The following is a 56,987-nucleotide window of genomic DNA, read 5'->3' as shown; positions in this document are numbered from 1 at the left end:
CGGAAGACGGCGACCACGATGATCACCGCGGCGACACCCGAGAGCATCGCGGCGAGGACGAAGAGCGGAGCGAAGATCGTGCTGTGCCAGCCGCCGCGCGCGGTCACCGCGAAGAGCCATGCGAGCACCGAGTGCACCGAGATCGCGAGCGGGATGATGAGGACGGCCATGACCGCGATGCCGCGCTGCAGCGAGCGCTCCTGACCCACGGCGCCGCGCCACCCGAGCGCGAGGATGCCGTAGATCCGGCGCAACAGGCCCGGCCGCATCGTGTCGCGCGTCGTCGCGAGGTCCGGGATGAGCGGCAGATACAGGAAGACGAGGCTCGCCATCATGTAGGTACTGATCGCGACGAGGTCCCAGATGATCGGCGATCCGACCTGCGCGTACTGGATCGTGTAGAGGAAGCGGTCGGGCCGGCCCAGATCGATGATCGGATAGATCGCGCCGACGAGCAGGGCGGCGACGGCCGTCGCTTCGGCGATGCGCGTCAGCGGCGCCCGCCATTTCGCGTTGGTGAGTCGGAGGATCGCGCTCGTCATCGCGCCGCCGTAGCTGATCCCGATAAAGAAGACGCAGTTGATGATGTAGAAGCCCCACGAGACCTTCTGATTTAGTCCGGTGACCCAGAGTCCACGCTGGACCTGGTAGATGTAGGCATAGAAGCCGGCCGCGACCAGGGCTGAGAGGACGACGACGCTGATCCAGAACTTCGCGTCGCCGCGGCCGATCGACCACATGGCGCGGGCCACGTAGCGCTCGTGCGTCCGGGTGTCCATCTAGTAGTCCAGGAGCTGGCCGTGGCCGGCGATGTAGTACACGCGCGGACCGGTACCGAGCTCTTCCTTGTAGCGGAAGGCGTCGTTCTCCTTGATGAAGGTCGAGAGGCGGACCGTCTCGTCGCCGTTCGTCGCGATGTCCTCCACCAGGTCGCCGATCCAGATCGCTTTCATGCCACACGCGTCGACGCACGCGGGGAGCTCGCCATTCGCGCTGCGGTGCACGCAGAACATGCACTTGCCGACCGTGCCCTTCTGCTGCGGCACCGGAAACTCAGGCGTGGGGTGCTGGAAGGGATTGCTCGCGACGGGCGGGTCGCCGTAGTTGAAGTAGCGCGCGCCGTACGGGCAGGCCGCCATGCACATGCGGCACCCGATGCAGCGATCCTGGTCCACGAGGACGACCCCGTCCCTCGTCTTGAAGGTCGCGGCGACGGGGCAGACCTTCAGGCATGGCGCGTTCTCGCACTGGAAGCATGGGCGCGGCATGAAGAAGGAGCCGCCCTGCTTGTCGTGGACCTCGAAGACCTTGATCCACTCGAAGCTCTCAGGAAGGTGATGGGTCTCCTGGCAGGCCTTGGTGCAGGCCTTACACCCATCGCACTTGCGGAGGTCGATCACCATCGCCCACTGGCGCTGGGGGCCGGTCTCGGCAGCGTCGGCCTCGGCGAACGCCAGGGGAACGAAGCCAGCCGCGAGCGCTCCGGCTCCGATACCTCCCAGTCTCCCGAGGAGCTGCCTCCGTGACACCAGCGCCATCGCCAGCCTCCTGCCTGTGTCAGCGCTCTCAGTGCGCTCTCAGGTTGGAGCGAACGCTCACCTAAGAAGAGGCTGAGAAAAAGGCCCGTTCGGCACTAACGAGGTGGTCCTACCGGCAGATTCCGGCTGTCAGGCCCCTCCTGACACTGCATCCATGTCCACCGACAGGGCGCAGCGCGTACTTGTGGCGGACGACGACGAGGGTGTCACGAGCGTCGTCGCGCGAACGCTGATACGCGAGGGATACGAAGTGCGGACCGCGCCCGACGGCGATTCCGCCCTGCGCTCGCTACGCGAGTGGCAACCCGATGCGGTCGTCCTCGACGTCCTCATGCCAGGGACCGATGGCCTCGCGGTCTGCCGACGAGTTCGCAGCGAACGTCCCGATCTCGGCATCCTCATCCTCACCGCGAAGGACGGGGCGAGCGATCAGATCGTCGGTCTCGACGCTGGCGCGGACGACTATCTGGTGAAGCCCTTCAGCCTTCAGGTGCTCGCGGCGCACCTTCGCGCCGTGCTTCGACGGCGAGAACCCTCACCGAAGGTGCTTCGCGTCGCGGACCTCGAGCTCGACACCGGGAGTCACGATGCGAGCCGCGGCCAGCGTCGTTTCACGCTGACGTCGACCGAGTATCGACTCCTGCTCCATCTCATGCGAGAAGCTGGACAGGTCATCCCCAAGGCCGATCTCACACGACGGGTGTGGGGGTACGACTTCGAGGGCAACGAGAACGTGTGCGAGGTCTACGTGGGATACCTCCGGCAGAAGCTCGAGGCCGGCGGCGAGCCGCGGCTGATCCACACCCTGCGCGGCGCGGGGTACACGCTCCGAGACGGGTCGTGACCCTGCGTCGCCGTCTCACCCTCTTCTACGGCGTGCTTCTTGGCGTCGTGCTCGCGGTGGCGCTCACCCTCGCCTACGTCCTCCACGCGGAGTCGCATGACGCCGACGTGGATGCGGCGATAACGGACATGACCGATCGCGCGATCGCCGACGTCGTGCTCGAGATGACCGGAGGTAGATCCGCGGCCGACGTGCGCCTGGTCGAGCTGCATCGCATGATCGACGAGCCGCACGGCGTGTGGATCTTCGACGGTCCGACGCTGCTCGACAGCGCTGGAAGCACCGACGATCCCGCACTCGCCGATCTGCGGGTCGGCGATCTGGGCCCAGGCTGGCTGACGACCTGGACCCCGAGCGGACGCGCGCGGCTGCTCGTCGCTGCGGTCGCCGGCACCACCGTGAAGGTCGTTACCGCTGTCAACCTGGCCTCGGTCGACGCTTCGAACGCCGAGCTCCGGACCGCGCTGTTCTTGCTCGCGCTCGTCGCGGTCGGAGTCGGTGCCGCGGGGGCCTCGGCCATCGCGGGAAGCGCGCTGCGTCCGATCGCGCGCATGACCGAAACGGCCGGGGAGATCGCGCGATCGCGCGACTTCTCACGCCGCGTGCGTGTGGACGGCGGCGACGAGGACGAGTTGGTGCAGCTCGGGCTGACGTTCGACGAGATGCTCGCGAGCCTCCAGGACGCGCACCGCCAACAGCAGCGTTTTGTTGGGGACGTGTCGCACGAGCTGCGAACGCCGCTCACCACGATCCGCGGGAACGCCGAGCTCCTCGCCGCGAACGACGCCGACCCCGCAGGCCAACGCGTCGCGATCGCGCAGATCCGCCGGGAGACGGAGCGGCTCTCGCGGCTCGTCGACGAGCTCCTCGTGCTCGCGCGCGCCGATGCTCTCGAAGCGTTCGTGCCGCGTCGGGTTCAGCTCGACGAGGTGCTGATGGAGACGTTCGCCGACCTGCAAGGTATCGCCGGCCGGCGGCTCCGAGTGAGTGCCATCGACGCGGTGACGGTGGGAGGCGAGCCCGACCGCCTCAAGCAGCTCGTGCTCGTGCTTCTCGACAACGCGCTGCGCTACACCCCAAACGGCACGGTGGACGTTTCGATCGCCGACGACGGTCGGGACGCGGTGCTGCGGGTCGAGGACGACGGGATCGGCATCGCGGTGTCTGACCTGCCGCATGTCTTCGAGCGCTTCTACCGTGGAGACGCCGCACGACGTATCGACGCGTCGGGCAGCGGCCTGGGCTTACCGATCGCGCGTTGGATCGTCGAACGGCACGGGGGAGAGATCCGCATCGAGTCGCGCCCGCTGCGCGGCACGCGGGTCACCGCGCGGATCCCGCTGGCGGCCTCGGCCGCGTAACGCGCACCGCTCCTCAGCGCGCGGCGGCGGGATCATTCGCTCGGGGCCCGGGTCTACGCCCTGGGCGCGAATCTGAGCGAGATCGAGTTCACGCAGTGCCGCGTGTTCTTGGCGGTGAACCGCTCGCCGACGAAGACGTGGCCGAGGTGTCCGCCGCAGGCCGCGCACTCTATCTCGACGCGTTCGCCATCCGGATCCGGCACCCGCCGCACGGCGCCTTCGATCTCCTGGTCGAATGATGGCCAGCCACAGCCGGAGTGGAACTTCGCATCTGAGATGTAGAGGGGCGCCTCGCAGCGTCTGCAGATGTACGTGCCCTCGACGAAGAAATCGTCGTACTCGCCGGTGAATGGGCGCTCCGTCCCCTTGTTGACGATGACCCGCGCCTCTTCCGCCGTGAGCTTGTTCAGCGCTCTCATGACCTGATTATCGGGGCCCAGGATCCCGCCGGCATACCGGTGATGAGCAGGCGCTTCACCACGCAGTCGTTGCCGCCGGGCTCGCGCCGTGACCTGCGCGAGGCCCCGACGCGAGCCGACGGCGGCTGTGGGGAGGGGTTGGGGTGGCGTGTTAAATGGTGCTCACGTGAAGATGAGCACCGGCGGGTGGCCGTCGTCATTACCGATTCGTCATGACGAAATCGTCATCGCGGGGGCGGCGCGGCCGTCGATAGTGTTCGGTCCGCTGCTGAAGTTACCTTCACCCTCGATTTCACAGGCTGCCGTTCCCGGAAATGACCGTCGAGTCATGACTCGACCGCTCTTGAGGGTCAGTCTTGGGTCATGTCGATCGACGACCGCATCAATGGCCTGGTGGTCCAGGAGTTCCGGCTGCACAGCGCGGATAGCGCGGGCGACGCGGCCGGGATCGTCGCGACCTTCTCTCGCGGGATCGGACCGGCCGTCCCGCTGCTCACGAGCATCGACGACAACCGCGATGTCGCGACGGTGCGTGCGCTGCATCCGGGAGAGCTCCCGGACGGTGATCCGGCGGAACGCGTGGCGCTCGATGCACTCGTGGCGACATGGCAGCCACCGCGGCATTACGGACCGCGGATCACGGAACGTTCCGAGAGTCCGCCGTCGTACTACCGGCTCGCGGTGACGGAGTCAGGCATCAACAGCACGGCGTCCGACATACCGGCCGACACCCAGCGCGGCGTCTCGGAAGGCGGAGCAGCGACACCTCTCGGTCTGCTGTGGATCGGTTCACCGCTGGGGACGTATGCCGGCCTGATGGTCCTCGTAGGCGACCACGATGATCCAGCCGGGGCGATGCTCGCTCCGCGTGACTGGCCACTGCCGTTCAGCCGCCTCCTCGGTGTTCGGATCTACGAGAGCCAGTCCTAGCTAAGCGCTTGTGGGCGCGGGTCCGGGAACGAGCTGGGAAATGAGCTCGGCAGCGGTCTCGACATCTGCCGCACCGCCCGTGCGGTCATGGATGGCGAGCTCGCGCGCGAGCGTCATCATCGTCCACGCGACGAACTTTCGTATCCATCAAACGGCCCTGCCTCGGCTTCGTTGCACGCGCCTGATCGATCATGGCGGTGAGCTCATCGCGGACCGCGCGGCGCCAGTCCGTGTGGAACCGCGCGATGTCGCTTTCCTGCAGCACGGCGTCGTACCAGGCCCGCCACAGACCGACCGAACGTGGGTCGTCGACGGTCTTGCGAAGACCGGCGGCGAGTGATTCCTTATCCCCAAGGTCCTTCGTGGTGAGGATCCGCGACAGGACCGGCGCGCGGACGACCATCACCTGGCGGAGCAGCTCCGACTTGCGCCCGAAGTGCGTGTAAAAGGTCCCGATCCCTACGCCGGCGCGCGCACAGATGTCATGGATCGTCGCGGCGTTGTAGCCGCGCTCCGCGAACGTCGCCTCTGCCCATCCAGGAGGCGCCGAAAGCTGTCGCCGCGCTCCCGGATCGATGCCGGCCGGCCGGTGGTCGAAATTGCACTTCTATTCAAGTTAGGCATTGCCAAATCGAGGACAATATTGCGAAGCGTCATCGACAACTGCAATAGCTTTGGACCATGGTTCGGAGTAAAAGGAGAGCGGATGGCGTCTAGGCCGGCCGCACCTGCCACGAAGGACGCCGAGCGTGCTGTGCGCGTGCTCCTGGTGATCGAAGACCGGGCGCTCGCGAACACCATCGACCTGACCCTGCGCCACGGAGGCTATCTCCGGCGCGCGGAGTCGAGCGTCGAAGCCGCCAGGGCTGCGATCTCCGAATGGAAGCCGCACCTCCTTCTTCTCGACATCGACCTCGAGGCAGGCGCGGGTATCCAGCTCATCGACGACGCGCGGTCCGGTGGGCCGATCGGCGTCATCGCACTGACCCGCCGAAGCGACCTTCGTGGAAAGCTCGACGCCTTCGAGCGCGGTGCCGACGACTACATCGCCGTGCCATTCGTTCCGGACGATCTGGTCGCGCGCGCCCGCGCGGTCATCCGCCGGACGCACGGCAAGGCCGGGGAGCTCGTGCCGCGCCTGCGTGTCGGCGATCTCGAGATCGACGTGCTCAACCGGAAAGTCCTCGCCGGCGATCACGAGCTGCATCTCACGTCGCTCGAGCAGGCGCTGCTGTACCTGCTCGCCGCGAACGCGGGAAGCGTGCTGACGCGTGAGCAGATCCTCGACGCGCTCTGGGGCACCGACTTTGTGATCGAAAGCAACGTGGTTGACCGGCACGTTCGCGCTCTGCGCGCAAAGCTGCAGAACGACTGGCACAAGCCGCGATACATCGAGACCGTTCCCGGGAGCGGGTATCGGTTCGTTCCGGGGACGGGCACGAAGGCGAACGGCCCGGTCTAGTCTGGCTTTCCTGCCCGGGCCGGGGTCAAGCCGCGCGTGGCGTTACGAAATCGTCATGCGCCGATCGCACCCGCGTGCGACCTTGTCCTGGCTGCCGAGACGGGTCGTCGGCAGGCCGTGGGGGGAAACGGCGGGAGGAAGCGATGAAGCCAGAAAGCGTTCTTGTCGTCGAGGACGACGCCGGACTGAGCGCGCTCGTCGGCGATCTGCTCACCGAGGCCGGCTATCGTCCCGTCACCATTGCCGATCACGCGCTCATCGGCGCCGCCGTCGACCGGTGGCAGCCGCGGTGCGTGATCATCGACGGCGAGCTAAACGCCACCGGCGAGAGTCGCACCTGGTCGGACGCCGCCGCCATCCGTCGAGCCCATCCGACCTTGCCTGTGTTGATGTTCACGGCCGATGGGGCGGCTCTGGCAGAGGCTGAGGCCGGTACGTCGCGACGCAGCCGCGACGCGCGGTTCGCGGGGTTCGTGAGCAAGCCTTTCGTCGTCGAGGAATTCCTCGCGATGGTGAGGAGCGCCATCGATGGTCCGGCGGCGACCGACGAGAAAGCAGCGCCGCCATCCAACAGCGCGGCCGCCGAGATCACGGTGTTCCCGGATGTCGGCCGGCTCGCGTCCGACTGGCCGGAGACCGATCTCCTTGAGGTCGTCGTCCACGAGCTGCGCGCTCCCCTCACCGTGATCCGGGGACAAGCGCAGCGGGCGCGCCGGCACATCGGGCAGGACCCGGAGAAGGAGCGCGAGGCGATCGACATCGCGATCGCGCAGACGGAGCGGATGGCGCAGCTGATCGCCGGGCTCCTGGATCACTCGCGGATCACGTCCAACGGCCTCAGCCTCAAGGTCGTCCCACTTGATCTCGCGAGCGTGGTGGTGGAGGCGATCGGTCGGTTCGAATACGGCGCGACTCCGCGGATCAGCTTCGAGCGGCCTCCCGACGCGGTGCGCGTGCTTGGTGACCCGGCGCGGATCGCGCAGATCCTGGACAACCTCCTCAGCAACGCCGCGAAATACAGCGGACCGGCGGATCCGATCGAGGTCCTGCTCACGATCGAACGGAACGAGGCGCAGGTCCGGGTCTCGGACCACGGCGTTGGCGTGCCCGAAGATGAGCGCGACCTGCTGTTCACGCCGTTCTACCGCACGTCGAGGACGCGCGACGTTCCCGGAAACGGCCTGGGCCTGCACATCAGCAAGCGTCTCGCCGAGCGTCACGGTGGTCGTATGTGGCTGGAAGCCACATCGAGCGCCGGCAGTACGTTCGTTTTCGCACTGCCGCTCGCGGGCGCCAGACCGCGGCCCGGAGGCGCCGGTACTCAGTAGCGCAACGACGAAGGAGCACCCTTATCGGGTGCTCCTTTCGCCCTGCCACGAGGTTGAGTTACGGCTTGGGCTGCGTGATGCCGAGCTGCTTCATCAGGTCGACCTGATCGAAGTAGGTACGCTCGCGCTGGATCAGGCCGTTGCGGAACGAGCTGATCACCATGGTCTTGAGAACGATCGGCTTGTTCGTCGCCGGGATCGTTCCCGTCGATGCGACGAGCGGGCCGGTCTGCGTCGCCTTGAAGACGACCTCGGAAGCGACCTGGTCGCCCTGTGCGATCTGGTTCGTGACTTCTGCGGTGCCCTGAGGGAACGCCGTCTTCCAGACCTTGAGTGACTGGAGGATCTGCGCCTTGCCCTTGTACTTGCCGCTCGGGTCGGAGGTCTCGGCGTCCTCAGCGTACGGAGCCTTGTCGAGGTCGCCCTTGACCATGGCTGAGACCCATTGCTTGATCGTCGCGGTGTTGGCTGCGGCGTTGTTGATGCCGCCGTTGTTCGTGCCGTTCTGAGCGACGATCGGTTTGTCTTGTGTGAGCGTCATAGATGCCCTTCTTTCTGCGTCAACCCTACTCGCAATACTTGCAAATAGCAAGTAAGTAACAATAAAGTAAGTACCCGATGGATGAGCTCGCGAGCGCACTCGCTGTTGTTGGACACAAGTGGACGCTGCTCATCATCCGCGATCTTCTCAACGGTCCGCGTCGATTCACCGAGATAGAACGTTCGCTCGTTCACGCCAATCCAAAGATGGTCACGGCGCGGCTGCGCGAGCTCGAGGCGGCGGGCCTCGTCTCACGCACGATCTACGCCGAGGTACCTCCGCGGGTGGAGTACACGCTCACCGATCGCGGCCGCGAGCTTCGCCCGACCATCAACGCACTGAAGCGCTGGGGCACCCGCAGGCCACGCCGAAGTTCGCGTCACGGGCCTGCATCGATGAAGCGCGCGTGATCGACGATGAGAGCGTTGGTCCTCTCGAGCTGCCGCGCGATGAACTGGTAGAAGCGCTCGTAGAACAGCGGGAAGGCCTGCTCGCTGTCCTCGCCGCCGACCGCCGCGAGCTCTTCGCTGACGTCTTGCTGGCCGGAAAGGATCTGGGCGTAGCGGTCGCGGAACCGCGACAGGTTCGCGCCAAGATCCGTGAGGCTCGGGCTCGCGTTGCGGGTGAGCATCTTGAATTTCTCTTCCTTGTCCCACACCCTCGGCACTGAGAACAGGAACGGATCGCGGCCGGGCGCGAACATCTGGTTTGCGCGTCGCGTCGTGCATCGGGTACGTGACGATCAGGGCACCGGGGCCGGTGCTCAGCCAGCCCTCGTTCAGCGTGCGCACGACATCGTGATCCCCGAAGCCAGTGGCCGCGCTGTCGATCGGGCGCTCGTTGCCCGCCTCGAATGCCCTGACGAATTTGTTCGCAGGAAATGAGAAGTCCGACATGCGCCCCAGTGCGACCGCTGTGCCGACACTGAGGATGTCTTTCACGACGTCGATGAGGCCAGGTCCGCGGGTCTGTTTGGCGTCCCAGACACCGGCTGCGGCCAGCGCGTTGTGCGCGATGTGGCTGCGGTTGTCGGTGTACGCGTTCCAGGAGCGCCGGCACTCTCGCGGCGGCGAAGACGACGTACCCCAGCGAGATGCGCAGCCTTACGCTCAAAGACATACCCGAACCCGTGGAGGTCGCATCGATCGAGTGGCGCTGACATCCCGCATCAGCCGGACTCTTGCCATCGCGTCCGCTGTGGTGCTCGCAAGCGCCTGCGCTGTTCGGAGCGGCGCGCCGTCCGCATCGCCGAGCGCGCTAGCCACCACGGCGCCGGATGCGTCCGCGGCCGGCACGCCGACGTCGACGCCAAGTCCGCAGCCGACGCCGACCCCGCGCGAGGAACCTCCGCCGGTCGCGGCCGACCCGGTCGCGATCGCCGCGCAGATCGCGGGCGCTGAGCGTGCGATCCGTGACAGCAAGGTGACCGGTGCGGAGCTGACGTGGACGGGCCATCTGCAGCAGCGCATCTATCGCACCATCTCGGCGCGGCCCGAGTGGCGCGAGGGATTCCTCGCAGCCGTCCCCGCCGCGATCCGCGGCGTCGTCACCACGAATCTCGATGCCACGTCGGAGCTGCGTGCGACGGTCGTTCCCGGTCCCGATCTGCCGACCGCGTGGCGCATCGTCGATCCGGCGCCTCTCGCCGACCTGGCTCGCTTCTATCGCGAGGCGGAGACCGAGTTCGGAGTCCCCTGGGCATATCTCGCGTCGATCCATCTTGTCGAGACGCGCATGGGCCGGATCCGCGGCACGTCTGTCGCGGGCGCGCAGGGGCCGATGCAGTTCATGCCCGGCACGTGGGCCGCGTACGGCCAAGGTGACGTGAACTCGGACCGCGATGCGATCCGCGCGGCTGCGCGTTACCTCAAAGCGAACGGAGCGCCGGCCAACATGGCGAACGCGCTCTTCCGCTACAACAACTCACAGCGTTACGTGCGCGCTGTGACCGCGTACGCCGAGGTCATGCTCGCCGAGCCCGACGCATACCGTGGCTATTACGGCTGGCAGGTCTATTACCTGACGACGCGGGGTGACATCCTTTTGCCGGTCGGGTACGGTCGCTGACCCGGCTGGAAGCGAGGTCCGCATGATGTCCTTCGAACGCGCACCTGGGATCGGCGCGGAGCCGGCTCCCGTTCCGGCGAGCGGGGCAACGATCACCGATGGCGTGTCGCCAGCGATCCGGCTCCAGATCTTGTCGACCGAGCACTGGAGCCTGCTCGCGTCGCGCTCGCTCGCCTGGAACGAGTCGTTCAGCCGCGCGGATCCTGCCTGTCGTGCTGCTCATCGGTGTTGCCACAGCGATCCGCCTCGGCACGGCGAATTACCACGAGGCGCTCTGTGTGATCGGCATGAATCGCATCCGGGCGGCGTATCTGGAGCTCGCACCCGACGTCGAACGTTACTTCGTGATGAGCGCTCACGACGATCCGCATGGGCATGCGCATCACGATGGGCGTCCAGCCTGGCGGCGGCGTGCCCTTCTGGTTTCTGCAGATACTCTCGGGCACAGGCACGGTGGTGATGGTCCTGAATGCCGTGCTCGTTGGGGTCATCGTCGCGCTCGCCACGCTCCGTATCGAAGGGGCCGCATCGGCGATCCTCGCAGTAGGTGCACTGGGCTTCGTCGTCGCGTTGCTGCTCCAGGGTCTGTATGTCCGGAGGAACATCGCCAAAATGCAAGCCGGACTTCGCCCGCGGTTCCCGACGCCCCCGGGTGATCGCTAGCGTCAGTAGCGCAACGAGGACTGCCGTGACTGTGTTCGCCGGCGCACGCGAGCGCCGTCTTGCTGCGGTATAGCCTCCGCACCTGCGACAGAGGAGGGACCAGCGTGGGAGCAAAAGCGATCTGGCGCGAGGACCTCGTCACCAGCCTGCTCGCGAGCCTTCTCGTGATGGGGCTCTTCCTCGATGGTTGGAATCACATCAATCTGCAGAACGGCGCGCTCGGCGGCTTCTTCACCATCTGGCACTTGATGCTGTACGCCGGATTCAACGGGACCGCGCTGTGGGTCGTCACGCGCAATCCACACCTCTTATAACCGGGGCGCGCGGCCGGCTCCGTACTTCCACAAGTTCCTCGGGATCCCGCTCCGCTATCCCCTCGCGATCGGCGGCCTCGCGATCGATGTGGTGTCGTCTGAGGAAATAGTGTGCAGCGGCTACGGGTCGCGTATGAGTTCCGCCATTACCGATCCGTCGTATCGCCTTCCGCGCTGAGGATCGCCATCCGCTCTAACGCCCTCGGGTCGCATTCGTTCGGCGACCCATTAAAGTCATGCTTGACCACGGGTTGCCATATGCCCAAGAGTTCTCGTAATGAGCGATGCGGCAAGAACCTCGGACGTGCGCGGCCCCAGCGTGCTCATCGCGGACGACCACGCGGCGGTCCGCGCCCTGGTGCGAGTAACGCTCATGGCGCAGGGCTGGCGTGTCGTCGAGGCCTCGACGCCGGGCGAAACGCTCGTCGTTGCGCGCGCGGAGCAGCCTGAGATCGTTCTTCTCGACGTCGCTTTCGGAGAGCACGAGCGTGACGGCTTCGTCGTGTGTCGCGAGCTTCGCAGCGCGCCGGAGACCCGCGACATTCGCGTCGTCATGCTGACCGCGCGCGACGATCCGGAGAGCCGCGCCTTCGCGAGCGCGGTCGGCGCGACCGCGTACATCGTGAAGCCGTTCGGCCCCCTCGATCTCGTCCGGATGCTGAAGATCGTTCTCGATCAACCCACACCCGACCCCGGTCTCGGCCTGTTCCTCGTCGATGCGGGCGCGATCCAGCCGGCGCAGCTCGAGCGCGCGCTCGCGGAACAGCGCCTCCGTCAGGGCCGTCGTGTACCAATCGGTGCGCTCCTGGTCGAGCTCGGCTTCGCGAAGCGGGAGGACGTCGAACGCGCCGCCGCACGTCAACAGCGCGCGCGCGAGGTGCCCGCCGACAGCGGTGCGGCGCGGAGGCAGATACGCCTGGTGATCGCCGACGACAATCCGATGGTGCGTGAAGGACTGCGCAGCGCGATCGCGACGAGTGACGACCTCGTCACCGTGGGCATCGCGACCGATGGCAACGAGGCACTGAGCCTTATTCGCCAGCTCGATCCGGACGTCGTCGTCCTGGATCATCGGATGCCGGGCCTGCGCGGACTCGATGTGGCGACGCGCCTTCATAACGAGTCGTCTGACACCGCGGTGGTCATGTTCACGCTCGACGAGGGCATCCGCGACCTTGCGCTCGCGAACGGCGTGACTGCGTTCGTTCCAAAGGACACGCCCCTCGCGACGCTGCTGGCCGAGATCCGCCGCGTCGCGAGACCACAGCGAGACACGCCTCCGGAGCGGGCGAACGCGCGCATCGTCCTGACCGCACGGGGCGTTTCGCGCGGCGCGTTCAGCGTTCTCGCACGGCGCCGGCGAGCGATCACGGTCATCGCGATCCTGCTCGTCGCGTACGCGGCCGCGTTCCTCATCGCCGAGCCGATCTTCGGCGCGAGCGCCGCGGTGCTGTCGATCGCGCCCGTGGCGGTGGCCGGTGCGCTCTTTGGGCCGGAGCTCGGCGTCGTTGCCGCGTTCCTCGCGGTCGCCGCGAACTTCGCGCTCTGGGCCGGGACGGACCATCCGATCGGAGAGCCGGTGATCCGGGTCGGCGGCAACGGCGTGGGCGCGCTCGTCCTCATGGGCATCGGCGCCGGCTTCGGCGCGATGCGCCTCGTGCGAGGCCGATTCGATGCGCACGGCCGACGGCTCGGCGCCCTTGCCGAGGTCGCGCTGGCGCTGGCGGCCGGTCCGACGCCCGACGTGTTGCGGCTCCTCGCAGAGGGCGCGCTGGAGATCGTTCCCGGAGATGCCGCCCTGCTGTACGCCACGGTCCCCGGCGGCGGCCTCGAGCTTGTCGCGGCGACGGGCGCGGCGCGGACAACGGTCGGCCAGCGGGAGACCGCTGGCGAGCTCGTGCGGGCTCAACTGCAACGGCACGCGTCCATCTCGTGGGACCTGACGAACGGCGCGGTGATCCGCGCCGTCCCCGATGCGAAGGGCGCGATCGTCGTCCCGATCCCCGGCGTCGCAGAAGTGGTCGCCGGGGTCCTTGTGCTCGTCACCACGCGGCGTCGTGAGTACGGCGAGCCCCACCTCCAGGTGCTGTCGAGCTACGCGACCTTCATCGGCGCGGCGCTGCACGCGCCAAGTGTGGGCTCGGAGCGAGGCGCGCTCGTGTCACAGGCGGCGGGCAACCGCTAGACCACCGCGCCTCCGGCAGCGGCGCGGGGAATATCCTCAAAGGTAGTGGCGACGGCACCCGCGCTTCCCGGAGGATTCGAGCTCCCACTCGAGCCGCGTCTCCCGCGTCTCGGGTCGGTCGATGCCGTCGCGCTCGAGGAACGCGCCGATGTGCTCTCGAAGCGCTCGATCAAGCGCGAGTCAAAGCTGTTCGCGCTGGATCTCGCGATCCGCATGATGGACCTGACCACGCTCGAGGGCGCCGACACGCCGGGAAAGGTCGCCGCGCTCAGCTCGAAGGGCATCCGGCCGGACCCCGGCGATCCCGCCATCCCTTCGGTGGCGGCGATCTGCGTCTATCCGAACCTCGTCCCGTACGCGCTCGAGCGCACCAAAGGCACCGACGTGAAGGTCGCCTCCGTCGCGACGGCGTTCCCATCGGGCCAGTCGCCGCTGCAGGTGAAGCTCGATGAGACGAAGTGGGTGGTCGACGCCGGCGCGCAAGAGGTCGACATGGTGATCGACCGGGGCGCGTTCCTCTCGGGCCGCTATGCGCAGGTCTATGACGAGGTCGTGCGCGTGAAGGAGATCTGCGGAAGCCGCGCGCATCTGAAGGTCATCATCGAGACCGGTGAGCTCGGCACGTACGACAACGTGCGCCGGGCGTCGCTGCTCGCGATCGCCGGCGGCGCGGACTTCATCAAGACGTCGACCGGCAAGGCCGCGACCAACGCGACGCTGCCGGTCGCTCTCTGCATGCTCGAGGTGATCCGCGACGTGCACGAGGAGACCGGCCGTGTCGTCGGCATGAAGGTCGCTGGCGGGATCCGCCAGTCCAAGCAGGCGGTCCAGTTCCTCGTGCAGGTGCACGAGACGCTCGGACTCGCGTGGCTCACTCCGGATCGCTATCGGATCGGGGCTTCGACTCTCCTCAACGACGTGCTCATGCAGATCCACAAGGAGCGCACCGGCCGCTACCAGAACCCGGACTACTTCACGATTGACTGAGCGTAGGCAGGGCGACGTCGTTCGCCGCGCCGACAAGGCGCCGATGGCGACGGCATGGGACTATGCGCCCGCGCCGGAGTCGCGCGACATCGTGCGCATCCAGGAGCGCTACGGCCTGTTCATCGGTGGAAAGTTCGTCGAGCCGCTGTCCGGCGAGCGCTACACGACGATCGATCCTGCGCGCGAAGCGCCACTCTCCGAGGTGGCTCAGGCCAACAAGGCCGACGTCGACCGCGCGGTGAAGGCCGCGCGTGGCGCGTTCGACGGAACGTGGTCGAAGCTGCGTCCGAGCGAGCGCGCGAAGTACCTCTTCCGGATCGCGCGGATCCTGCAGGAGCGCGCGCGGGAGTTCGCCGTCCTCGAGTCCCTCAACGGCGGCAAGCCGATCCGCGAGTCCCGCGACGTCGACATCCCGCTGGCCGCCGCGCACTTCTTCTATTACGCCGGCTGGGCGGACAAGCTCGAGTACGCGTTCCCCAACCGCAGACCGCGGCCGATCGGCGTCGCGGCGCAGATCATCCCGTGGAACTTCCCGTTGCTCATGCTCGCGTGGAAGATCGCGCCCGCGCTCGCCGCCGGCAACACCGTCGTGCTCAAGCCGGCGGAGACGACGCCACTCTCCGCCCTCTTGTTCTGCGACGTACTTCGGCAGGCGGAGCTTCCGCCGGGCGTCGTGAACATCATCACCGGCGACGGCCGCACCGGCGCGGAGATGGTCGCGCACCCTGACGTCGACAAGATCGCGTTCACCGGGTCGACCGAGGTGGGGAAGGCCATCCAGCGGACGCTCGCCGGGACCGGTAAGCGCCTCACGCTCGAGCTTGGCGGGAAGGCGGCGAACATCATCTTCGACGACGCGCCGCTCGACCAGGCCGTCGAGGGGATCATCAACGGCATCTACTTCAACCAGGGCCATGTGTGCTGCGCCGGGTCGCGCCTCCTCGTGCAGGAGTCCATCTACGAGGCGACGATCGCGAAGCTGAAGCGGCGCATGCGCACCCTGCGCGTCGGCGATCCGCTCGACAAGAACACCGACGTGGGCGCCATCAACTCGAAGCAGCAGCTGGACAAGATCGCCGCGCTGGTGCAGTCGGGCGTCGACGAGGGCGCGGAGATCTACCAGCCGCCGTGCAAGCTGCCCGAGCGCGGCTACTGGTTCGTGCCGACCGTCTTCACCAACGTCGCCCAGTCGTACCGCATCGCGCAGGAGGAGATCTTCGGTCCTGTGCTCTCCGTGCTCACGTTCCGCACGCCCGACGAGGCGATCGAGAAGGCGAACAACACGCCCTACGGGCTTTCGGCCGGCGTCTGGACCGAGAAGGGCTCGCGCATCCTGGCGATGGCGCAGAAGCTTCGCGCCGGCGTCATCTGGGCGAACACCTACAACCGTTTCGATCCCGCCTCGCCGTTCGGTGGTTATAAGGAGTCCGGCTTCGGGCGCGAAGGCGGCCGGCATGGCCTCGAGGCGTACGTCGCGCTGGACGACGCATGAGCCGGCTGCCGGTCCAGAAGACCTACAAGCTGTTCATTGGCGGCGCGTTCCCGCGATCCGAGTCGGGCCGCACGCTCGTCGTGGAGGGCGCGAACATCGCGCGCGCGTCGCGCAAGGATCTCCGCGACGCCGTCCGCATCGCGCGGCAGGCCGGCGCGGGCTGGGCGAAGGCGACGGCGTACAACCGTGGCCAGGTGCTCTACCGCATCGCCGAGATGATGGAGATGCGACGGAGCGAGCTCGCGTCCCTCGCGCCGCGCAAGAACGAGGTCGACCGCGCGATCGACCGTGTCGTCTGGTACGCCGGCTGGGCGGACAAGATCGCGCAGGTCGTCGGCAGCGCGAATCCCGTCGCCGGCCCGTACTTCAACTTCACCGTGCCCGAACCGACCGGCGTCACGGGGATCCTCGCGCCCGAGCCGCCGCTCCTCGGCCTCGTCACGCGCTTGATGCCGGTCATCGTCGGCGGCAACACCGCCGTCGTCATCGCATCGGAGAAGCACCCGCTCGTCGCGATCGAATTCGCTGAGTGCCTCGCCACCGCGGACGTGCCGCCGGGCGTCGTGAACGTCCTCACCGGTCTCCGGAAGGAGCTCGCGCCGATCCTCGCGTCGCACATGGACGTTGCCGCGCTCGACCTCACCGGCGCGGATGGCGATGCCGCGGAGCTCGAGCGCCTCGGCGCGGAGAACGTGAAGCGCGTCGTGCGCGGGAAGGCCGACGGGCAGAGCCCCTACGACATCGAGGCGTTCCTCGAGCTGAAGACCGTCTGGCATCCCATCGGGATGTGACGCTCAGCCTCGCTAGGTCAGGCCGAGCTCTCTACCACCCACTCGCGCACGCCCAGCGCCATACGTTGGGAGACGCGCGCGACGTCGCCTGCGTCATCGAACGCGATCACGAACTCGAGCACTTCGCCGGGGCGTGAGAACGTCACCGTCGCTCCGTCGGCCGCTGATGGCGGGGCGGAGGTGGCGGCGACCGAAGTGAGAATGAGTCGCTCATCCTCGAACGTGAGTGCGGATGTCGACAGCGAAGACGCGAACGACGCTGACGCCGAGACGAGCAGCCGAGGACTGAGAGGGACAGGGCTGGTCTCAACGGTGGTGTCCGAAATGACCCCGTCGACCGCGGTCAGATGCGCCGCATATCCCGTGGGCGCCCGTGCGATGGAGAGTTTCTCCGTGCCAAATCCAGTCTTCGTCGTCGCGGTGAGCTCTTTCAGCGACCCGTCTGCTTCAAGGATCGCCGCGGCCTCGCGTCGCGTCTCACCCCACTGGAAGTTCACACCGCTCTCCTTGAACAGCGTCCCACCGGCGGTCGGTTGCCGCCGTGTCGTGAGGCGGCCGAATGGACGGCCCGCGTGGCTCACGAACCACTTTCTGTCGTCGGCGCTGATCGTGATCGGCTCGAGCTCCCGCTTCACGTCGTTCAGCCGCTCGGCCAGGAGCGCGTCTAGCGCGGCGCGATCGAAGTCGTGTCCGTTGATGAAGAGGTGTTGGATGTGCTGTAGGGCGTCGACGTGTTGCAGGGGATCGCGTGAAAGGAGTACCAGGTCAGCGCGTCGGGCGGTCGCCACGGTCCCCCAGTCGTCCTGCTCCTCGAGGAATCGTGCAGCCTCGCTCGTCCCTGTCCGAAATACTTCATAAGGCGTTAGTCCGGCCGCGCTCAGGTGCGCCAGCTCTTGGTGGATCGCAAACCCAGGCACGACGTATGGGTTGGGCGTGTCCGTGCCAAGGAGTAGCGGAGCTCCGGCGTCTCGCAGAACTCCGACGACCTGACGGAACACCTCATCGGCCGCGCGCGCGGCGACCGCGAGGTCATCACGGGTGAAGGGCATTCCCCGGAAACGAAAGTCGTCTGTCGGGTCCCAGCCGTCTCGAGTGTGCGGCCGAATGTAGTCGAGATGAGGAGTCGCCAGCGCGTCATCCCGTGAGAGAGTGATCTGGCGGAGCACGACCAGCGTCGGACAATTCCAGATCTGCTCGCGAGCCATGCGGTCGGCGAGAACGCGGATCCGTTCCAGGTCCAGTTGGGTGACCATACGAGACCGCTCAAGCCAGTTGCCGGCCTCTGGCGGCTGGCGCTCACCGCCACGCAGATGGCCGTTCTCGATGGCCGCGAAGTGTTCGAAGCAGCTCATGCCGGCGTCGATCGCTTCCTCGAAGCGCATCGACCTTGGGCAATGACCAGTGACGGGGATCCCACGTGCCTTTGCCGCGGCGCCAAGCGCCCGCAACGGCTCCGGTCGGAGTGCCGAGTACGCCTTGATCTGCGCGTAACCTCGATCGGCCAAGCGTGCGACAAGCGGTCCGGCCTCCTCGGGCGAAGCGAGCAGAACTGATCCGGGCCAGATCGTTCTTCCATTTGGACCCGCGCCATCGACGATCGGACTCGTCGTCGTCACTCGCGGCCCTGGGACCTCTCCTCTCTCGACCTTCTTCTGCCACGCAAGATGAAGTGGCGCTCCCCACATGTTGCGAACGTGAGCGATCCCGTTCGCGAGGAAGAGGTTGGCCTCCGTGGGATCCCAAAAGTGCACATGCATGTCGGCGATCGCTGGCATCAGCCATTTCCCTCGTCCATCGATGACGCGCATCTGTCGGGCGTCGACATCGGCCGCGGCGCTGATGGATTCGATGCGGCCGTCGCGGATCACAACGGTCTGATCCTCGAGGACGATCTGACGGTCCATCGGAACGACGCTGACGTGGGTCACGCTGACCGGTTGCTCCGATCGCACGCGGCCGAGTCTATTCGGCGTCTTCCGCGATCACGTAGGCGCGCACGGGAAACGTCGCGCCGCCGACCCAGGCGATCGGGACCGCGTGCAGACGTCCGCCGGACTTCGGGATGGCCGCGAGGCCGGTCATGTGCTCGCAGACCGGGATGCCGGCGCCGAGCAGCTTCGTGTGCGCGGGCCGCGAAAAGTCCGCGGTGTCGTCGATGTTCAGCGAATCGATGCCGACGAACGCCGGTCGCGCCTTCACCAGGATGTCGACGCTGTCGCTCGTAAGAAAGGGATGGTCGGTGAAGTACGCCTCGGTCCCCCAGTGCTGCGCGAAATCCGTGCGCACGAGGACTGCGCTACCGGTGAGTTCCCTGCCACGGAGGACATCGGGACCGATCGCGCGACCGGAGCTCGTCGCGTCGATCACGACCACCGGAAGGTGCGCAACGCGCTCGAGCGGTAGCTCGGCGAGATCGGCGCCGGCCGGGTACCGGTGATGCGGCGAGTCGACATACGTTCCGGTGTTCCCGCACAGGTGCAGTGACGCGATGAGGAACTCCGCCTTGCCGCCGTAGCGCTCGCGCGAAGAGGCGTAGTCGATGATCACGTCGACCTTGGGCTCGGGTAATCCCGGGTACGTCTTCATCCCGGCGGTGATGCGGTGACTGACCTCGATGAAGCGGACCACGGTGCTACTGTGCCACCTGGCACTGCCGCGGGAGGGCAAGAGATGTTGCGTCTATCGAACATCAGCGGTGCACTGGTCCTCATCATGGCGACGGTCGTCTCGGCGTGTGCGCCGACCGCGACGGCGCCAAGCCCGTCCGCGACCGCGAGCGGGCCAAAGAAGGGCGGCACGTTGATCCTTGCCCGCGCGGGCGAGGTCACGAACCTCGACCCGCACAAGGTGCCAGCGTTCACGTCGGCCCGCGTGTTCGAGCTCGTGTACAGCTACCTCATGCGCCTCGACGAGAACTCCGCGGTGCAGCCGGACCTCGCCGAATCGATGCCGACGACGTCCTCCGATGGGAAGACCGTCACGGTCAAGATCCGCTCGGGTGTCAAGTTCCACAACGGCGACCCGCTGACGAGCGCGGACGTGAAATACACCTTCGAACGCATCATCCTTCCAGCGAACTCGTCGGTGGCGCGGTCGTTCTTCGGTGACGTCGATACGATCACCGCGCCCGACGCCACAACGGTCGTGTTCAACCTGAAAACGCCGAATGCTGCGCTCATCGCGTACATGGCGCACCCGAACACCGGCATTGTCTCGAAGAAGATCGGCGAGGCGAACACCGATCTCTCCAAGAAGGAGACCGCGATCGGCAGCGGACCGTTCAAGCTGGTCGAGTGGGTCCCGGACAACTACATGCGCTTCGAGGCGAACAAGGACTACTACGTCGCCGGCCAGCCGTACCTCGCCGGGATCCGCATCAACGTCGTTCCCGACGAGACGGGCATCACCGCGGCGCTGCGCACCAAGGCCGCCGACATGGCGATCGTGGTCGATCCGAAGGTCGCGCGCACACTCCGGACCGAAACAGGCGTCACCCTCTCCACGAAGCCCAGCCTGGGCTACAACCTCCTGTTCGTGAACACCAAGCGCAAGCCATTCGACAACCTCAAGGTCCGCCAGGCGATCGCATACGCCATCGATCGCAAGGCGATCATCGACGCCGTTGCGCTCGGCGAGGGCGAGGTCACGGGTCCGATCGCGCCGGCGCTGACCAACTACGCCCTGCCGACGTCGCAGTACCCGCTGTACACGCGCGACGTCGCGAAGGCCAAGGCGCTGCTGCAGGAAGCTGCTGTCGGCCCCGTCTCGTTCACGATGCTGACGCAAACGACCGAGCCGGCCTACGCCAAAGACATCGCGCAGCTGGTGCAGGCGCAGCTGGCCGAGATCGGCGTGACGATGAAGATCGAGACGCTCGAGTTCACGCAGTGGGTGGATCGCTGGCTGAAGGCCGACTTCGACATGGCTCCGGGCCTGAACGGCGGAGGGATCGACCCCGATGCCTACGTCTTCAGGTATTTCACCGACGACGGCAATCTGAACTTCGTGACCAGCTACAAGAATCCGATCTCGAGCGACGCCATCAAGCAGGCGCGGGCGACGACGGATCTGGCGAAGCGCAAGGAGCTCTACGCGACGGCCCAGAAGGAGCTCGTGAACGGCGTGCCGTTCATCTGGCTCTATGTGGGTCGTGAATACAACGCGACGCTGCCGACGACGAAGGGTTTCATCCAGCTTCCGACCGGTTCGATCATCTATCTGCGTCAGACCTGGCTGGACAAATAACGGCGACCACTTAGCGGCGCGTGGGCCGGTATCTCGCGACGCGGTTGCTCGGGGCCATCCCGACGCTGCTCGGCGTGTCCGTGCTCACGTTCCTGTTCATACGGCTGATCCCTGGCGACGCGATCGCGGCGCGCCTCGGGACCTCGACCGCGCTCACTCCTGAGCAGCTCGCGAGCCTTCGCGCGTACTTCGGCCTCGATCAGCCGCTGTACCAGCAGTACTGGACCTGGCTCACGTCGCTGCTGCATGGTGACTTCGGCTACTCGATACGCACCGGGCGGCCGGTGCTCGTCGAGATCGCCGAGCGGCTGCCGGCAACGCTCGAGCTCGCGGCCGCGGCCACGCTGATCGCGGTCCTCATCGGCCTGCCGCTCGGCCTCCTGTCCGCGATGCGATCTCGTTCGCGCGTCGACGTCGTCGCGCGCATCGGTGGGCTCATCGGGCTTTCGCTGCCCAGCTTCTGGCTCGGAACGCTCATCATCGTGCTGCTCTCGCTGTATCTGCGGTGGCTTCCCAACACCGGAGGCTACGTCGACTTCATCCGCGATCCGCTGGCAAACCTTGCGCTCATCGTGTTGCCGGCGGTGACGCTCGGTGTCGCGCTCGCGGCAGCGACGATGCGGATGACCCGCTCGGCGATGCTCGACGTGCTCGGCGCGGACTACGTGCGGACGGCGTGGGCGAAAGGGCTTCCGGGCGGGCTGATCATCCGACGGCACGTCCTGAGGAACGGCCTGATCGTCGTCGTCACGCTCCTCGGCATCCAGGTCGGCCAACTGCTCGGTGGCGCGGTCGTCGTCGAGGAGATCTTCTCGATCCCCGGCGTCGGCCGGATGCTGCTCGCCGCGATCGTGCAACGCGACTACGCGCTCGTTCAAGGGGGCGTGCTCGTGATCGCGATCCTCTTCGTCCTTGTCAACATCATCGTGGACCTGCTCTATGGCTACCTGGATCCCCGAATCCGCCTCACCTAGGCCCGCCGCGGCGGTCCGATCCTTCGGCCTCGCCGGCATCGGCGCGGCCATCGTGCGCGAGCCCGTCGCGCTCATCGGTCTTGCGATGGTCCTCGTCTACGTGGGCATCGCGCTGACGGTCTCGTTCCTTCCGCTGCGCGATCCGCTGCAGATCTCGACGCAGCGCCTCGTGGGTCCGTCGCCCGAATTCCCATTCGGCACGGATGCGCTCGGCCGCGATCTTCTGAGCCGGATCATGTTCGGTGCGCGACTCTCGATCCGCGTCGCTGTCCTATCGGTCGCGATCGCGACGATCGTCGGCGGGACGCTCGGACTGGTGTCCGGCTACCTCGGAGGACTCGCGGACATGGCCATCGGGCGAGTCCTCGACGTGTTCTTCGCGTTCCCCGCGATCCTCCTCGCGCTCGGGATCGTCGCCGCGCTCGGGCCGGATCCGAACAACGTCATCGTGGCCATCGCGGTCGTGTACACGCCCATCTTCGCGCGCGTGGTCCGCGGCCCGGTGCTCGCGCTGAAGGCGCGCGAGTTCGTGGAGGCGGCGCGCGCGGTCGGCGCGACCGGGCCGCGCATCGTGATACGCCACATCCTGCCCAACCTCTTGTCGACGCTCATCGTGCAGGTCAGCCTCGCGCTCTCCTGGGCGGTGCTCACAGAAGGGGCGCTGTCGTTCCTCGGGCTCTCGGCGCAGCCTCCCGCGCCGTCGTGGGGCGTGATGCTCAGCGAGGGCCGCCAGTACCTGGAATTCGCGACCCACCTGGCGATCTTTCCGGGGCTGGCGATCATGATCGCGGTGCTGGGCTTCAACCTTCTTGGCGATGGACTCCGCGATGCGCTGGACCCTCAGCGACGATGAGGATCACTCGCGCCACCCCAACGCACGTCCCGGCACTTGCTCGGCTGATGACCCGATCACCACTCCTCCAGCGCTATGGCGTGACCCTGCGGGGAGCGCGTTCGAGCCTTGTCGAAGGGCTTCGGGAACGTGACCAGCTTCTCGTCGCGCTCGAAGGCGGCGTACCGCTCGGACTCGCGTGGGTCATGACGACCCGGGCGCTCGATCGCGCGGCCTATCTGCGGCTCCTGCTCGTCGCTGAGGGACAGCAGTCGCGCGGCGTTGGAGCCGCGCTGCTGGCCGACTCGGAGCGCAGAGCCCGCGCGTCCGGCTGCCGCCATCTCGTGCTCCTGGTGACGACGACGAACCGGCGGGCGCGCGCCTTCTACCGCCGTCGTGGCTATCGGCACGTTGGGAATCTCCCGGGCTTCGTGCGTCCCGCGATCGGCGAGTCGCTCTACGCGAAGAGCTGGCCGATCCACCAGCAACCGCTCTGACCACCCGCGACCGCGGGCGTTAGAGCACCGGTCAGTTCTCGAAGACGACGCTCTTCTTGATGTCGTAGCCGCTGCGTAGGCAATCGCGCTCCGAACGAAGCGTGTTGGCGACGTAGTCGCGCGGAACGATGACGTAGTTGAACTGCCAGATCGCGCTGTATTTCTTCATCCCCGGCACGGAGTCGTAGATGTTGAGTTGGCCAGGGACGCGTTTCGGTCCTATGCCGCCCGCAAGTTTCCCCTTTGGCGTCAGCTCGACCGAGTAGACGACCTGGTACTCCTGCGCGACCTTCACCTTCTTCGGGTCGACATCGACCTCGCCCTGCTCGGTCGCGAACACGACGCGTCCGTCGAACCACACGCGTTCGATCTTGTAGCCGTAGGGGTTGTTGTACCGAAGATCCTCGACACGACGCAGCCGGTTCGGCCGCGGCTTCGGTCGAGCGCGGCCATGCTCGATCGCCCAGACGCCCTCGGTCTTCCTTGCTCGGACCGGTCGTGCCACGCGCCGAGCCTAGCGCAGCGGATGGTTGCTTGACCCTTCGAGATGCCGGGACTAGCCTGACGCCGCCTCGAAGCTGGGGAGCTGCGTCGCTATCCCGTAGCGCACGTAATGGGGAGGTGTCGCGTGGGCATGATCACCGTAACGGTCAATCGCACCGAGCACGAAATCGAGATCGAGCCATCACTGCTCCTGGTCGAGCTGCTACGCGAAACGCTGAGACTCACCGGGACGCACGTCGGATGTGACACGAGCCAGTGCGGCGCGTGCACGGTCCTGATCGACGGCAACGCGGTGAAGTCGTGCACCATGCTCGCGGTCCAGGCGGACGGCGCCGAGATCCTCACGGTCGAGGGTCTCGCGAAGGATGGCGAGCTCCATCCGATCCAGCGCGCGTTCAGCGCCGAGCACGCGCTCCAGTGCGGGTTCTGCACGCCGGGACTGATGATCACCGCGGTCGACCTCCTGTCGCGGACCCCCGCGCCGACGGATGCCCAGATCCGCCACGCGATCAAGGGGAACCTCTGCCGCTGCACCGGCTATCACAACATCGTCAACGCGGTCCGTTCGGCCGCGACCGAGATGCGCGGCGCAGCGATGCCGATGAAGACGCCGGCGGAGGTGAAGAGATGACCGCCACCGCACCGACGACCTATATCGGAACGCGCACTCCTCGCAAGGAAGACCCGAAGCTCATCCAGGGCCGGGGCACGTTCACTGACGACGTGACCCTCCCGGCCATGGTCTACGTCTCGCTCGTGCGCAGTCCTCACGCCCATGCGCGCATCCGGCGCATCGACGCGGCGGCAGCGCGCAAGGTGCCGGGCGTCGTGACCGTCGTCACCGGCAAGGACGCGGAGGCGACGGGCGTGCTGCCCGTGTTCATCACCGTGCCCGGTTTGAACGGCACGAAGCACATGCCGCTCGCGACCGACAAGGCGCGCTACGCCGGAGACGCGATCGCCGCCGTCGTCGCCGAGACGCGTCAGGCTGCGAAGCGCGCGGCCGACCTGGTGACGGTCGATTACGAGCCACTGCCGGTCGTCGTCGACGCGACGAAAGCGCTCGAGCCGGGCGCGCCCATCCTCCACGAGGAGCTGGGGACGAATCTCGTCTTCACCTATCCGGTGAAGGGCGGCGACATCGACAAGGCGTTCCGTGACGCCGAGGCGACGGTCAAGCTTCGCATCGTCAACCAGCGCCTCATCCCGAACGCGATGGAGCCGCGCTCGGTCGTCGCGAAGTTCGAGGCCGGTGAGCTCACCGTGTGGACGAGCACTCAGATCCCGCACTTCGTGCAGCTCATCCTCTCGGTCAATCTGGGCCTTTCGCAGAACAAGGTGCGCGTGATCGCGCCCGAGGTGGGAGGCGGGTTCGGGAGCAAGCTGCAGGTCTACGCCGAGGAGCTGCTCGTCGCGCACCTCGCGAGGACGCTCGGCCGTCCCGTGAAGTGGACCGAGGACCGGCGCGAGGGCTACCTCGCCACGATCCACGGCCGGGACCTCGTCGAAGACGTCGAAGTGGCCGCGAAGCGCGACGGCACCGTGCTCGGCGTACGTATCCGCACCGTCGCCAACATGGGCGCGTACCTGCAGGCATTCGCGCCCGGCATCCCGACGATCCTTCACGCCTTCATCATTCCTGGCGCGTACCGCATCCCGGCGTTCGACTGCGAGGTCAGAGGCGCGTACACGAACACGACCCCTGTCGACGCCTACCGCGGCGCCGGACGCCCCGAGGCGACGTTCGCCATCGAGCGCGCGATGGACCGTCTCGCCGACGAGATCGGCATGGACCCGGCGGAACTCCGTCGGAAGAACTTCGTCCCGCCCGACGCATTCCCTTTCACGACGATCAGTGGGATCACGTACGACAGCGGGGACTACGGGCCCGCGCTCGACCGCGCGCTCGCGATGGCCGATTACAAGGGCTTCGAGGATCGACGCGCTGAGGCGAAGGCGCGCGGAAGATATCGCGGGATCGGACTCTCGAGCTACGTCGAGATCTGCGGTCTCGCGCCCTCGAAGGCGAACTCCGCCCTCGGTGTGGGCTGGGGCGGCTACGAGAGCGCGCGCATCCGCGTCCATCCGACCGGTGCCGTGCAGGTCTTCACCGGTACCTCGCCGCACGGCCAGGGCCACGAGACCTCGTGGGCGCAGATCGCCGCCGACGCGATCGGGGTCACCCCGAACGACGTAGAAGTGCGTCACGGTGACACCTTCGAGTCGCCGGGCATGGGCGTGGGCACGTTCGGCAGCCGAAGCCTCGCGGTCGGTGGCATCGCCGTGCACAACGCTGCCCAGAAGATCCGCGAGAAGGTCATCCAGATCGGCGCGCATCTGCTGGAGGCTTCTCCCGCGGACGTCGTCGTCCAGGGCGGCAAGGTCTTCGTGAAGGGCGTGCCCGAGAAAGCGAAAGCGTTCGGTGAGATCTCGATGGCGGCCTATCTCGCATCGAACCTGCCCGAGGGCATGGAGCCCGGGCTCGAGGCCACGACCTATTACGACCCACCGAACTTCACGTTCCCGTTCGGCACGCACGTCGCTGAGGTGGAGGTGGACCCGGAGACCGGATCGATCGAGATCATCCGCTATTCCGCGTGCGACGACTGCGGTCGGCAGATCAATCCGATGATCGTCGAAGGCCAGCTCCACGGTGGGATCACCCAGGGTATCGGGCAAGCCCTGTACGAGACCGCGGTCTATGACAACAACGGCCAGCTGCTGTCCGGCAGCATGATGGAGTACCACGTCCCGACGGCGGCGGATGTTCCCGCGTTCGCGCTCGATCACACCGTGACGCTCACGAAGACGAATCCGCTCGGCGTCAAGGGCATCGGCGAGGCCGGCACGATCGCATCGACACCCGCGATGGTGAACGCCGTCATCGACGCCCTGTCTCCGCTGGGCATCAGGCACATCGACATGCCGCTGACCGCAGAAAAGGTGTGGCAAGCGATACGCAAGGCGGGGGAGGCACGACGATGATCACGCATCCGTTCACCTACGAAGCGCCAACGACCATCGATGACGCGGTCAGGGCACTCGGCCGGTCGGGCGAAGCCAAGATCCTGGCCGGTGGCCACAGTCTCATTCCGCTCATGAAGCTCGGACTGGCCGAGCCCGAGCTGCTCGTGGATATCGGTCGCATCGCCGCGCTGCGCGAGATCAAGAGCGAGGACGGCTGGGTCGTCGTCGGCGCGCTCGCGACTCACCGGTCCATCGCCGACAACGCCAGGGTCGCCTCGACCCTCAGGGCTCTCGCGGAGGCGGCCGCGGCCGTCGGCGACCTGCAGGTGCGTTCGCGCGGCACGATCGGAGGAAGCATCGCTCATGCCGACCCAGCTGCGGACGAACCCGCGGCGACTCTCGCGTTCGACGCCACGGTCCGCGTCATCGGCCCAAAGGGCCGCCGCGACATTCCAGCGCGCGAGTTCTTCAAAGGCACGTTCGAGACGGCGCTCGGACCGAACGAGATCGTCGTGGAGATCCGGTTCCCCGCGCCGGCAGGCCGCTCGGGTAGCGCGTACGCGAAGTTCGCGCATCCCGCATCGGGCTTCGCGATCGTCGGCGTCGCCGCGGTCGTTGGTCTGAAGGGTGACGGCACGGTGGAGCGTGCCGCGATCGGCGTGACCGGCGCCGCCGCCGGTCCGTTCCGTGCGACCGCCGCTGAGCGCGCCCTCGCGGGCACGCGCGGCGATGCCGGCGCGATCGCAGCGGCCGTAGCCAGGGCGGCTGACGGCGTCACGACGTTGTCGGATCTCACCGCGTCAGCGGTGTTCCGCCAGCACCTCGTCACGGTCCAAGCGCGACGTGCGCTCGAGCGCGCGATGGAGCGTGCTCGGGGCTAACCCTCGGTATCGGCTGATACCTGACAGGCACCAAAAACGGCGGCGGGCGCCGTTGGCATGGTGTGTGCCTGGCTGCTCGCATGGAGCGAGACCGAAACGTCGCCGCGACCGTGAATCCCCCCACCGGTGGGTCCATGCACGCGTCTCCCGCGAGCAGCGTGGTGCGCTGATGACGTCCAACGAGGCCCTGGACTCGATCGTCGCGCTACGCGCCACGTGGGCGCGCAAACGCGGCCGCGTCACTCTCGCCGACCTGGGCCTGATCCTCCGCCGCTGCGTGCGCAGCCGCGGCAATGCGGCGATGCTGCCCGAGCGCTGGCGCTCGTATCCCACGACCGTGTCCAGTCGCCACGAGTGGCTGCTCGAAGCCTGATCCCGCGCTAGGGCGCGCCACCGCGCCGATTGCCACTGTGACCAGTGCGGCCTAGCATCCTGCCGCCCGTCCGAAGATGGGGAGAATGCGGGGGGCCCTGCCGTTGCGCGCGCATCCGCACCGCGCACCCACGCGTACACCGGGTGCTGACGCGCGCGCCCGCGCAGGGAGAAGGAGGGAGCGATGATCCCGGCAGCGTTCGAGTACGAAGCGCCGACGGAGCTCGCAGAAGCCATCGACCGGTTGGCCAGATCAGGCGGCGAGGCGAAAGTCCTCGCTGGTGGTCAGAGCCTGATCCCACTCATGAAGTTCCGGCTCGCGCAGCCGGCCCGGATCATCGATCTGAATCGCATCAGCGGCCTCGCCTACGTCCGCGAGAACGGCGATCTTCGGATCGGGGCGCTAACGCGCGAATCCGATCTCGAAGAGAGCGCGGTCATTCGTGACCGCTATGCGATCGTCGCGGACACCGCCGCGGTCATCGCCGATCCGATCGTGCGCAATCTCGCGACCGTGGGCGGCAACGTCGCGCATGCCGACCCCGCGAACGACCACCCCGCGACGCTGCTCGCGCTTCGCGCGTCGGTCGTGGCGCGCGGACCCCGCGGAGAGCGTGTGATCCCGATCGACGATTTCTTCGTCGACACCTTCACGACGTCGCTCGCTCCGGATGAGATCGTCACCGAGATCCGCATCCCGCGCGCCCAGGCGCAGAGCGGTGGCGCGTATATCAAGCTCGAGCGGAAGGTCGGGGACTTCGCGATCGTGGGCGTCGCCGCCCACCTTCAACTCGATGGCAAGGGCAGCGTCGCGACGGCGGGCATCGGACTCACGAACGTCGGACCGACGGCCATCCGCGCTCGCCACGCCGAGGAGGCGCTCCGCGGCCGAGCGCCCGATGACAGGGCCATCGCCGCAGCGGCCGAGGCTGCCGCGGCCGAGTCGCAGCCGGTGGCGGATCTTCGCGGGCCGGCCGAGTACAAGCGAGATGTCGTGCGCGTCCTCACGACGCGAGCACTGCGCCGTGCGGTCGCCCGAGCGAAGGGGGGCAAATAGATGCGCGTGCAGCTCACCATCAACGGTGCCTCAAGGGAAGCGGATGTCGAGCCCCGCCTGCTTCTCGTGCACCTCATCCGCGAGAACCTCCTGCTGACCGGGACGCACATCGGGTGCGACACGACAAGCTGCGGTGCGTGCACCGTGCTCCTCGACGGCCGTCCGGTGAAGTCGTGCACCGTCTTCGCGGTGCAGGCGAGCGGCCGGACCGTGTCGACCGTCGAGGGCCTGGAGCAGAACGGTGTGCTTCACGCAGTCCAGGAGGGCTTCACCAAGGAGCACGGGCTCCAGTGCGGTTTCTGCACGCCCGGGATGATGATGACCTCGGTCGCGCTGCTCGAACGGAACGCGGCGCCGACGGAGCTGCAGATCCGCCAGGCCATCTCCGGCAACCTGTGCCGCTGCACGGGGTACGTGAACATCGTGAAGGCGATCCAGCACGCAAGCGCGACGATGCGTGAGGCCAAGGCCGAGAAAGAGCCGGCCACGGCGGGGAGGGCATGACGATGGCGGTCGAGATCGGTGGCATCGGCCACTCCGTCGCGCGAAAGGAAGACGCCAGGTTCATACGCGGCAGGGGCAACTACGTCGATGACGTGAAGCTGCCCGGCATGGTCTACCTCGACATCGTGCGCAGTCCGTACGCGCACGCGCGCATCCTGAAGATCGACACCAGCAAGGCGCTCGCGATCCCCGGCGTCCTTGCGGTCATCACGGGCAAGGATCTCGTTCCGCTCAAGCTGGAGTGGATGCCGACGCTGATGGGCGACAAGCAGATGGTGTTGCCCACTGACACCGTGATGTATCAAGCGCAGGAGGTCGCGGCGGTCGTCGCCACGGAGCGCTACATCGCGGCTGACGGAGTCGCCGCTGTCGAGGTCGAGTACGAGCCGCTCCCGGTCGTCGTCGATCCGATCAAGGCTCTCCTTCCCGACGCTCCTGTCATCCGCGAAGACCGCGCGCAGAAGAACAATCACATCTGGCACTGGGAGACCGGCGACCGAGCGGGCACGGACAAGGCGTTCGCCGCGGCGGACGTCGTCGTGAAGCAGGACATCTACATCCCGCGCATCGTGGTCGCCTCCATCGAGACCTGTGGGATGGTCGCGAAGTTCGACAAGGTCGAGGGACATCTCACGGTATGGATGACGACGCAGGCGCCGCACGCGATCCGCACCGTCATCGCGCTGGTCGCCGGCCACCTCGGGCTATCGGAGCAGAAGATCCGCGTGATCTCGCCCGACATCGGTGGTGGCTTCGGGGGGAAGGTCCCGGTCTATCCGGGTTACGTCCTCGCGATCGGGGCGTCCGTGCTCACCGGGCTGCCGGTGAAGTGGATCGAGGACCGCTCGGAGAACATCCAGGCCGACTCGTTCGCCCGCGACTACCACATCACCGCCGAGCTCGCGTCCAAGAAGGACGGCACCATGAAAGCGCTGCGCGTGAAGACGATCGCCGACCACGGCGCGTTCGACGCCGCGGCGAATCCGTCGAAGTTCCCGGCGGGCCTCTTCGGCGTGATCACCGGCTCGTATCCGTTCGAGAAGGCGTTCGTCGAGGTCGATGGCGTCTACACGAACAAGCCTCCGGGGGGCATCGCATACCGCTGCTCGTTCCGCGTCACCGAGGCTGCGTTCGCGATCGAGCGGCTGGTGGACATCCTCGCGCTCGAGCTGAAGAGGGATCCGGCGGAGCTGCGCATGCAGAACTTCATACCGCCGCAGGCCTTCCCGTACAAAACGCCTCTCGGCTGGGAGTACGACAGCGGTAATTACGGTGCCGCGCTCAAGCTCGCGATGGACAAGATCGGCTACGCGCAGCTCCGCAAGGAGCAGGCCGAGAAGCGAAGCCGCGGTGAGCTCATGGGCATCGGCATCTCGAGCTTCACCGAGATCGTCGGCGCGGGTCCGTCGAAGCACTTCGACATCCTGGGGATCAAGATGTTCGACTCCGCCGAGATCCGCGTTCACCCCACCGGCAAAGCGCTGGTCCGGCTCGGCGTGAAATCACAGGGACAGGGGCACGAGACGACGTTCGCGCAGATCGTCGCCGAGGAGCTCGGCCTTCCGGTCGGCGACATCAAGGTCGAGGAAGGCGACACCGACACGGCGCCGTACGGCCTGGGGACGTACGCGAGCCGCAGCACGCCGGTCGCCGGCGCGGCCACCGCGATGGCCGCGCGCAAGATCCGGGAGAAGGGCAGGCTGATCGCCGCGCATCTGCTCGAAGCGAGCCCCGACGACATCGAATGGAAGGACTACAAGTACCAGGTCAAGGGCGTGCCCGCGAAGTCGAAGACGATGGCCGAGGTCGCCTTCGCCGCATACACCAACCATCCGCAGGGCATGGAGGCGGGACTCGAGGCGGTGGACTACTACGACCCGCCGAACCTCACGTTCCCGTTCGGCAGCTACATCTGCGTCGTCGACATCGACAAGGGCACCGGCGAGATCAAGGTCCGCCGGTTCTATGCCGTCGACGACTGCGGAACGATCATCAATCCGATGATCGTCGAAGGTCAGATCCACGGCGGCCTGACCATGGGGCTCGCACCCGCGCTCTACGAGGAGATCAACTACGACAAGGACGGCAACATCCAGGGCGGGACGCTGATGGACTACCTCATGCCGACGTCGATGGAGACGCCGAGCTGGGAGACGGGCAAGACGACCACGCCGTCACCACACCATCCCATCGGCGCGAAGGGCGTCGGCGAATCCGCCACCGTCGGGGCACCCGCGGCGATCGCGAACGCGGTCGTCGACGCGCTTGCTCATCTCGGCGTCAGGCACATCGACATCCCGATCACACCGTGGAAGGTGCAGAAGATACTGAGGGAGAAGGGCGTCGCCGAGTGACGCGGAGGTAGCGCGGCAGGGCCATGCACTTCGAAGGCACCGCGGACATCGGCGCGCCGCGCGAGCGCGTGTGGGCGTTCGTCACCGACCCGGAGCGAGTGAGTCGGTGCGGCCCGGACGTGCAGCGCGTCGATGTCATCGACCCGACGCACTTCAAGGTCGTCGCCCGCGCCGGCGTCGGTCCGATCCGCACCACGTTCGCGCTCGACGTGGTCTTCACCGAGCTTCGCGCGCCGGATCACGCTTCCGTACGTGCCCGCGGGCAGGCGCCCGGGAGCGCGGTCGAGATGACGAACACCCTCGACCTCGCCGACGCCGCCCCGGGACGGACGACGCTCCGCTGGGCGAGTGACGTCACGGTGAGCGGGATGATCGCGAGCGTCGGCGCGCGCCTGATGCAGGGCGCGGCCGACAAGGTCACGCAGCAGGTCTTCGCATGTATCAAGGAGCAGCTGGAAGCGCCTGCCGCGGCGAGCACGTGACGCAGCGGGCAGAGGCGCCTCCGTCTTGGACGACGCCCGATGAGGTGCGCGCGGCGCTGGAGCGCGAGAAGTACGTCGCCGATCGCGACCTCGCGGTCACGCTCTTCCTGGGCCTTCGCTTGGGCAAGCCCGTTTTTCTGGAGGGCGAGGCCGGCGTCGGCAAGACCGAGGTCGCGAAGGTCCTCGCGTCTGGGCTGGGCCGTCGTCTCATCCGCCTGCAGTGCTACGAGGGTCTCGACCTCGCGTCGGCCGTATACGAGTGGGACCACGCGAGACAGATCCTCGAGATCCGTCTGGCGGAGGCGGAGGGGCGCGCCGCGGCCGCACGAACGCGCATCTACTCGGAGGAGTTCCTGATCAAGAGGCCGCTCCTCGACGCGATCGACCCGGCCGGAATGCCCGCGGTGCTGCTCATCGACGAGGTCGATCGCGCCGATGAGGAGTTCGAGGCGTATCTGCTCGAGCTGCTGTCGGACTTCCAGATCACGGTCCCCGAGCTCGGGACGTTCCGCGCGACCGCACCACCTCCGGTCGTCATCACCTCGAACCGGACGCGCGAGGTACACGACGCTCTCAAACGGCGCTGTCTCTATCAATGGATCGACTACCCCACGCCCGAGCGCGAGCTCGCGATCCTGTCGCGCCGGCTCCCCGACCTCTCGGCGCGCCTCGCGCGCAGCGTCGTCGCCGTCGTGCAGGCGCTGCGGCGGGACGACCTCTTCAAGCGACCCGGCGTTGCGGAGACGCTCGACTGGGCGCTCGCCCTCACCGCGCTCGGGACGGTCGAGCTCGACCTCGAATCTTTTGGCAGCACGCTCGGCGTCCTGCTGAAATACGAGGAGGACGTTCGCCGCGTCCGCGAAGAGTCGCTGCCGCGTCTCTTGGAAGAAGCCGGTGCTCGCTAGCCCCGTCGCGCCGAATCTCCTCCAGTTTCCCAGGCTGCTCCGCCGAGCCGGGATCCCGGTCGACGCGGAACGCGCTCGGCTTCTGCTGCGGGGGCTCGCGGAGATCGACCTCGCGCGCGAAGCCGATGTCCGGGCCGCATGCCGCGCGATGCTCGTGACGCATCCGGCCGATCACGCTCGCTTCGACGAGGCGTTCGATCTGTTCTGGGCGCTGCTGCGCGGAACGCGCGTCGTGCTCCCGAGCGAGGCTCCGGCGCGCTCCAGAGCGAACGACGGCTGGGCGGTCGCGTCGGACGCGCCTCCGTCGCGCCAGGGGCGCGAGACAATCACGCGCACGCTCCGCGTCGTCGCGAGTCCGGCGGAAGTGCTGCGCCTTCGGGACTTCTCGGTGATGACGGCGGAGGAGCGCACCGCCGCCGCGCGTTTTCTCGAGGATCTGGATTGGTCGCCGGGGCTGCGCCCGAGCCGTCGCTTCTCGCCCGTGATGAGCGGCGCGAACCTCGATACGCGCGCCACGCTCCGTCGCAGCCTGGCGCGCTTCGGCGAGCCGATCGAGCTCATCCGGCGCGGACCGCGCCAGAAGCGTCGACCGCTCGTATTGCTTCTCGACGTCTCCGGATCGATGGAGGCCTACACCAGGCTCCTTCTGCACATGAGCCATTCCCTCATCCGCGGCTGGGGACGGGTGGAGGTCTTCACCTTCGGAACGCGGCTCACGCGCGTGACGCGCCAGCTGCGTCACCGGCGAACGGACGTCGCGCTCGCGCGCGTCGGCCGGTCGGTGACGGACTGGTCCGGTGGCACGCGCATCGGCGACGCGCTGCGGGAGTTCAACCGGCGCTGGTCGCGCCGCGTGCTCGGCCGGGGCGCCGTGGCGCTGCTCGTGACCGACGGCTGGGAGCGCGGTGACCCATCCCTTCTGGCGTCCGAGGCGCGCTCGCTGCAACGCGCGGCCTACCGTCTCGTTTGGCTCAACCCGCTCGCGGGCACGCCCGGATACATGCCGGAGGCGTCGGGAGCGCGCGCCCTCGCCGCCGCCGCGGACGACCACCTCGCGGCGAATACAGTCGATGCCTTGGTGACGATCGCGAAGCTCCTCGGGCAGGCAGGACGTGGTCGACCGGTGCGGCGGCAGGTGCGTCCGTGAACGAGCGCGCGCGGTTCTTCGCCGACGCGGCGGAGCTCGTCGCGCGCCGGGAGCCGTTCGTGACCGCGACCATCGTTCGCGCGGATCGCCCGACATCGGCGAAGCCCGGTGCCAAGGCGATCGTCACGGCGGAGGGGACGCTGCACGGTTGGATCGGCGGAAGCTGCGCGGCGCCGGTCGTCCTGCGCGAGTCCCTCGCCGCGCTCGCGGAGGGCGAGCCCAGACTCATCGTGCTCTCCAATCGCGCCTCGTCGGCCCGCGACGGGGTGCGACACTTTCCAATGACCTGCCACAGCGGCGGAGAGCTGGAGATCTACATCGAGCCGATCATGCCTCCGGAGCAGCTCGCGATCGTCGGTACGACGCCCGTCGCGCGCGCGCTCGTCTCGATGGCCGCGATGCTTGGATTCGACGTCGTGTCGACCCTGGCCGATGTTCCGCTCGACGACCGCGCGGCGATCGTGATCGCGTCGCGCGGCGACGGCGACGAGGACGCTGTCCGCGACGCGCTCGCGACGTCAGCACGGTACGTCGGGCTCATCGCGAGCCGCAAGCGTGGAGACGAGCTGGTCGGCGCGCTTCGCGACCTTGGTGTGAGCGCCGAAGCGCTCGAGCGGCTCAAGTACCCGTCGGGTTTCGACATCCACGCTCGGACCGAAGAGGAGATCGCGCTCAGCATCCTGGCCGAGATCGTGTCCACACGGCCGCGGCTCGTCACGCCGAAGAGCGCGCCCGCCGAAGCCGTCGATCCGATCTGCGACATGACCGTCGCGATCACCGAGAGCGCGCTCCGTGCGGACCACGACGGCACGACGTACTACTTCTGCGGCCCAGGCTGCCTCCGCCGATTCCTCGCCGATCCGGCCGCGGCCATCGCCGGCTCGCGGTGAGACAGGTCGCCGCGGAGCTCCTCGCGTGGCGTGCCGCCGAGGGGCGCGTGGCCATCGCGACGGTCGTAGGGATCACGGGTTCCGCGCCGCGCCCGCTCGGCGCCACGCTCCTCGTGGCTCCGAACGAACGCCTCGCCGGCTCGGTGAGCAACGGCTGCGTCGAGGCCGACGTCTACGAGGAGGCGCTGTCGGTGCTGCAGTCGGGTCGCGCCCGCGTGGTCCGCTACGGCATCAGCGACGACCGGGCGTTCACCGTTGGCCTGTCGTGTGGTGGCACGATCGAGGTCCTCATCGAGCCGGTCGGTCCCCTTCACGAGCGCGCCGCGCTGGCCGTCCGGAACGGCACCGGTGTCGTGCTCGCTCGCATCGTTTCACCGGAGGATCACGCCGGCACTGTCGGCGTGTGGACCGCAGATCCGCGTGGCGACGGATGGAGCGCGGATCTGGCGCCGCTCGGGCGCGATGCGCTGGGAGCGCTCCGCGAAGGGCAATCGCGCAGCGCCCCGCTGCGCCTCGCCGATGGGCGCGAGGCCAGCGTCTTCCTCCACGCGGTCCCCGCCCCGGCCACGCTGGCGATCGTGGGCGCGACGGACATCGCGATCGCGCTCGTCCATTTCGCGAAGCCGCTCGGCTATCGCAGCGTCGTGTTGGATCCCCGAAAGGCCCTTGCGAGCCGAGAGCGCTTTCCTCAGGCGGATGAGCTCGTCCATGAGTGGCCCGACATCGCCTTCGGGCATCTCGCGCTCGACGACAGCTCGGCGATCGTCGTGCTCAGTCACGACGAGAAGTTCGATCAGCCCGCTCTCCTCGCCGCGCTTCGCAGCCGCGCGGGTTACATCGGCGCGATCGGCAGCACGCGGACGAACGAGAAGCGGTTCGCGTGGCTAAGGTCGCGGGGGTCCTCGGACGACGACCTCGCGCGCATCCACGCGCCGATCGGGCTCGACATCGGCGCTCGGACCGCCGAGGAGACCGCGCTCGCGATCGTCGCGGAGATGCTCGCGGCGCGTCGCGGCCGCGCCGGCGGCAGCCTTTCCGCGCGCAACCTCGTGACGACCGGCTGATCGATGAGCGCGCCCGCGAAGCGCGTCGCGGCGGTCGTGCTCGCGGCGGGCCAGGGCCTGCGCTACGGCAGTCAGAAACTCCTTGCGCCAGTTGGCGACCGGCCGCTCCTGCAGCATGCGCTCGACGCCGCGAACGCATCGTCGCTGTCGCCGGTCGTTGTCGTCCTCGGCGCCGACGCCGATGCGATCGAGGCAGGGGTCCGCAGCGGCCGTGCGCGGCTCGTGCGCAATCCCGATCACGCCACCGGTCAGGCGAGCTCCCTGCGGATCGGGTTGCGTTCACTTGATGCGAGCGATGCCGCCGTCGTCGTGCTGGGCGATCAGCCGAACGTCACCGCCGCGCTTCTCGACGCGCTCGTCGCGACACAGCGTTCGACCGGTGCGCCCGCCGTGGTGTGCGCCCAGGACGGCAGACGTTCGCCGCCGACGCTGCTGCACCGTGATCTCTGGATGGAGGTCGATGCGCTTCGCGGGGACACCGGGGCGCGTGACGTGCTCGCGCGCCGCGGTGACGTCGCAGTCTTCGACGTCGCTCACGATCTCGCGGGCTTGGACGACGTCGATACGCAGGAGGATCGAGAACGCCTGTCCGGCGGCTAGCGCCGTCCGTTGAGGCTCGCGTGCACGCGCCTCGCTATCCTCGACGCGCCTCGATGTCCGAAGACCTCGTCCTGTGGCACGACTTCAACATCAGCCTGGTCACCGCGTCGGCCGGGCTGCTGGGCCTGCTGTTCGTCGCGCTCTCGATCCACGTCCGCGTGCTCAGCGCGAGTCGCAACGCGGAGCTGCGCGCCGTCGCGCGCTCCATCTTCCTTGGTTACGTGGTGTCTCTCGGCATCGGATTCCTCGCGCTGATGCCGCAGAGCCTCTCGGCGTTCGGGCTCGAGCTGCTTGTCATGCTCCTCGCGGCGATGGTTCCGTTCGGGGCGGCGGCGCGGAGCGGACTGCGCGCGACGGGGGTCGGCTACGACCGCAAGGTCACCGTGTGGCAGTTCTTCGCCGGTTTCGGGTTGTTCGTCGTCACCATCACCGCGGGGATCGGGATCTTCGTCGGTGAGGCGAACGCGCTGTACGTCATCGGCGGCGTCGGGGTGCTCAGCCTGCTCTGGGGAGTCTTCAACACCTGGGAGCTGATCTTCCGCGTCCAGCACATCGACGAGCCCTGACGGTCTCGCGCGACAAAGGCATCGCCCCGGGTCTGATCCCGGGCGATGGGCGCGGTGGGCCTCGGCACGCGCGTCATGTGGTGTCGGACACGCAGTCTTCCATCGCGCCGCGCGCGGCCTTTGCGAGCTGCTGGCGCGCCAGATCGAAGCGTTCGATCGGGAGCAGGAGGCTGTCGGTGACGCGCTCGCGCACGCCGCCAGTGATCTGCTTGCCGATCCGCCGCGCCCAGCGCCGGCCCAGCCAACCAGCGTGCAGGCGCAGCGCCTGCGCGAGCAGGAACCCGACGAGAAGCGTCGCCGCCAGCAGGACGACCGGGGTGGGGATCGCGCCGAGGTTGGGAACATCGATCGAGCCGACGGGCGCCTCGTGGATGAGGAACAGTGCGGCGAACCAGAGCGCACAGAACAAGAGCACGGCCGTCACCGCGTAATTCCCGAGACCGATGAGCGACCAGAGCGCGCTCGTCGGGACGCGGAACTCGGCCGCCTCCGTCGTGAGCGAACGGTCGATCGTCTCCGCGAGCCGCTGCTCGAAGACCGCGGGAGTGCTCAGCGTGGCAAGCGATCCACGCACGGATCCGGGCACGGTGGGGAGCGTCGTCGCGATCAGCTCGCGCAGTGGCTCGACCGCCGGCGCGAGCGAGCCACGCATCTGCCAGGCCCGCAGGTACCGCGCGGGATCCGCCGAGGCGCGCGCCCGTCCGGTCACGCGATACACCAGGCTGGTGACGTGACCGAAGGGTCCAGCGCCTCGCGGTCGGGCGGCGAGTCGCGTGGCGGCGACGGCCTGACGCTCGAGACCGCGGATGTCGATGAGCGCGAGCACGCCGCGCGCGACGGCATCGAGCGCGCGGTCGCGGCGCGCCGGATCGATGAGCGGCATCACCTCGCCGTCGGCGACACCCGCGCGCGTAGCGAGCTCACGCACCGACTGCTGCGCGTCGGCGGCGACACGTGATGCGATCACGCGCTTCGCCTCGACGCCGCTGTCGAGCCAGCGGCGGAGCTCGGCGACGCCCGCCGCGCCTTCGCGCGCGCGCGTGGTCACGATGCCGATGTCGACGAGCCCTTCCCGCCGGAGCTGCGCGCTCATATCCTCGCTCACCCGCGCCGCGTCCTCCGCGCTCAGAAGGTCGCTCCGATTGAGCACCACGATCTGCTGCCGCAGGCGTGGAGCGAACGTGCGCAGATAGCCGCCGTGCATGATCTCGTCCTTGTACTTCTCGGGATCGACCACCCACGCGACGGCGTCGACGCGCGGGAGCAGCGCATCGACGCGCGCGCGGTGCTCGGGAGCGATCGAGTCAAAGTCTGGGAGGTCGAGCACGGCGAGCTCGCCGAGGATCCCCGCGGAGTGCTCCCGCACCTGTGTCACGCTCAGCCAGCTGAGCAGACCGGAGAGGTCTCGGCGCCGGTCGGCCGGGACCCACGCGACGGCCTCGGACGTGGTCGGCCGCCGCGCGCTCGCCGAGCTCACTTCCTGCCCCGCGAGGGCGTTCAGAAGGGTCGACTTCCCGACGCCGGTCCCGCCGGCGAGCGCGAGCACATAGGCGTCGCTCGGGAATCCAAGACGCGTGCGCGCCGTCTCGCGCACGGTCGCTGCCGCGGTCGTGTCCAGGGCGAGATCGGTCGCGGCCGTTATCGCCTCATCCAGATGCGCGAGGCAACTAGGCAGATCCATCAGCTCCGCCCTGGCGCGGTGGCGCGCAGCTCGGCGGCCAGCGCACGAAGCGTGTCCGGCGACGTCGCGAGCGCGTCGAATCGGACACGCTCATGCGCGAAGAGCGACGTGAGCAGCGTGTCCAGTCGCGCGCGCGCCTGCTCGATCAGCTGCTCCATGGCGCGTTCGCCGAACAGCGCCTCGAGCAGCTTCTGATTCAGGAACGCGGTGCCGGCGGCGATCCCGAACTCCGCGCCGGTCAGTCCCGCGGTGTGCGCGAACACGCCGAGCATCACCGCGACACCGACGACGTTCACGCCAAGCGCGGCGACCTGCGCGACCGCGCGTTTGCGTCCACCGGCGGTGCGTACGTCGTCGATGGTCGCTCGCATCCACATCGCAAGTCCGTCCCGTATGGCCGGCGCGAAGTCCGCCGAAGCGGACCACAGCGTCGGCTGGGCGCCGATCAAGGCCGCCGCATCCGAACGGTCGGACCATGCGGTGGCGGTGCGGCGCGCCGCATCGCTGGCGTGGCGCAGCGCGAGCGCTTCCAACGTGCTGACCATCTCTTCCTCGACCATGGCGACCGGCGCGGTCGGCGTTCCCCGGAAAGCTGTCATCAGCAGTCCGCGCAGCCGTCCCAGACCAGAGGAGACGAAGCGCGTGATCTGATCGGCGCCGACGAAGTCGTGCCAGCGGCGGAGCACTTCGCCGCGCAGCAGCGCACCGCTGTGGAGACTCTGGGAGAGCGCGGCGAGCTCCTCCGCATACGACGTCTGTGCGATGCGGCGGAGCGCCTCAGTGTCGATCGCCTCGTGCTCGAGGTCGTCGGCAACGGCGTGTGCCAGCGGGGCGAGCCCACCGATCGCACCCGCGAGCGCGTCGAGCGCCACGCCTCGTCGCTCAGAGCTCTCGGACGCGAGCTGCTGGATGCGCTCGAGGAGCGGTAGGACGCTCTCTCGGGAGAGCCCGTTGATGCGCCGGTCCAGCTGGCCGTCGGTCACCGCGATGAGATCCAACGTGTTGTCTGCCTCACGCATGCCGGCCTCCGCGAGAAGTCGGCGCGCATCGGCCAAGACCACGTCGCGGTCGCGCTCGTCCGCGGGCACGCGGTTGATCAGCACCACCAGAGGCAATCCGCGCTCCTGCACGCGGCGCAGGACCTGCCACGGAACGAGGTCCGCGTAGCGGCTCGCCGTCGTCACGAAGACGCACAGGTCGCAGGCCTCGAGGAGGACATCGGCGAGCTCGCGGTTGTCGCGTTCCACCGAGTCGATGTCCGGCGCGTCGATGACGGCAACGCCGCTCGAGCTCGCGGGAGCCGGCGCGACGACGACGCGGTGGGCGGAGATGAGGCGCAGCCTGCTGCCACCGAGGATGTGCTTCGCGTCGCTGTCGCTCGCGTAAAGGATGGCCTCACGCGTCGTCGGTCGTAACACGCCGGCCTGGCTCACCTCGGCGCCGGCGATGGTGTTGAGCAGAGACGATTTCCCTGCACCGGTCGGTCCGAGGAGCAGCACGAGCAGCGGCGCATCGAGGTCCGCGGCGCGCGGCCGCACGAAGCCCTCGAGGTGGTCGCGAAGTTGACGCGCTCGCTCGCTCGCAGCGGCGTTCGCCGGCGCGAGCGCCAGCCGGCGCTCCGCGAGATCGGCAAGGCGATCGCTGCGTTCGATGAGGTCGGCTTCGTCCGAGTCCATGTCGCGAACTGTACTGATGGACCGGCGAAGCCGGTCCAGAAAGCCGGAGCGAAGCGGAGATCACGGTCATCGCAGGGGGAGAACCCCCTGCAACCCCCTCGTCTTCGGCCTCCTGCGGCAACAACTAGCAAGCGACCCCGCGCCTGTTCTCACATGCGGCGGCCCCGAATCTGCTCACGCATTGATCAGGACACAAATTCAGGAGGAAACGAATGGATCAGTCACAACAGCGAACGACCAAGCGCACGCATTACGTGGGGATCTTCGACGACCGCAGCGATGCCGAGCTCGCGGCACGCGATCTTCGCGAAAAGGGTTTCAAGGACGACCAGATCGGTTACGCGTGGCGTGATGACGCCGGGAAGACGCACACCGAAGGCAACAAGGCCGGCGAGATGGCGGCATCGGGCGCGGGCACGGGCGTCGTGCTCGGCGGGATCATCGGCGCCGGCGCGGCGCTCCTCATCCCGGGCATCGGCCCCGTGGTCTCCGGCGGTCTGCTCGCCACCGCTCTCGCGGGCGCTGCGACGGGTGCGGTCGCCGGTGGAGTTGCCGGTGGCGTGAGCGGGGCCCTGGTCGGCCTCGGCATCCCCGACGTGGAAGCGAGGTACTACGACGAGCAGTTCAAGAAGGGCGGCACCCTGATGACGGTGCGCGCCGACGACCGCTACAACGACGCGAGCGACATCGTCCGTCGCCGTCGTGGCTTCGACTACGAGACGCGCGAAGACCGTCCGATCAAGAGCGAGCGCTTCGAGCAGGAGACCCAGACGAAGCGCTGACCTCGACCTGCATGACGAGAAGACCCGCCAGCGATGGCGGGTCTTCTCCTTGTGCCTCGAACCACACAACATACGGACCACTGCGCCCTTTGAAGCGCCCGTTAGAGCTCGCGGTCTGCGCACTGTTTGCGCTGACCTGCACGGCGCCGCGCGTCACCGCGACGTCCACCCCGCTACCGACGATCACGGTCGCGCCGGCGACTACGACTCCGGCCGTGTCGCCACCGACATCGTCACTGCCGTCACTCGCCCCGTCACCAACGCCGACCGCAGCGCGGTCGCCAAGCACGTCGGATCCAGGCCGCGCGCCGTACTGCGCGGTCGACGATGTCCCCACACCGAACCGCGACTACGCTCATCCCGAGCAGACGTACCTCGACTGGACCCACACGCTGACCGACTCCTACCAGCCGCCCGACCTCGTTTCAGCGCTCACGGGCGTGTCGCCACGAGTGATCATCCCCGAACCCGGGGTCACAGCGGCCGACACGCTGGTCGTGAAAGGAAAACCTGGATACGAAGCCGTGCTTGCGGACGACCGCAACGCGCTCGCACGAAAGACCACCTACTCCGATCTCACCGCACTCCGCGACGCCGCGCGATCAGACGGATTTCCGCTCGTGATCGTCTCGGCGTACCGCTCGTATGCCCAACAGGTGCTGACGTTCGAGTACTGGGTCGGCATCGGCGGATACGCACAGGCGCTGCGCACGAGCGCTCGGCCGGGCCACTCCGAGCATCAGCTGGGCACGACGATCGATTTCGGCGATGGCTCCGCCGCGCCGTGGGAGTACGACGATTGGGCTGCCACACCGACAGGCGGGTGGCTCACGCAGCACGCGGCTGACCTCGGATTCGTCGTGAGCTATCCGTGGGGCAAGAGCGCGATCACCTGCTACGACTACGAGCCGTGGCACTACCGCTGGGTGGGGCGTGATGTCGCGCGCCCTGTTGTCGCCAGCGGCCGTCCGCTACGGGAGTTTCAGACCGGCATCCGCTGACCGGCGACGCGCTCGAAACGTACTGCTGGGTCCCGCAGCCTCGTTACCCCAGAAGGTGGGACTCCGGATGTTCGCGCGTCTCGCGGGTGTGCTTCTCGTAGCAAGCACGCTGGTCCTGGGTCAACCTGCGCGGCCGGCGAACGCGGCGTGCGTCGCCAGCACCGGTCCGGGGATCCCCGCACCGACGGGCCTTCCGTCGGGCATCCCCGGCTTCCACGCGCAGTGGTACGGACAGAGCGGTTACCCGACGCTCTGTCCGGGCGGACGATCGACCGCGACGGTCGCGTTCTTCAACAGCGGATCCCTCGGATGGGTGAGCGGCCGGCTCGGCGAGGTCGCGTATCTCGGGACCTGGGGTCCGGAGCCGGGACAGGATCAGATCAGTCCGCTCGGCGGCGATGGGACCGCGGGCTCGCTCGCGACCGGTTGGCCGCGCTACAACCGCATCGCGGTGCAACCGGCGCCGTACGTCGGTCCAGGGCAGGTCGCGTGGTTCCAGTTCACGATCGAGGCCCCGCTGACGCCGGGCTATTACCGCCTCTACCTGCGTCCGCTCATCGAAGGCGCCACCTGGCTCGAGGACTTCGGCGTGTTCTGGCTCGTCACGGTCCTGAATCCCGACGGGAGCGCGCCGCCACAGAACGGCGCGGTGTACAGCCCGCTCGGCTACAGCGACCTCAGCGTTCCGACGGCGCGCGGCGCCTTCAACGTGCATCTCATCAAGGAGCGACTCGCGGACGTGACCGTCCGCACGCTCACCGCGAACAGCAGCGACTGCACGAGCGACTGTCCCGCGAAGCCGCTCGCGCAGTACGTCGCCGAGAACGGCGGATACGCCGGCATGAACGGCACGTATCTGTGTCCACCCGACTATCCCGCCTGCGCGGGCAAGGTGAACTCGTACGACTACGCCATCTACAACAGCAACCTGCGCCGTTGGATCAACCGTCCGGCGCTCATCGGCCAGAACAGCCTGCTCACGTTCAACGGCAGCGCGACCGCGGTCTACCGGCGCAGCTTCGTCTATGGACAGAACGCGTCGCTCATGAACGCGCCGATCACCGCCGGCATCACGATGTTCCCGTTGCTGCTGCAAGGCGGGTCCGTGGTCGACTCCGAGTTCGAGCAGACCGCCGTGCAGAAGACGAAGGGGACCAAGGGATCGATCGGGGTGGACGGCACGTACGTGTACCTCGCGATCGTGTCGAACGCGACGGTCACCGAATCCGCCTACGTGCTGCAGGCGCTCGGCGCGCGGGACGCGCTCAACCTCGATGGCGGCGGCACGTCGGCGATGTACATCGGAGGCGCGTACCGGGTCGGCCCCGGCCGGCTGCTGCCGAACGCGATCGTCCTTACGAAGCCTTAGCGCCCGGCGGCGTTCGCCTTCGCGACGCTATCGACGATCCCGACGGCGTTGGTGATCGCGCCTGCGGCGAGGAGCCCAGCGGAGATCAGCATCGCGAGATGGAACGCCTCCGCCGACGCCTCGCGCTCGGCCGCGATGCGTGCCGTTTCGCCTGGCGTTGGTGATGACGACGGGCGCTCGACGTTGAGTGGCGATATCCGGAGACGCGTCTGCGGATCGTCGACGTCGATGTTCGGCACGCGCGACTGCAATCCCGAATAGAAGCTCGCGGTGACCGCAACGAAGATCAGCGCGCCGACCAGCGGCGAACCGACGCGTGAGATGGCGTTGTTCAGCGCGGAGCCGATGCCGGCGTTGTGCACCGGCAGGCTCGTCATGAGCGCGGTCGTCAGCGGCGCGACCATGATCGACAGGCCGAACCCGAACAGGAGACTTCCCGGCAGCAGGTCGATCAGGTAGCCCGACGGCGGAACGTACGTGGCCCTGTCGCCGAACGCGAACACCCACGGCTGCGTTGTGGCCGGGATGCGCGCGTACCAGAGGACAGCGAGGCTCATGAGTGCTGGTCCGACGGCCATGAAGCGGCGCGGGCCGTATCTGCCTGCGAGCGCGCCGAAGCGTGAGCTCAAGAAGACCAGGAAGAGACCCGATGGGATGAAGCCGAGGCCCGCCGCGGCGGCGGTGTACCCGGCGGTGCCCTGGACGAACAATGTGAGGAACCAGCCGATCACGTAGAGCGCGCCGTAGATCAGGAACGTCGAGAGGTTCGTCACCGTGAAGTTCCGCGAGCGGAAGAGCGCCGGCGGGATGAGCGGGTCGGGGCGCGCGATCATCAGGAACGGGACGGCGACCGCCGCGATCGCGCCGATCACCAGCACCGCCATGCCGAGCGGGTCTCGCCACTCGCGCTGCTGGCTGTAGATGGTGCCGAAGGAGAGCCCGCCAACAGCGACGGCGACGACGAACGCGCCGAGCCAGTCGAACCTTCCGGTCGCGCTCTCGTCGCGGCTCTCGCGCACGAAGGAGAGCGTCGCCCACACGGCCACGACGCAGAGCGGCACGTTGATGAGGAACGCGGCGCGCCACGACACCGTGTCGACGAGCGCGCCGCCAAGGAAGGGCCCGAGGATCGTCATCGCCGCCGACGCCCCGGCCCACAGCCCGAACGCGCGGCCCTGTGCCTCGCCGGTGAATGTCGCGGTGAGGAGCGCCAGCGAGCCGGGGACCAGCAGCGCGCCAGCCGCGCCCTGAAGGACGCGGAAGACGATGAGGAGCTCCATCGACGGCGCGACCCCGCACAGCAGGCTCGTCACCAGGAAGCCAACGAGTCCGACGGCGAACATCCGCCGCCGGCCGTAGAAGTCGTTCAGCGCGCCCGCGAGCACGAGCAGCGCGGAGAGCGTGACGAGGTAGCCGTTGGCGACATAGGACTGTCCCTCGAGCACACCGAACACGGACGAGGGCAGTTCGCGGCCGATGCGCGGCAGCGCGACGTTCACCATCGTCGAGTCGATGAAGACGATCGCCGACGCGAGGATCGTCGCGACGAGCGTCCAGCGTTGCTGGCTGTTCACGACAGCTCTCCGGCCTCGATAGGTGCGGTGAGACGATTCGACAGCGGCGCGAGCGGACACGTCCATTTCGGGTCGTAGACGCAGGACGGGTGATACGCGAAGTTGAAGTCGAGTACGAGCGCGTCGCCGCTCGAGCCGAGATCGGCTCCCTTTGCCGTGTCGAGCAGATAGCGGCCGCCCCCGTATGTCGTCTTGCCGGAGGTCGCGTCGCGGAATGGCAGGAACACGCCGCCGCTGTACTCGTCCAGCCACAGGACCTCGAGCGCGCCCAGGGGCAGGTCGACGGCGCCGAAGCGCACGAAGCGGATCACGCCCCCCGTGCTCGTGTCGACGTCGTAGCTCTCGCGCGTCATCGAGCGGACCTTCGCGGTGAACGCGAATGCCGGGTCGTACTCGTGATAGCGAAGACCGCGGAATGTGGAGCGCTCGCTCTCCGGCAGCGCCGACTGCGGATGCGAGCGGAACAGCTCGTCGCGACGCTCGCGCCATAACTGATGGGCCGCGCGGGGATCGCGTTCTCGCAGCGAGCGGACCGCCTGGTACATCTCGGTCACGCTGCGGCGATAGTCCAGAAGGTCGAGGAGCGGGTCAGCCAACGGTCATGCGGTCTTTGCGGGCTGCGGCTCGAGCGCAAACGCGATGGCCTCGTCCGTCTTCATCGCGAGGCCGCGCTCGAGCGCCGGTCTGCGCTCGTCGGGGATGTCGGCAGCGAGCACGCGGCCCTCCGTCGTGCCCCACAGCGAGGCCAGCCCGACTCCGGTGCGCCTGGACATCGCGGTCCAGGCTCCAACCAGCGTGTCCAAGCGCTCGATCTCACCGCGCATCCGCGCGAGCTCCGAGAAGTCGCTGAGCAGCAGCACGATCCCGCTTGTGTCACCGGCGTCGACGAACATCCGAAGCGCCTCGCTGAAATCGCGCTGCGCGTCGCCGAACTCGCCGAGATGGAGGGCGGCCAGCCCGGTCGAGTGCAGATCCCAAGCGATGTCGAAGCGGTTGCCCAGCAGCTGATGCTGCTCGAGCGCCTCCTGCGCCAGCTGGCGCGACTTCAGGTAGTCGTCGCGCGACCGGTTCCATCCTTCCCCGTACACAGCGCCCAGAGCCCAAGCGGCACGGCCGATGGCCCCTCGGTCGTCGTATCTGCGGAGGATGGTCAACGCCTCCTCGAGCAGCTCTTTCGCGCGGCCGTGCTTGCTCTCGATGAGCAGATACGCGAAGGAGAGGTTGTACGCGGCCTTCGCACGCTCGGCGTCGTCGCCCAGCGCACCGGAGCGTTCGTAGGTCTCCTGGTAATAGCGCTCGGTCACGTCGAGGTCCCCCATCCAGTACGCCAGCCCGCCAGCCGCTTCGAGCGCGCGGAGGCGTAGCCGCGCGTCGCCGGCTGGAAGCGCGAGCACGCGCTGCGCCCACGCCAATCCCTCGCGGAGGTAGCCGCGCACCTGCCAGAAGCGCCAGAGCGAGAACACCAGCCGTGAGGCGTCGTCGACGCGCGCACGACCGATCGCGTGATCGAGGGCCGCGCGCATGTTGTCGTGCTCGAGCTCGAGGAGATCGAGCCAGCGCCGCTGTTCGTTGCCCTGTACTTGCGGCCCGGCTTGTTCGGCGAGGGCGAGATACGCCGCGAGATGGCGTTGCCGGATCGCTTCTGCCTCGCCGCTCGCGTCGAGCTTCTCCATGGCGAAGTCGCGGATCGTGACGAGCATCCGGAAGCGCGGCTCGCCCGCCGCTTCGAGCTGTCGGGTCAGGCTGTTGTCCAGGAGCTCTGCGAGGCGGTCGAGCACTTCGCCGCCGATCTCGCTCGCGGGACCACACACCGCCTCGAGCTGCTCGAGCATCGCGCCCCCGATGAACACGCCGCTGCGCGTGAAGAGCCGTTTGAGCCCGTCATCGAGGAGGTCGTAGCTCCAGGCGATCGCCCCGCGCAGCGTGCGCTGGCGGTCGGTGCGGTCGGGCGACGAGGTCGCGAGCAGATCGAGACCCTGCTTGAGCCGGGGAAGCATCGCCTGCGGCGCGAGGAGCTTCACCCGTGCGGCGGCGAGCTCGATGGCGAGGGGGAGACCGTCCAGCCGGTAGCAGATCTCAGCGACTGCCGGGGCGTTCTCCGCGGTGACCATGAAGTCGGGCTTCACCGCGCGTGCTCGCTCGATGAAGAGCCTCACCGCGTCCGACTGCGCGAGGGCCTCGAGCGACGGGAGGCGTTCGGGATCCGGGAGCTCGAGCGGGGGGACGGGGAACTCCTGTTCACCCGAGATCCTCAGCGGCGCCCGGCTGGAGGCGATGACCTTGAGATCTGGGCCGCTCGCCAGGAGCGCCGACACAGAAGACGCCGCGGGAAGGATCTGCTCGAAGTTGTCGAGGACGAGGAGCATCCGCTTTCCGCGCACGTGTTCGAGAACACGCTGAAGTGGGTCTTCCTTCCCGCCGATATGCACACCGAGGGCGTGCGCGATCGTCGAAGGGACAAGCTCAGGGTCGGCGATCGGAGCGAGCGCGACCCAGAACGCGCCGTCGGGAAAACGGGACGCCGATTCGGCCGCGATCTGGAGAGAGAGTCGTGTCTTCCCGGTGCCGCCCGGACCCGTGAGCGTGAGCAGTCGCGTACTGTCGAGGAGGCGCAGCCCCTCGCGGATCTCCGGCGCGCGGCCGATGAACGTCGTCACCTGGGTGGGGAAGTTGTTCGGCGTGCGGTCGAGGCTGCGCACCGGTGGGAAATCGTTCGCGAGACCGGCGATGACCAGCTGGTACACGCGTTCCGCATGCGCCAGATCCTTGAGCCTGTGCTCGCCCAGATCGCGAAGCGCGATGCCGTCGCCGAGCTCCTGACCCGCGAGCATCGCGGTCGCGCCAGAGACCAGCACCTGTCCGCCGTTAGCGATGTTCGCGATGCGCGCCGCGCGATGAACGTCGATGCCGACATAATCGGCGCCCGCCTCGCGGCTCGCGGGTGTGCCCTGGCCGGTGTGCATGCCCATACGCACGCGCACCACCGCGTCGTAGGGGAACGGCGTCGACGCGAGCGCGCGTTGTGCCGCGGCGGTCGCGCGGATCGCGGCCGCGGCGTCGTCGAAGACCAGGAAGAGCGCGTCGCCCTCGATGCGCACTTCGGTCCCGGCGGCGAACGCCGCGCGGAGGGTCTGAGTGTGCGTCGCGAGCACCTCGTGATAGCGGTCCGTGCCGAGCGCGGTCAGGAGCTTCGTGGAACCCTCGATGTCCGTGAACAAGAAGGTGAGGGTGCCGCTCGGCAGACCTCGGTAGTTCATGTCTCGATTGTCCGCTCGTGACCAGCGAGTTGCCAACCGACCGCCGCAGGCCTAGACATGTGCCGATGGCAGCCACCCGCGGCGAGCTCGGCGATAAGCTGTCGAACCTTTCGCTCTTCGCCGATCTCAGCGCCGCCGAGCTCGAGTCCGTCGCACACATCGTTGACGAGCGACGCTTCGCCGAGGGCGAGCGCATCCTGCGACAGGGTCTCTCTGGATCGGGCTTTTACGTCATCCTCGCGGGCGAGGCCATCATCCGCGTCGACGGCAAGGAATACGGGCGGCTCGGCCGCGGAGATTTCTTCGGCGAGATCTCGGCGCTCCTCGGCGACCCACCTGTCGCGGACATCGTCGCCGCGCGCGAGCTCCACTGCGCGATCATCCCCGGCCCCGCGCTCGAGCAATTCATGGTCGGACATCCGCAGGTGATGTTCCGCATGTTGCAGAGCGAGGCGCGCAAGCTACGGACGGCAACGCGCTGGCGGAGCTAGCCGAGCAGCCGTTCCCGCCCGGCGAGTATCCCGTGGTCGTCGTCGGCAGCGGCCCCGGCGGTCTGCAGCTGTCGTACGCGCTCAGGTACTTCGGCGTTCCCCACGCGGTGATCTCCGCCGATCCGGCGCCCGGCGGGATGTTCCGGCGCTGGCCATTCTTCCAGCGCCTCCTTTCATGGACGAAGCCGTTCGCGCCGTTCGAACGCGGAACTCGCTTCTACGAACGCTACGACTGGAACTCGCTCATCCCCGACGACGACCAGCACCGCGCGATCCAGCCGCGCCTCATGGACGGGACGTCGTACTTCCCCTCGCGCGCGGAGATGGAGCAGAACATCGCGACGTTCGCGCGCGAAACGGGGATCCGCGTGCGGTACGGCTGCCGCTGGACCGGAACGGCACGTGACGGCGAGGGTTTCCGTTTGCGGACGAGCGCCGGTGAGTACCGGGCGCGCGTCGTCGTGTTCGCGTTCGGGCTGGCGGAGCCGTGGAAGCCGGAGATCCCCGGTATCGAGCACGTACCTCACTACGCCGACACGCGCGCGCCCGAGACGTACGCGGGCAAGCGCGTGTTCATCATCGGAAAGGAGACTTCGGCGTTCGAGCTCGCGAACGGGTTCCTTCCGTGGGCGCGGCAGATCGTGCTCGCGTCCCCGCGCCCGACGCAGCTCTCCGTCGTCACCAACTCGCTCGTGGGAGTGCGCGCGCGGTACGTGCAACCTTACGAGGACCACATCCTGGGCGGTGGCGTGGTGATCATGAACGCGTCGATCGACGAAGTAGCGCGTACCGGGAGCGGATTCCGCGTGCGGACCACGCGCAGCGACGGGGGCGGGACGCTCGTGTTCGAGACCGAGGACGTCATCGCCACGACGGGCTTCCAGCCGCCGCTCGGCGATCTTCCAGAGCTCGGCGTCGTGAGCTCCGGCCGCGAGAAGATCCCGTCACAGACTCCTCTGTTCGAGAGCATCAGCGTGCCCCATCTCTACTTCGCCGGCACTGCCACACGAGGCGCGCCGGGGCTCAAGAAGAACGGGATCCCGAGCAGCTCGGGCGCGGTGCATGGCCACCGTTACAACGCACGCATCCTCGCGCGACACATCGCGCGCACGTACTTCGGCATCGATCCCGCGCGACCAACACTGAAGCGCGACGAGGTGCTGGGCTACCTGCTCTCTGAGCTGTCGCGAGCTCCCGAGCTCTGGCACCAGAAGTCGTATCTCGCGCGCTCGCTCCTGTGGGACAGTGCGCGCGGCATCATCGACGACGGCATCGTGCCGCTGCAGCTGTTCGTCGACGGAGACGGGCCGGACGGCGTGGCGGTCGCTGTCGAGGCGAACCCGAAGGCCGAGATCTATCCCGCCGTCTATGTCCGCAAGAACAACGTCGTCACCGAACATCTTCTGCCGACGAATCCGCTGCTCGACTTCGAGACCGCCGAGCATCGTTCGCAGTTGACTTCGGTGCTCGCACCGCTTCCCTGACCAGGCGCGTGGCCGCGCGGATCTACATCGTTGGCGGTCCGGGCAGCGGCAAGACCACGCTCGCGGCGACGCTCGGTGACCGTCTAGGAGTCGCGGTCCTGCGTCTCGACGAGCACCTCGATTGGCGCGGTCTCCCCGGCGGTGTCCGCCTCGAGCGCGATTCGGCAGGCCACCCGTCTCAGGGGGTGCTCGCGGCGCGACAGGCGGTCCTCGACGATCACCTCGCTCGTGTCGGCTGGATCGTCGAGGGAGCGGAGCCGGCGTTCATCGAGAGGGTCGCCGAGGCGAGCGACCTCATCGTTTGGTGCGACCCCCCATTCGCGACCGCGGCGCTCCGGATCGTGAGCCGGCATATGCGAGCGGACCTTGCCGGAACCCAAGCATTCCCGGGATACCGCCGGCTCTACCGCTTCCTCCGCTCGGTGCGCCAACGCTACGGAGATGTGCCGGAAGACGTGGGGGAGCAGTGGACGCGTGCCGGCGTAGCAGGCGCGGTCGGGAGGCACATCGGAAAGGTCATACGGCTCACGAGCGGGTCGCCCGCGAGCGATCTCGAGATCGTGCTCGCCCGGTTGTCAGCGCAGCTTGAGCGCGGCTGACGCGAATCGTCCGCCGAGCTCGCGTGCAGTCGTTGGGAAAGCGTTGACGGTCTGCGCGAGCGTGTCGAGCGGGATCCGCAGCTTCACCGCGAGCACGGCCTGGTGGATCGCTTCGCTCGCGCCGGCTCCACCGATGAAGGCGCCGACCACGATCTTGTTCGCGCGGTCGACGACGATCGTGACATGGCCGAGATCGGCCTCGACGATGTAGCCCTTCGAGGTCTTCGGCAGGTCGATGGTCTCCTCGAACGCGTCGATGCCGCGCTCTCGTGCCTCGTCGAGGCGAAGACCGACGGCCGCCGTCTCCGGATCGGTGTACACGACGCGCGGGATCGCGCTGAAGTCTGCCCGCACGTCGTCGCCGAGTGCGATGCGCACCGCGATCTCGCCTTCGTAATGACCGAGGTGCGTGCTGAGCTCGCGTCCGACCGCGTCGCCGATCGCGTACACGTTCGAAGCGAGCCGCAGGTCATCGCCGATACTCAGCGTGTCGGCTCCGTCGTACGTGATGCCGATGGTGTCGAGGCCGAGCGTCTTGAGCGCCGGCGCAGCCGTGCGGCCGACGGACAGCTGGATGACCTCGGTCGAAACCGTCGAACCGTCCGAGAGATCGATGACGTGCTCGCCGCCGGGGCCGGCGTTCGGGCGAACGCGCTGCGCGCGCACGCCGGTCCGCACATCGACGCCGGCGCGGCGAAGCGTTTCGGCGATCAGCTCGGAGCTGCGCGGGTGATCCGTGGGATTCACCTGCCGCGGTGCGACGATCACGGTACGCACGTCGAACCGTGCGAAGTACTGCGCGATCTCAACGCCCGAGGGGCCGGCGCCGAGGACGGCGATGCTCCGAGGGAGCGTTCGAGTCGAGGTCGCTTCGACATTCGTCCAGTACCCAGCCTGTGCGAGCCCGTCGATCGGAGGCACCTTGCCGACCGAGCCAACGGCGATAACGACGTTCTTCGCCGCGAGCATGTGCGTCTTGCTGTCGTGCGTCACGTCGACGCGTCCGGGTCCCGCGAGCCTTGCTGTTCCGCGGACGACGATCGCGCCGTTCTCCTCGAGTCCTTTTACATGACCGGTGTCGTCCGGGTAGTCGCGCTTCTCGCGGACGATCATGTAGTCGCGGCGGTCCGAGGCTTTCGGCCACGGGTACTCGCCGCCGTGCGCGCGGACCTCGGCCGCGTGCAGCAGCGTCTTCGACGGCATGCAAGCCCAGAACGGGCACGAGCCGCCGAAGAGGTCGCGGTCCACGATGGCGACCGACGCGCCGCGTGCGCGCGCGTAACTCGCGGCGGCCTCGCCTGCGGCGCCCGCACCGATGATCACGAAGTCGAAAGTCCTTTCGGTCACTCCAGCGCCCGATACCAGAGGGCTCCGCCCTCACGATTGACAAAGACATCCAGCCGTCCGGCGCTCCAGGAACAGCTCACGCTGTCACCGCGCGGCGCCCCCTCGACGATCTCCCAGGGGACCCAGCGCTTTCCGTCCCACCAGCAATGATTCAGGCGCCCATCGCGGTCGAAGGCAAAGACGTCGATGCGGTCCACATCGCGAGCCGCGGCCGCTGGCTGGCCCGTGAAGGTCCCGCCGAGCGCCTCCCACTCGTGCCAGCTCTTGCCATCCCAATAGCGATCGCGAAGCTGTCCGTCGTCGTGGATGGCGAAGAGCTCGCACTCTCCGCCATCGCCCCACGACGTGACGGCAGCACCCCGTAAGAGCGCGCCGCCGAGTGAGATCCAGTCTCCTATTTGATGAGGCCCTGCTTCTTCAGCCACTCCTTGGCGACATCCTTGGGGTCCTTCTTGTCGACCTCGACGAGCTTGTTCATCCCGGTGAGCTCAGCGGTCGTCAGCTTGGGCGCGATGGAGTTCACGACCTTCTTGAAGTCGTCGCCCGCTTTCGTGAGGTAGTCGTTGCGCACCACCGGCGCGACGTTGTCAGAGAGCTGAAGCTGCTTGTCGTCTGCGAGGAGCACGAACCCCCGCACCGCGATGGTCGCGTCACTCGTGAACAGCAGGCCCACGTCTATCTGTCCGCCGACGAGCGCCTGCACGGTGAGTGGACCACCGGTGTCGAGCGGCTTGAATTCCTTGAAGGTGATGCCGTACTTGTTCTTCAGACCCAGCGCGCAGAACTCGCGGTTCGGGCATTCCGCCGGACCACCCATCACGAGCTGGTTGCCGACGGCCGCGAGATCGGAGAGCTTGGCGAGCTTGTACTTGTCGGCGGTCGCCTTCGTCACGACGAAGCCGTTCTGGTCCACCGCCGGTGCGTAGTCAAGGACCGTGAGGCTCTTTGCCGTGAGCGCCTTTTGCAGCGTCGCCGCCGTCGCCTTCGGGTCGGTCGACCCAGCGGCGGTCTTGTCGACGAATGCGAGGAGCGTCGCGAGGTAGTCCGCTTCCATGTCGATCTGCCCACTCTGCAGGGCGGGGAAGACGATCTCGCGGTTGCCGAGGTTGAACTTGCGCGTCACGGCATAACCGTTGGACTCGAGGATCTGGCTGTACAGCTCCCCGAGGACGAGCTGTTCGCTGAAGTTGGTGGAGCCGATGGTGATCGCCGGTTTGGCTCCGCCAGAGGAGGCACCGCCGCAGGCGCTCGCGACGAGTGCCGCCACGATGAATGGGATCGCGACGCGGATCGCTCGGTTCAACTGGGAACTCCTTCCGGGCCGCAGCGCGTTTCTCTCGGCCCACGCTGGCAGTATCGCCCTCCCCGAGGGCCATCCCCTACAACGCGCCTTGTCGAACGCGTATGCCCGGGGATACCGCGGCGCGTTCGAATGTGCGCAGTGCTACCTCCACGGCGATGGCAAGAAGTGCGACCAGCAGCGCACCCGCGAACAACCGGTCGAACTCCTGGAGCGCGAGGCCGTCGACGATGTACCGCCCTAGACCGCCGAAGGCGACCAGGGCACCGAGCGTCGCGGTGGCGATGACGTTCACCGCGGCGGTGCGGATGCCGGCGAGGATCAGCGGAAGCGCGAGTGGAAGCTCGATCCGGCGCAGGATCCCGGCCTCGCTCACGCCCATGCCGCGTGCGGCCTCGATGACGTCCCTGTCCACCCCTCGCACGGCGACGTACGCGTTGGTGAGGATTGGCGGGATCGCGAGCGGGATGAGGGCGAAGAACGTCGGCCAGAAGCCGAGGCCGTGCTCGACGCCGAGGAGCGTGCCGGCAATGGGGATCGCAAGGGCGATCGCGGCGAGCGAGGGGATCGCGCGCCCGATGTTCGCGACGTTCACGGCGACAAAGGCGAAGCGGCCGGTGTGCCCGAGGTACAGGCCGACCGGCAGCGCGACGAGGATGCCCACCAGCACCGCCAGGCCGGACACCTCGAGGTGCTCGAGGATCCGAGTCTGGACCGCATCGCTCCCTCGATAGTGCGCGGGATCGGCGAACCAGCGCGCGACGTCCCCGAGCAGGTTCATGCGACTTCCGCCCACGGGGTGAGCCGGCGTTGCAGCAGCACCAGCAGCGCGTCAGCCACGACGGCGAGCGCCACCGAGAGGACCGCGCCTGCGATCAGCTCGGTGGTGAAGAAGCGCTGCAGCCCGATGAGGATGAGGAATCCGAACCCACCCTGTCCGATCAATGCGGTCACGGTCACGAGCCCGATCGTGCTGACGGTCGCGACGCGGATGCCGGCGATGATGACCGCAGCCGCGAGTGGCAGCTCGACGCGCCAAAGGACCTCGCGCGGCGTGTAGCCCATGCCGACCGCGGCTTCGCGTACGTCGGCGGGCACACCGCGGATCCCGCGCACGATGTTGTTGATGAAGATGAGCAGCGTGTAGCCGACGAGCCCGATCTCCGCCGTGAGGATCGTGAGACCGGTGTACGGGATGAGCAGCGCGAAGAGCGCGAGGCTCGGGATCGTGTAGAGCGTTCCGGTGATCCAGGTGATCGGACCTTCGGCACGCGGCAACCGGAGGATGAGCAGCGAGAGGGCGAAGGCCATGACGAAACCGACGCCCACCGCGATCACCGTCAGCTCGACGTGTTCGCCGAGCCGGAACGCGAACTCGTCAAGGTGGCTCGCGATCCAATCCCAGCGGATCAGCGGCTCGCCCGGGGTCACGCGTCGCTCCGGATCATCTTGCCGATCTTCGAAAGCGTCAGCACGCCCACATAGCGCTGCCCGTCGAGAACGACGCCGACCTGCGCCTCGCTCGCGAGCATGCGTATGAGCGCGTCGCGAAGCGTGGTCGCTGGAGCGAGGACCGGTGCGTGCGACGACACGCTCGCCCGCGCGACGCTCGTGTCGAGATCGACACCGCCGACCGTAAGCAGCGCGAGCCGCTTCAGTCCGCGATCGGAGCCGACGAACTCCGCGACGAATTCGTTCACCGGGTGTGCGAGGAGCTCCGCGGGCGGTGCGTATTGCACCAGCTTGCCCGCGCGCATCACCGCGACGCGGTCACCGAGCTTGATCGCCTCGTCGATGTCGTGCGTCACGAACAGCACCGTCGTCCCCTGGTCGCGCTGGATGCGAAGGAATTCGTTCTGAAGGCGATCGCGCACGATCGGGTCGACCGCGCCGAACGGCTCGTCCATCAGCATCACCGGCGGCTCGGCCGCGAGAGCGCGTGCGACTCCCACACGCTGCCGCTCACCGCCTGACAGCTGAGCCGGATAGCGCGCTGCGAACCGCGACGGCTCAAGACCGACGAGCGCAAGCAGCCCTTCGGTCCGCGCGTCGATGCGCGTCTTTGGCCAGCCGAGAAGCCGCGGCACCGTCCCGACGTTCTCGGCGATCGTCTGGTGCGGGAAGAGCCCGACCTGCTGGATGACGTATCCGATGCCACGCCGGAGGGCAGTCGGCTCCTTGTGCAGGACGTCCTGTCCATCGATGAAGATGGACCCGCCGCTCGGCTCGATGAGCCGGTTCACCATCTTCAGAGAGGTCGTCTTTCCGGAGCCGCTCGGTCCGACGAGGATGCAGATCTTTCCCGCCGGGACCTTGAACGAGAGCCGGTCGACGGCGGCCTGCCCTGGGTAGCGCTTCGAGACGTCGCGGAACTCCACCGTCGCGCCCCGCGTGCTCGCCACCGCTGGAGGATATGAGCGACGGACGAGTATCGTCGGAGGAGTGACCGGCGTAACGCAGCTCTGTGCGCATCTGCGGGCCGCGAAAGACCACGCGCCCAACACGCCGCGCGGCTGCGAGGAGTGCCTCGCGAGCGGTGACCGCTGGGTGCACCTCCGGCTCTGCCTTACCTGCGGCCACGTCGGGTGCTGCGACGACTCGCCGAACAAACATGCCACCAAGCACTACCACGCGACGAAGCATCCGGTGATCCGCTCGTTCGA

At 67.8% G+C, this 56,987-nt stretch carries 59 protein-coding genes (1 of these 59 running past the window's edge); 38 read left to right on the top strand and 21 right to left on the bottom strand.

Annotated elements, in window-relative coordinates; genetic code table 11:
- Nucleotides 1–779, bottom strand: partial view of an NrfD/PsrC family molybdoenzyme membrane anchor subunit gene (gene nrfD, locus VI056_07140; GenBank protein HEY6202802.1) — the 5' portion only. It extends 556 nt beyond the left edge of the window; only the first 779 of its 1,335 coding nucleotides appear in the window; its start codon is at nt 777–779; its stop codon lies off the left edge, out of view.
- Nucleotides 780–1,538, bottom strand: coding sequence for a 4Fe-4S dicluster domain-containing protein (locus VI056_07135; GenBank protein ID HEY6202801.1), 759 nt, complete (start codon nt 1,536–1,538; stop codon nt 780–782). It abuts the gene before it with no gap.
- Between the two features lie 154 nt (nt 1,539–1,692).
- Between VI056_07135 and VI056_07130 the strand changes: the two genes are divergently transcribed.
- Both VI056_07130 and VI056_07125 read left to right on the top strand, forming a co-directional pair.
- A complete protein-coding gene (locus VI056_07130) occupies nt 1,693–2,382 on the top strand; it encodes a response regulator transcription factor (protein ID HEY6202800.1) in 690 nt (229 codons plus the stop codon).
- Complete coding sequence (locus tag VI056_07125; GenBank protein ID HEY6202799.1) at nt 2,379–3,743, top strand: HAMP domain-containing sensor histidine kinase; 1,365 nt, start codon at nt 2,379–2,381, stop codon at nt 3,741–3,743. The genes VI056_07130 and VI056_07125 overlap by 4 nt, the downstream gene beginning before the upstream one ends.
- Before the next feature lie 53 nt (nt 3,744–3,796).
- On the opposite strand, the gene VI056_07120 is transcribed toward VI056_07125, so the two are convergent.
- The gene (locus VI056_07120) at nt 3,797–4,162 is read right to left on the bottom strand and encodes a methionine-R-sulfoxide reductase (protein ID HEY6202798.1); all 366 of its coding nucleotides are present in this window, start codon (nt 4,160–4,162) and stop codon (nt 3,797–3,799) included.
- Between the two features lie 363 nt (nt 4,163–4,525).
- Between VI056_07120 and VI056_07115 the strand changes: the two genes are divergently transcribed.
- On the top strand, nt 4,526–5,092 hold the full coding sequence (locus tag VI056_07115) for a hypothetical protein (GenBank protein HEY6202797.1): 567 nt from the start codon (nt 4,526–4,528) through the stop codon (nt 5,090–5,092).
- An 85-nt stretch (nt 5,093–5,177) separates the two neighbouring features.
- Here VI056_07115 and VI056_07110 read toward each other — a convergent pair whose 3' ends face one another.
- Nucleotides 5,178–5,498, bottom strand: coding sequence for a hypothetical protein (locus VI056_07110; protein ID HEY6202796.1), 321 nt, complete (start codon nt 5,496–5,498; stop codon nt 5,178–5,180).
- A 300-nt stretch (nt 5,499–5,798) separates the two neighbouring features.
- Here VI056_07110 and VI056_07105 point away from each other — a divergent pair, with 300 nt between their 5' ends.
- Together VI056_07105 and VI056_07100 are read left to right on the top strand one after the other, a co-directional pair.
- A complete protein-coding gene (locus tag VI056_07105; GenBank protein HEY6202795.1) occupies nt 5,799–6,554 on the top strand; it encodes a response regulator transcription factor in 756 nt (251 codons plus the stop codon).
- Between the two features lie 143 nt (nt 6,555–6,697).
- The gene (locus tag VI056_07100; GenBank protein HEY6202794.1) at nt 6,698–7,882 is read left to right on the top strand and encodes an ATP-binding protein; all 1,185 of its coding nucleotides are present in this window, start codon (nt 6,698–6,700) and stop codon (nt 7,880–7,882) included.
- Between the two features lie 58 nt (nt 7,883–7,940).
- Here the strand turns inward: VI056_07100 and VI056_07095 are convergent, their stop codons facing one another.
- The gene (locus tag VI056_07095; GenBank protein ID HEY6202793.1) at nt 7,941–8,423 is read right to left on the bottom strand and encodes an ester cyclase; all 483 of its coding nucleotides are present in this window, start codon (nt 8,421–8,423) and stop codon (nt 7,941–7,943) included.
- Nucleotides 8,424–8,500: 77 nt separating this feature from the next.
- Between VI056_07095 and VI056_07090 the strand changes: the two genes are divergently transcribed.
- Nucleotides 8,501–8,833: a helix-turn-helix domain-containing protein gene (locus VI056_07090; protein HEY6202792.1), complete on the top strand. Its 333-nt coding sequence runs from the start codon at nt 8,501–8,503 to the stop codon at nt 8,831–8,833.
- Here VI056_07090 and VI056_07085 read toward each other — a convergent pair.
- Complete coding sequence (locus VI056_07085; GenBank protein HEY6202791.1) at nt 8,803–9,126, bottom strand: hypothetical protein; 324 nt, start codon at nt 9,124–9,126, stop codon at nt 8,803–8,805. The two genes, VI056_07090 and VI056_07085, sit on opposite strands and share 31 nt — an antisense overlap.
- Before the next feature lie 446 nt (nt 9,127–9,572).
- On the opposite strand from VI056_07085, the gene VI056_07080 reads away from it, so the two are divergent.
- Nucleotides 9,573–10,490 (top strand): lytic transglycosylase domain-containing protein, encoded by a 918-nt coding sequence (locus tag VI056_07080; protein ID HEY6202790.1) that lies wholly within the window; start codon nt 9,573–9,575, stop codon nt 10,488–10,490.
- Between the two features lie 188 nt (nt 10,491–10,678).
- Here the strand turns inward: VI056_07080 and VI056_07075 are convergent, their stop codons facing one another.
- A complete protein-coding gene (locus VI056_07075; GenBank protein ID HEY6202789.1) occupies nt 10,679–10,867 on the bottom strand; it encodes a hypothetical protein in 189 nt (62 codons plus the stop codon).
- On the opposite strand from VI056_07075, the gene VI056_07070 reads away from it, so the two are divergent.
- The 6 genes from VI056_07070 to VI056_07045 all read left to right on the top strand — a co-directional run bounded on the left by VI056_07070 (nt 10,860) and on the right by VI056_07045 (nt 16,922).
- Nucleotides 10,860–11,153 carry a hypothetical protein gene (locus tag VI056_07070; GenBank protein HEY6202788.1) on the top strand — a complete coding sequence of 98 codons (294 nt, stop codon included), beginning with the start codon at nt 10,860–10,862 and terminating at the stop codon, nt 11,151–11,153. The two genes, VI056_07075 and VI056_07070, sit on opposite strands and share 8 nt — an antisense overlap.
- A 104-nt stretch (nt 11,154–11,257) precedes the next feature.
- Nucleotides 11,258–11,467: a hypothetical protein gene (locus tag VI056_07065; GenBank protein ID HEY6202787.1), complete on the top strand. Its 210-nt coding sequence runs from the start codon at nt 11,258–11,260 to the stop codon at nt 11,465–11,467.
- 304 nt (nt 11,468–11,771) lie between these two features.
- Nucleotides 11,772–13,652, top strand: a complete 1,881-nt coding sequence (locus VI056_07060) for a response regulator (protein HEY6202786.1) — start codon at nt 11,772–11,774, stop codon at nt 13,650–13,652.
- Between the two features lie 150 nt (nt 13,653–13,802).
- On the top strand, nt 13,803–14,639 hold the full coding sequence (gene deoC / locus VI056_07055) for a deoxyribose-phosphate aldolase (protein ID HEY6202785.1): 837 nt from the start codon (nt 13,803–13,805) through the stop codon (nt 14,637–14,639).
- 43 nt (nt 14,640–14,682) lie between these two features.
- Nucleotides 14,683–16,131 (top strand): aldehyde dehydrogenase family protein, encoded by a 1,449-nt coding sequence (locus VI056_07050; GenBank protein ID HEY6202784.1) that lies wholly within the window; start codon nt 14,683–14,685, stop codon nt 16,129–16,131.
- Nucleotides 16,128–16,922 (top strand): aldehyde dehydrogenase family protein, encoded by a 795-nt coding sequence (locus tag VI056_07045; GenBank protein ID HEY6202783.1) that lies wholly within the window; start codon nt 16,128–16,130, stop codon nt 16,920–16,922. The genes VI056_07050 and VI056_07045 overlap by 4 nt, the downstream gene beginning before the upstream one ends.
- A gap of 17 nt (nt 16,923–16,939) precedes the next feature.
- Here VI056_07045 and VI056_07040 read toward each other — a convergent pair whose 3' ends face one another.
- Together VI056_07040 and VI056_07035 are read right to left on the bottom strand one after the other, a co-directional pair.
- Entirely contained in the window at nt 16,940–18,874 is a 1,935-nt protein-coding gene (locus tag VI056_07040; GenBank protein HEY6202782.1) for an amidohydrolase family protein, read from the bottom strand.
- A 10-nt stretch (nt 18,875–18,884) separates the two neighbouring features.
- Nucleotides 18,885–19,550, bottom strand: a complete 666-nt coding sequence (locus VI056_07035; protein ID HEY6202781.1) for a cyclase family protein — start codon at nt 19,548–19,550, stop codon at nt 18,885–18,887.
- A 42-nt stretch (nt 19,551–19,592) separates the two neighbouring features.
- Here VI056_07035 and VI056_07030 point away from each other — a divergent pair, with 42 nt between their 5' ends.
- From VI056_07030 to VI056_07015, 4 genes are read left to right on the top strand one after another with little or no spacing between them, the layout of a single operon-like run.
- Nucleotides 19,593–21,167: an ABC transporter substrate-binding protein gene (locus tag VI056_07030; protein ID HEY6202780.1), complete on the top strand. Its 1,575-nt coding sequence runs from the start codon at nt 19,593–19,595 to the stop codon at nt 21,165–21,167.
- Between the two features lie 20 nt (nt 21,168–21,187).
- Nucleotides 21,188–22,141: an ABC transporter permease gene (locus VI056_07025; protein ID HEY6202779.1), complete on the top strand. Its 954-nt coding sequence runs from the start codon at nt 21,188–21,190 to the stop codon at nt 22,139–22,141.
- Complete coding sequence (locus VI056_07020; GenBank protein ID HEY6202778.1) at nt 22,107–22,994, top strand: ABC transporter permease; 888 nt, start codon at nt 22,107–22,109, stop codon at nt 22,992–22,994. The genes VI056_07025 and VI056_07020 overlap by 35 nt, the downstream gene beginning before the upstream one ends.
- Nucleotides 22,991–23,470, top strand: coding sequence for a GNAT family N-acetyltransferase (locus VI056_07015; GenBank protein HEY6202777.1), 480 nt, complete (start codon nt 22,991–22,993; stop codon nt 23,468–23,470). Before VI056_07020 ends, VI056_07015 begins: the two co-directional genes overlap by 4 nt.
- A 31-nt stretch (nt 23,471–23,501) precedes the next feature.
- Here the strand turns inward: VI056_07015 and VI056_07010 are convergent, their stop codons facing one another.
- Nucleotides 23,502–23,975: a hypothetical protein gene (locus VI056_07010; GenBank protein HEY6202776.1), complete on the bottom strand. Its 474-nt coding sequence runs from the start codon at nt 23,973–23,975 to the stop codon at nt 23,502–23,504.
- Nucleotides 23,976–24,104: 129 nt separating this feature from the next.
- Here VI056_07010 and VI056_07005 point away from each other — a divergent pair, with 129 nt between their 5' ends.
- From VI056_07005 to VI056_06940, 14 genes are all read left to right on the top strand, one after another.
- Nucleotides 24,105–24,605 (top strand): (2Fe-2S)-binding protein, encoded by a 501-nt coding sequence (locus VI056_07005; protein HEY6202775.1) that lies wholly within the window; start codon nt 24,105–24,107, stop codon nt 24,603–24,605.
- On the top strand, nt 24,602–26,959 hold the full coding sequence (locus tag VI056_07000) for a xanthine dehydrogenase family protein molybdopterin-binding subunit (GenBank protein ID HEY6202774.1): 2,358 nt from the start codon (nt 24,602–24,604) through the stop codon (nt 26,957–26,959). The genes VI056_07005 and VI056_07000 overlap by 4 nt, the downstream gene beginning before the upstream one ends.
- Nucleotides 26,956–27,822 (top strand): xanthine dehydrogenase family protein subunit M, encoded by an 867-nt coding sequence (locus tag VI056_06995; protein ID HEY6202773.1) that lies wholly within the window; start codon nt 26,956–26,958, stop codon nt 27,820–27,822. The genes VI056_07000 and VI056_06995 overlap by 4 nt, the downstream gene beginning before the upstream one ends.
- Before the next feature lie 169 nt (nt 27,823–27,991).
- A complete protein-coding gene (locus VI056_06990; protein HEY6202772.1) occupies nt 27,992–28,195 on the top strand; it encodes a hypothetical protein in 204 nt (67 codons plus the stop codon).
- A gap of 183 nt (nt 28,196–28,378) precedes the next feature.
- Nucleotides 28,379–29,251: a xanthine dehydrogenase family protein subunit M gene (locus VI056_06985; protein HEY6202771.1), complete on the top strand. Its 873-nt coding sequence runs from the start codon at nt 28,379–28,381 to the stop codon at nt 29,249–29,251.
- Entirely contained in the window at nt 29,252–29,755 is a 504-nt protein-coding gene (locus VI056_06980) for a (2Fe-2S)-binding protein (protein ID HEY6202770.1), read from the top strand.
- A gap of 2 nt (nt 29,756–29,757) precedes the next feature.
- Nucleotides 29,758–32,109, top strand: a complete 2,352-nt coding sequence (locus tag VI056_06975) for an aerobic carbon-monoxide dehydrogenase large subunit (GenBank protein HEY6202769.1) — start codon at nt 29,758–29,760, stop codon at nt 32,107–32,109.
- A gap of 23 nt (nt 32,110–32,132) precedes the next feature.
- Nucleotides 32,133–32,591, top strand: a complete 459-nt coding sequence (locus VI056_06970; protein HEY6202768.1) for a carbon monoxide dehydrogenase subunit G — start codon at nt 32,133–32,135, stop codon at nt 32,589–32,591.
- A gap of 44 nt (nt 32,592–32,635) precedes the next feature.
- Nucleotides 32,636–33,496, top strand: coding sequence for a MoxR family ATPase (locus VI056_06965; GenBank protein HEY6202767.1), 861 nt, complete (start codon nt 32,636–32,638; stop codon nt 33,494–33,496).
- On the top strand, nt 33,486–34,643 hold the full coding sequence (locus tag VI056_06960) for a VWA domain-containing protein (GenBank protein ID HEY6202766.1): 1,158 nt from the start codon (nt 33,486–33,488) through the stop codon (nt 34,641–34,643). The genes VI056_06965 and VI056_06960 overlap by 11 nt, the downstream gene beginning before the upstream one ends.
- On the top strand, nt 34,640–35,533 hold the full coding sequence (locus VI056_06955) for an XdhC family protein (protein HEY6202765.1): 894 nt from the start codon (nt 34,640–34,642) through the stop codon (nt 35,531–35,533). The genes VI056_06960 and VI056_06955 overlap by 4 nt, the downstream gene beginning before the upstream one ends.
- Nucleotides 35,530–36,597, top strand: a complete 1,068-nt coding sequence (locus tag VI056_06950; protein HEY6202764.1) for an XdhC/CoxI family protein — start codon at nt 35,530–35,532, stop codon at nt 36,595–36,597. Before VI056_06955 ends, VI056_06950 begins: the two co-directional genes overlap by 4 nt.
- 3 nt (nt 36,598–36,600) lie before the next feature.
- Nucleotides 36,601–37,197: a nucleotidyltransferase family protein gene (locus VI056_06945; GenBank protein HEY6202763.1), complete on the top strand. Its 597-nt coding sequence runs from the start codon at nt 36,601–36,603 to the stop codon at nt 37,195–37,197.
- 53 nt (nt 37,198–37,250) lie between these two features.
- Nucleotides 37,251–37,763, top strand: a complete 513-nt coding sequence (locus VI056_06940; protein HEY6202762.1) for a hypothetical protein — start codon at nt 37,251–37,253, stop codon at nt 37,761–37,763.
- A 73-nt stretch (nt 37,764–37,836) separates the two neighbouring features.
- On the opposite strand, the gene VI056_06935 is transcribed toward VI056_06940, so the two are convergent.
- A complete protein-coding gene (locus VI056_06935; GenBank protein ID HEY6202761.1) occupies nt 37,837–39,444 on the bottom strand; it encodes a GTPase in 1,608 nt (535 codons plus the stop codon).
- The gene (locus tag VI056_06930) at nt 39,444–41,120 is read right to left on the bottom strand and encodes a GTPase domain-containing protein (protein ID HEY6202760.1); all 1,677 of its coding nucleotides are present in this window, start codon (nt 41,118–41,120) and stop codon (nt 39,444–39,446) included. The genes VI056_06935 and VI056_06930 overlap by 1 nt, the downstream gene beginning before the upstream one ends.
- Before the next feature lie 212 nt (nt 41,121–41,332).
- On the opposite strand from VI056_06930, the gene VI056_06925 reads away from it, so the two are divergent.
- From VI056_06925 to VI056_06915, 3 genes are all read left to right on the top strand, one after another.
- Complete coding sequence (locus tag VI056_06925; protein ID HEY6202759.1) at nt 41,333–41,902, top strand: hypothetical protein; 570 nt, start codon at nt 41,333–41,335, stop codon at nt 41,900–41,902.
- 89 nt (nt 41,903–41,991) lie between these two features.
- The gene (locus VI056_06920; GenBank protein ID HEY6202758.1) at nt 41,992–42,903 is read left to right on the top strand and encodes a D-alanyl-D-alanine carboxypeptidase family protein; all 912 of its coding nucleotides are present in this window, start codon (nt 41,992–41,994) and stop codon (nt 42,901–42,903) included.
- 67 nt (nt 42,904–42,970) lie between these two features.
- Nucleotides 42,971–44,272, top strand: a complete 1,302-nt coding sequence (locus VI056_06915) for a phosphodiester glycosidase family protein (protein ID HEY6202757.1) — start codon at nt 42,971–42,973, stop codon at nt 44,270–44,272.
- On the opposite strand, the gene VI056_06910 is transcribed toward VI056_06915, so the two are convergent.
- Genes VI056_06910 through VI056_06900 form a run of 3 tightly spaced genes read right to left on the bottom strand, consistent with a single transcriptional unit; the run spans nt 44,269 to nt 49,103 of the window.
- Nucleotides 44,269–45,846, bottom strand: coding sequence for an MFS transporter (locus tag VI056_06910; protein ID HEY6202756.1), 1,578 nt, complete (start codon nt 45,844–45,846; stop codon nt 44,269–44,271). The genes VI056_06915 and VI056_06910 overlap by 4 nt on opposite strands.
- Nucleotides 45,843–46,442: a DUF1684 domain-containing protein gene (locus VI056_06905; GenBank protein HEY6202755.1), complete on the bottom strand. Its 600-nt coding sequence runs from the start codon at nt 46,440–46,442 to the stop codon at nt 45,843–45,845. The genes VI056_06910 and VI056_06905 overlap by 4 nt, the downstream gene beginning before the upstream one ends.
- A 3-nt stretch (nt 46,443–46,445) precedes the next feature.
- Entirely contained in the window at nt 46,446–49,103 is a 2,658-nt protein-coding gene (locus tag VI056_06900; GenBank protein ID HEY6202754.1) for an adenylate/guanylate cyclase domain-containing protein, read from the bottom strand.
- 65 nt (nt 49,104–49,168) lie between these two features.
- Between VI056_06900 and VI056_06895 the strand changes: the two genes are divergently transcribed.
- From VI056_06895 to VI056_06885, 3 genes are read left to right on the top strand one after another with little or no spacing between them, the layout of a single operon-like run.
- Entirely contained in the window at nt 49,169–49,594 is a 426-nt protein-coding gene (locus VI056_06895; protein HEY6202753.1) for a cyclic nucleotide-binding domain-containing protein, read from the top strand.
- 32 nt (nt 49,595–49,626) lie between these two features.
- On the top strand, nt 49,627–51,078 hold the full coding sequence (locus tag VI056_06890; GenBank protein ID HEY6202752.1) for an NAD(P)-binding domain-containing protein: 1,452 nt from the start codon (nt 49,627–49,629) through the stop codon (nt 51,076–51,078).
- Nucleotides 51,079–51,086: 8 nt separating this feature from the next.
- Nucleotides 51,087–51,677, top strand: a complete 591-nt coding sequence (locus VI056_06885; GenBank protein ID HEY6202751.1) for a hypothetical protein — start codon at nt 51,087–51,089, stop codon at nt 51,675–51,677.
- On the opposite strand, the gene VI056_06880 is transcribed toward VI056_06885, so the two are convergent.
- The 6 genes from VI056_06880 to VI056_06855 form a co-directional block, all read right to left on the bottom strand.
- Entirely contained in the window at nt 51,654–53,024 is a 1,371-nt protein-coding gene (locus VI056_06880; protein ID HEY6202750.1) for an NAD(P)/FAD-dependent oxidoreductase, read from the bottom strand. The genes VI056_06885 and VI056_06880 overlap by 24 nt on opposite strands.
- Nucleotides 53,021–53,449, bottom strand: a complete 429-nt coding sequence (locus VI056_06875) for a hypothetical protein (GenBank protein HEY6202749.1) — start codon at nt 53,447–53,449, stop codon at nt 53,021–53,023. Before VI056_06875 ends, VI056_06880 begins: the two co-directional genes overlap by 4 nt.
- Nucleotides 53,419–54,327, bottom strand: a complete 909-nt coding sequence (locus VI056_06870; protein HEY6202748.1) for an ABC transporter substrate-binding protein — start codon at nt 54,325–54,327, stop codon at nt 53,419–53,421. The genes VI056_06875 and VI056_06870 overlap by 31 nt, the downstream gene beginning before the upstream one ends.
- Nucleotides 54,328–54,403: 76 nt before the next feature.
- A complete protein-coding gene (locus VI056_06865; protein ID HEY6202747.1) occupies nt 54,404–55,105 on the bottom strand; it encodes an ABC transporter permease subunit in 702 nt (233 codons plus the stop codon).
- Nucleotides 55,102–55,755 carry an ABC transporter permease gene (locus VI056_06860; protein HEY6202746.1) on the bottom strand — a complete coding sequence of 218 codons (654 nt, stop codon included), beginning with the start codon at nt 55,753–55,755 and terminating at the stop codon, nt 55,102–55,104. Before VI056_06860 ends, VI056_06865 begins: the two co-directional genes overlap by 4 nt.
- Nucleotides 55,752–56,726 carry an ABC transporter ATP-binding protein gene (locus VI056_06855; GenBank protein HEY6202745.1) on the bottom strand — a complete coding sequence of 325 codons (975 nt, stop codon included), beginning with the start codon at nt 56,724–56,726 and terminating at the stop codon, nt 55,752–55,754. The genes VI056_06860 and VI056_06855 overlap by 4 nt, the downstream gene beginning before the upstream one ends.
- 70 nt (nt 56,727–56,796) lie before the next feature.
- Between VI056_06855 and VI056_06850 the strand changes: the two genes are divergently transcribed.
- Nucleotides 56,797–56,987 (top strand): UBP-type zinc finger domain-containing protein (locus VI056_06850; protein ID HEY6202744.1); only part of this gene is annotated, 191 nt, incomplete at its 3' end.

The organism is Candidatus Limnocylindria bacterium (assembly GCA_036523395.1).
Taxonomy (GTDB): domain Bacteria; phylum Chloroflexota; class Limnocylindria; order P2-11E; family P2-11E; genus CF-39.
Note: the sequence above shows the minus strand (reverse complement) of the source record. Positions and strands in the feature narration are given on the sequence as shown.

Bases quoted from the DNA above. Each gene is read 5' to 3' on its own strand.
- VI056_07135 (HEY6202801.1), bottom strand. From the start codon at position 1,538: ATGGCGCTGGTGTCACGGAGGCAGCTCCTCGGGAGACTGGGAGGTATC.
- VI056_07130 (HEY6202800.1), top strand. From the start codon at position 1,693: ATGTCCACCGACAGGGCGCAGCGCGTACTTGTGGCGGACGACGACGAG.
- VI056_07120 (HEY6202798.1), bottom strand. From the start codon at position 4,162: ATGAGAGCGCTGAACAAGCTCACGGCGGAAGAGGCGCGGGTCATCGTC.
- VI056_07115 (HEY6202797.1), top strand. From the start codon at position 4,526: ATGTCGATCGACGACCGCATCAATGGCCTGGTGGTCCAGGAGTTCCGG.
- VI056_07105 (HEY6202795.1), top strand. From the start codon at position 5,799: ATGGCGTCTAGGCCGGCCGCACCTGCCACGAAGGACGCCGAGCGTGCT.
- VI056_07100 (HEY6202794.1), top strand. From the start codon at position 6,698: ATGAAGCCAGAAAGCGTTCTTGTCGTCGAGGACGACGCCGGACTGAGC.
- VI056_07095 (HEY6202793.1), bottom strand. From the start codon at position 8,423: ATGACGCTCACACAAGACAAACCGATCGTCGCTCAGAACGGCACGAAC.
- VI056_07090 (HEY6202792.1), top strand. From the start codon at position 8,501: ATGGATGAGCTCGCGAGCGCACTCGCTGTTGTTGGACACAAGTGGACG.
- VI056_07085 (HEY6202791.1), bottom strand. From the start codon at position 9,126: ATGTTCGCGCCCGGCCGCGATCCGTTCCTGTTCTCAGTGCCGAGGGTG.
- VI056_07070 (HEY6202788.1), top strand. From the start codon at position 10,860: ATGGGCATGCGCATCACGATGGGCGTCCAGCCTGGCGGCGGCGTGCCC.
- VI056_07075 (HEY6202789.1), bottom strand. From the start codon at position 10,867: ATGCCCATGCGGATCGTCGTGAGCGCTCATCACGAAGTAACGTTCGAC.
- VI056_07050 (HEY6202784.1), top strand. From the start codon at position 14,683: ATGGCGACGGCATGGGACTATGCGCCCGCGCCGGAGTCGCGCGACATC.
- VI056_07045 (HEY6202783.1), top strand. From the start codon at position 16,128: ATGAGCCGGCTGCCGGTCCAGAAGACCTACAAGCTGTTCATTGGCGGC.
- VI056_07030 (HEY6202780.1), top strand. From the start codon at position 19,593: ATGTTGCGTCTATCGAACATCAGCGGTGCACTGGTCCTCATCATGGCG.
- VI056_07020 (HEY6202778.1), top strand. From the start codon at position 22,107: ATGGCTACCTGGATCCCCGAATCCGCCTCACCTAGGCCCGCCGCGGCG.
- VI056_07015 (HEY6202777.1), top strand. From the start codon at position 22,991: ATGAGGATCACTCGCGCCACCCCAACGCACGTCCCGGCACTTGCTCGG.
- VI056_07005 (HEY6202775.1), top strand. From the start codon at position 24,105: ATGATCACCGTAACGGTCAATCGCACCGAGCACGAAATCGAGATCGAG.
- VI056_07000 (HEY6202774.1), top strand. From the start codon at position 24,602: ATGACCGCCACCGCACCGACGACCTATATCGGAACGCGCACTCCTCGC.
- VI056_06995 (HEY6202773.1), top strand. From the start codon at position 26,956: ATGATCACGCATCCGTTCACCTACGAAGCGCCAACGACCATCGATGAC.
- VI056_06990 (HEY6202772.1), top strand. From the start codon at position 27,992: ATGACGTCCAACGAGGCCCTGGACTCGATCGTCGCGCTACGCGCCACG.
- VI056_06985 (HEY6202771.1), top strand. From the start codon at position 28,379: ATGATCCCGGCAGCGTTCGAGTACGAAGCGCCGACGGAGCTCGCAGAA.
- VI056_06980 (HEY6202770.1), top strand. From the start codon at position 29,252: ATGCGCGTGCAGCTCACCATCAACGGTGCCTCAAGGGAAGCGGATGTC.
- VI056_06975 (HEY6202769.1), top strand. From the start codon at position 29,758: ATGGCGGTCGAGATCGGTGGCATCGGCCACTCCGTCGCGCGAAAGGAA.
- VI056_06970 (HEY6202768.1), top strand. From the start codon at position 32,133: ATGCACTTCGAAGGCACCGCGGACATCGGCGCGCCGCGCGAGCGCGTG.
- VI056_06945 (HEY6202763.1), top strand. From the start codon at position 36,601: ATGAGCGCGCCCGCGAAGCGCGTCGCGGCGGTCGTGCTCGCGGCGGGC.
- VI056_06940 (HEY6202762.1), top strand. From the start codon at position 37,251: ATGTCCGAAGACCTCGTCCTGTGGCACGACTTCAACATCAGCCTGGTC.
- VI056_06935 (HEY6202761.1), bottom strand. From the start codon at position 39,444: ATGGATCTGCCTAGTTGCCTCGCGCATCTGGATGAGGCGATAACGGCC.
- VI056_06930 (HEY6202760.1), bottom strand. From the start codon at position 41,120: ATGGACTCGGACGAAGCCGACCTCATCGAACGCAGCGATCGCCTTGCC.
- VI056_06925 (HEY6202759.1), top strand. From the start codon at position 41,333: ATGGATCAGTCACAACAGCGAACGACCAAGCGCACGCATTACGTGGGG.
- VI056_06915 (HEY6202757.1), top strand. From the start codon at position 42,971: ATGTTCGCGCGTCTCGCGGGTGTGCTTCTCGTAGCAAGCACGCTGGTC.
- VI056_06900 (HEY6202754.1), bottom strand. From the start codon at position 49,103: ATGAACTACCGAGGTCTGCCGAGCGGCACCCTCACCTTCTTGTTCACG.
- VI056_06895 (HEY6202753.1), top strand. From the start codon at position 49,169: ATGGCAGCCACCCGCGGCGAGCTCGGCGATAAGCTGTCGAACCTTTCG.
- VI056_06865 (HEY6202747.1), bottom strand. From the start codon at position 55,105: ATGAACCTGCTCGGGGACGTCGCGCGCTGGTTCGCCGATCCCGCGCAC.